Here is a 56,958-nt window from a genome sequence, read left to right on the forward strand (position 1 = left end):
CGATGCAGCGTGCGCTCGAACGCGTGAGGTACCCGATGCCCGACCGCTCGCGCGAGGAGAAGGCCGCGATGGAAGCGCGCGCGGCCAGCGCGGCGCAGAGCGGTCATCCGGTGAAGGCGTTCTTCGTGAAGACCGCGTACTACCTGAAGGGCGAGAACACGTTCTGATGCGGGAGCAGAGCATGGCATGCCTTGACCGACTCCCCGATGTGTTGCGTGCATCCGCGATCCGCCGGCTGCCCCAGGCGTGTGCGACGCGGCGACGGGACGACGTGTACGGCGGCGCGCGGCGCCGCGCGAACGGCGGTCGCGATGCACGGCGAGGCGCCTGCGCGTGCCGCACCGCGTGGCCGGCATTCGACGTGGACGACGTCGCGGCAGGCGAGGGCGGATCATGAAGGCCGCCCGAAAAGGCCGTCGCCACCCGCCGTTGACGCGCGAGTGGCTGCTGCCGCTGCCACCGGCGCATGTGCGCGACATCTCGCTGAAATGCCACATGGCGCTCGTCGCGCTGCGCGGCGAGCACGGCAACGAAACGTTGCTGATGCGGCTGCGCACGAGCGTCTATCTGGTGTTCCTCGCGCTCGACGACGCAGTATCCCCGGATGCGAGCATCGACCTGTGCGTCGACGCGGAGCGCGTACTCGACGCGAGCATGGCGCGCGCCGCGCAAAGCGGCGCATGGACGCTGCACGACGACGAGTGCGCGGCGCTCGAACGTGTGCTCGCGGCGAACGACGCGTGCGTCGCGACGCTCACGCGGCACCGGCTCGCCGAGCTGTGGCGCCACGTGTGCGCGTTCGCATCGAGCGAGCAGCCGGGGCTGGTCGCGCAGGCGGCGGCCCGGATGCGGGAAGCGGGCGTTCTGCATTGAGCGGTGGCAACGCGACCGAGCCCTCGCTGCGTTTCATGCGCGTTCCGTTCCCCGGGGCTGACGCTCGCCGCCAACGGGTTCGGTCGATGACCATCCATCCTCGCGTTCGCGGCGATCGTGCGTGTCGCCGCGAATGCATTCGTTTCAGTCAGGAGGCGCGATGGCGCTGTACAGGATCGGTGGCTACTTCACGTGCGGAAGCGGCCGCGCATTCAACGAGAACCTGCCGCCGGGCAGCGAGACGCCGGTTGCGGGCATCTATCGATGCACCGTATGCGGCGACGAGATCGGCATCGCGAAGTCGCAGGCGCTGCCGTCCGACGACGCGCATCGTCACGATTTCGATCCGCCGTCCGACCCGCTGCTCGATCGCGGGCCGACCGCATGGCAGCTGATCGCGGCGGCCGAGTCGAGACACTAGCGTGCGGGCATTCGCATGCTCACGCGTGCGCGACTGCACGCGGCGTTATTACGACGACGCCCATCAAAACAAAAGCGCCACGGAGCGAACTCCGTGGCGCTTCTTCGATGCGGGCCGACGCGGAGGCGCGAACCTCCGCGTGGCGATACGCGCTTAAGCCGCCGTTGCCGGCTTCGCCGGCTTCTGCAGCTTGCCCTTGCCGGCGCGCTGGATTTCCTCGAGCTTGATCTCGACGTGGCGCGAGAACACATACTCGGCCGGGCGCTGCTTCGCGATCGAGATGTCCGGCGCGAATGCGCCTTCCGTCTTGATACCCTTGCGGCTCACGGCAAACGCCTTCAGCGGATGCGCGATCGTGTCCATCACGGCGGTGGCTTCGAAGCCGCAGTGGACCATGCAGTCCGCGCACTTCTCGTAGTTGCCGACGCCGTAGTTGTCCCAGTTCGTGTCTTCCATCAGTTCCTTGAAGGTCTTCACGTAACCTTCGCCGACCAGATAGCACGGCTTCTGCCAGCCGAACACGGTACGCGCCGGGTTGCCCCACGGCGTGCACTTGTACGTCTGGTTGCCGGCCAGGAAGTCGAGGAACAGCGACGACTGGCTGAACGACCAGCGCTTGCCGCCTTCGCCGCGCTTCAGGATCTCGCGGAACAGGTTCTTCGTTTTGTCGCGGTTCAGGAAGTGCTGCTGATCCGGCGCGCGCTCGTACGCATAGCCCGGCGACACGGTGATGCCGTCGACGCCGATCGGCCCCAGCGTGTCGAAGAACTTCGCGACGCGCTCGGGGATCGCATCGTTGAACAGCGTGCAGTTGATGTTCACGCGGAAGCCGCGGCGCTTCGCTTCCTTGATGGCCGCGACCGCCTTGTCGTACACGCCTTCCTGCGACACGGAATGGTCGTGCATGTCCTTGTCGCCGTCGAGGTGGACCGACCAGACGAAGTACGGATTCGGCTGGTAGTCGTCCATCTTCTTTTCCATCAGGAGCGCGTTCGTGCACAGGTACACGAATTTCTTGCGCTTCATGATGCCCTTGACGATCTCCGGCATCTCCTTGTGGAGCAGCGGCTCGCCACCGGCGATCGACACGATGGGCGCGCCGCACTCGTCGACGGCTTCCAGGCATTCCTCGACGGACAGGCGCTGGTTCAGGATCGGGTCCGGATAGTCGATCTTGCCGCAGCCGTTACAGGCGAGGTTGCAGCGGAACAGCGGCTCGAGCATCAGCGCGAGCGGATAGCGTTTGTTGCCGGACAGGTGTTGGCGCATGATGTATGCGCCGACGCGGACTTGCTGGAGCAGCGGAATAGACAAGAGTTGTCCTCCTTAAACTTCGCGGGCGACAGCTTGCGTAAGCTTCGCCGGCAACTTGAATTCGACTTTTTCCTCACGGCCCGCCATCGTCGTGACATCGACGGGCCCCAGCGCGCGCAGCGCGCCGATTACATCCTCAACCATTTCCTCGGGTGCCGACGCGCCGGCGGTCAGGCCGACCGTCTGCACGCCCGCGAACCATTCGGGCTTCACTTCCGAGCCGTCGGCGACGAGATAGCTCGGCACGCCGCTTTCGGTGCCGATCTCGCGCAGGCGGTTCGAGTTCGAGCTGTTCGTCGCACCGACGACCAGCAGCACGTCGACCTGGCCGCTCAGCTCGCGCACGGCGGCCTGGCGGTTCTGCGTCGCGTAGCAGATGTCGCGCGTGTCCGGGCCGACGATGTCGGTGAACCGGCGCTGCAGCGCTTCGATGATGCCGCGCGTGTCGTCGACCGACAGCGTCGTCTGCGTGACGTACGCGACCGGCGTGTCGACCGGCAGCGTCAGCGTATCGACTTCTGCCTCGCTCTGCACGAGGATCACCTCGGCCGGAATCTGGCCGATCGTGCCCTCGACTTCCGGATGGCCCGCATGGCCGATCAGGATCAGCCGGCGGCCCGCCGCGACGTACTGGCGGCCCTGCACGTGCACTTTCGTGACGAGCGGGCAGGTTGCGTCCAGCACGTCGAGCCCGCGCGTTTCGGCGTCGCGTTCGACCGTCTGGGCGACACCGTGCGCGCTGAAGATCGCCACGGCGCCATGCGGCACCTCGTCGAGCTCCTCAACGAATCGTGCCCCTTTATTACGCAGATTTTCGACGACATGCCGGTTATGCACGATCTCATGACGCACATAGACCGGCGCGCCGTGCTGTTGCAGCGCGCGATCGACGATCTCGATCGCACGGACAACCCCCGCACAAAAGCCGCGGGGCTGGGCAAGGATGACTCGCATAAGTGAGCGAACTCCGACGACAGACGCCGGGGTTCGAGGAGCTGGCACTGCTCGCTCGCCCCGGCTTGATGTTATGAAGGCAGGAAACGAACCGGCCAGGCCAGGCCCCGGAACCCCGAATTAATCGCGCATTTTAACCCTATCGCGCCGTCCTTGCTCTGGTGCCGTATCGGCCGTGTTGCATCCGCCGCAGAGCCGCGTCGGCGCTCGCGCGCGCGGAACCCGGTAAACTGCGCGGTTTCGCGGGCAACCTGTCCGGCTGCCCGGCGTCGCGCTCATTTCAAGGCCATTCGATGACCGTCGATTCTTACGCGTATTGCCCTGCCGCCGATGCGGTCATGGGCGTTTTCACTCCGACCCCGATTATGACCGGACGATCCGGCGCCGCTCACGCCGGTATCCGGCAGGAGGCGTGCCGATGATGCTGGCGATTACCTTCCTGGTATCCGGCCTGTCGCTGCTGATCTGGATCGTGCTGCTCGTCGCGCGTGGCGGCTTCTGGCGCGCGCGCCCCGCGCGGGCGCTGCCGCCCGAGGCACGCGGCGCCGCGGCCGAGGCCGGCTGGCCGGCCGTGGTCGCGGTGGTGCCGGCCCGCAACGAGGTCGACGTGATCGCCCGGGCGGCGACGTCGCTGCTCGAGCAGGATTATCCGGGCGACTTTCATCTGATCATCGTCGACGACCACAGCGACGACGGCACCGCCGATGTGGCCCGCGCCGCCGCGCTCGCGATCAACCGCGCCGACCGCCTGACGGTGCTGGCCGCGAAGCCGCTGCCGGCGGGGTGGTCGGGCAAGGTGTGGGCGCAGTCGCAGGGCATCGCCGCGGTGCGCACGCTCGGGCTGCCGGCCGACTATCTGCTGCTGACCGATGCCGACATCGGCCATCCGCCGGACGCCGTCGCCCAGCTCGTCACGCGCGCGCAGGCCGAACAACGCGATCTGGTGTCGCTGATGGTGCGGCTGCGTTGCGATTCGTTCTGGGAAAAGGCGCTGATCCCGGCGTTCGTGTTCTTCTTCGCGAAGCTCTATCCGTTCTCGTGGATCAACGATCCGCGCAACCGGACGGCCGGCGCCGCGGGCGGCTGCATGCTGGTCAAGCGCAGCGCGCTCGAGGAGGCGGGCGGCATCGAATCGATCCGCGGCGCGCTGATCGACGACTGCAGTCTTGCCGCGCAGATCAAGCATCGCGGCAGCGGCCGGCATTCGATCCGGCTCGATCTGGCCGACCGCAGCGTGTCGCTGCGTCCGTACGACAGCTGGCGCGACATCTGGAACATGATCGCGCGCACCGCATTCACGCAGCTCCACTATTCGCCGCTGCTGCTCGCCGGCACGCTGCTCGGAATGACGATCATCTACCTCGTGCCGCCCGTGGCCGCGCTCGCGTACGGCGCGCGCGCCTGGCCGGCGTGGCTCGCATGGGCGTCGATGTGCACCGCATATGCGCCGATGCTGCGCTACTACCGCCGCTCGCCGCTGTGGGCGCCGGCGCTGCCGCTCGTCGCGCTGTTCTACGTCGGCGCGACGTTCGCGTCCGCGTGGCGCTACTGGCGCGGCAAGGGCGGCCAGTGGAAGGCGCGCGTGCAGGCACCGGTGGAGCGCTGACGGACGCCGGCGGATGCCGGTCGTTCCTCCGGATTTCGGAAAGCAAAAAGCCCGATCGATTGTGAATCGATCGGGCTTTGTCATATGCGGCGGCGCCGCCGCACGTGCTTACCGCTGCGTCAGCATCATGTACATCTGGATCACGACGTCCGGCGAGAACGTGAACGGCACCCAGCCGTAGCCGGTGTGGCGCGCGACCAGCAGACGGTCGCCGTTGGACTGCTTCTGCACGGCCATCATCGGGTTCTTCGTCGTCACGAAGCGCCAGCCCGCCGGGATGCCCGGCGGCGGTTCCGGCTGCATCGACGCGCGCGCATGCGCGAGTTCCTCGATCAGCTGGCCGAGCTGCTCCGGGTGCAGCGTGATCGACTGGCCGTTGACGGTCAGCGTCAGTTCGTTCTGCGACGGGCGGGCGACGTGCAGCGTCGGCTTGTCCGCGACGGCGTCCGCTGTTTCGGCTGCGGGGGCGACTTCGATTGCGGTGTCGGCGGCCGGCGCGACGACGGCGGTGCCGGCATCGGCGGGCGCTGCCGCGGCTTCGTCGGCGGTCACCGCCACGGCTGCGTGCGCTACCGGCTCGACCGCGGACTCGACAACCGGTTCGACGACTTCGGCCGCGACGGCCGGCGCGGCTGCGATAGCCGCCGCGTTCGTCGCGGCGTCCGTCACGACGGCTTCGACCAGCGCTTCCGCGTCGGCGATCGCCTTCGCGTGACGCTCGGCGGCCGCTTCGGCCTGCGCGATCGCTTCGGTGTGGCGCTGCGCGACGGCCTCGGCCTCGGCAGTCGCCGCCGCGTGGCGTTGCGCGGCTGCGTCGGCTTGCGCGATCGCTTCGGTGTGGCGCTGCGTGACGGCTTGGGCTTCGGCGGTTGCCTCGACATGGCGCTGCGCGGCGGCTTCCGCTTCGGCGATCGCCTGCGTGTGACGCTGCGCGAGTGCCTCCGCCTCGGCGATCGCGGCGGCGTGACGCTGCGTCGCGGCCTCGGCCTCGGCGGTTGCTTCGGCATGGCGCTTCGCGGCGGCTTCGGCTTCCGTGGCGGCCGCCGCATGACGCTGCGCGGCTGCATCCGCTTCGGTCGCGGCGGCGTGATGACGCTGCGCGGCGGCCTCGGCTTCGGCGATCGCGGCCGCATGACGCTGCGACGCGGCTTCGGCATCCGCGTGACGCTGGGCGAGCGCTTCGGTCAGCGCGGTCGCCTCGGCGTGCCGCTGGACGGCGGCCTCGGCCTGTGCGGTGGCTTCGATGTGGCGTTGGGCGGCGGCTTCGGCCGCGGCGGTGGCGTCCGCGTGGCGCTGCTGCGCGGCTTCGGCGTCGGCGGCTGCGGCCGTGTGGCGCTGCGCGGCGGCCTGGGCTTCGGTCTCGGCGGCGGCGTGACGGGCGGCGGCGGCCTGGGCTTCAGCCGCGGCGGCGCGCGCGAACGCTTCCGCGCTGCGTGCCGCCTGCTGCGCGGCGTGGTGATCGTGGAGGAGCCGATCGACGCCCGCGTTGAGCGAATCGATCTGTTCGTTCAGGTTCATGCGTGTCTTCTCTGCGTAAGACCCGCGATTTTAACCGCTGCGCCGGTGCCGGTCCGTCAGCGACGTGTAACAAAGTGCGCAAAGCGGCGTGACGCACGCCGCTTTGTGTTACTTCAGATAGCCCGCCGAGCCGAACCAGTCCAGCGCGTCGCGCAGTCCTTCCCGGTACGGACGCGCGCGGTAGCCGAGCTCGCGCTCGGCCTTCGCGGACGTGAAATACATCTTGTTCTTCGACATCCGCAAGCCGTCGACGGTCACGAACGGCTCCTTCTTCGTGAACTTCGCGACGGCCTCCGCACCGACCGCGAGCGGGTAGAGCGGCCAGCGCGGCAGCGCGATCGTCGGCGCCTTGCGGTTCGTCATCTGCGCGATGTCGGCCAGCATCTGCTGCAGCGGCAGGTTCTCGCCGCCGAGGATGTAGCGCTCGCCGATGCGGCCGCGCTCGAGCGCGAGGAAGTGGCCGTGCGCGACGTCGTCGACGTGCACGAGGTTCAGGCCGGTATCGACGAACGCGGGAATCTTGCCGAGCGCGGCCTCGACGATGATGCGGCCGGTCGGCGTCGGCTTCACGTCGCGCGGGCCGATCGGCGTCGACGGGTTGACGATCACGGCCGGCAGCCCTTCGTCGGCGATCATCCGCTCGACCGCGCGCTCGGCCAGCACCTTGCTGCGCTTGTATACGCCGATCGCCTGCTCGGCGGTCAGCGGCCGGTTCTCGTCGGACGGATCGCCGGCGCTCGTGACCTTCAGCGTCGCGACGCTGCTCGTGTAGACGATCCGCTCGACGCCCTCGGCACGCGCGGCGCGCATCGTCGCGACCGCGCCTTCGAGGTTCGCGCGCTCGATCTCGTCCGGATCCGGCGCCCACAGCCGGTAGTCGGCCGCCACGTGCAGCAGATAGCGCACGCCGCGCAGCGCGGCGCGCATCGACGTCTCGTCGCGCATGTCGCCGGTGACGATTTCGGCGTCGAGATCCGCGACGTTCGTGCGCGGGCTGGTCGGGCGCACCAGCACGCGCACCGCATAGCCTTTCTGCTGCGCGATGCGTGCGACGGCCGAGCCGACGAAACCGGACGCGCCGGTGACGAGAACGAGATCGCGGGAGGTATCAGTCATGCGTTTCCTTCGGGGCCGCGCGCGGGCGGCGCGGCGGTTGTGCGTCGGCGAGATTGTACGTGGTCGGCGCGCCCGGCGACGCGAGCGCCGCGCGGCGGCCGCAGCGGGCGTCGGCGGCCGCGTGCGGCCCGCTTGCCGGGCGCGTGTGCGAAGCCGCCGACGCGACTACAATGCCGGGCTTGAATGCTACGGGAGAGCGACGCGATGAGCCGCAATGAACTGGACGAACGGATCGAGACCTACTACGTGCGGGTGCGCGGCGTCGTGCAGGGCGTCGGCTTCCGTCACGCGACGGTGCGCGAGGCGCACGCGCTGAAGCTGCGCGGCTGGGTCGCGAATCTCGAGGACGGCAGTGTCGAGGCGATGATCCAGGGCCCCGGCGCGCAGATCGACCGGATGCTCGCCTGGCTGCGGCACGGGCCGCCGTCCGCGCACGTGACCGAGGTGACGTTCGAGGAGCGTCAGGTCGAAAAGCGCTTCGAGCGCTTCCAGCAGCAGTAAGGCGAAAACAACATGACGGGGTATCCGGAGGCCGGTCGCGGCATCGCGCTGTCGGTGATGGCGTCGACGCTGTTCGCGCTGATGTCCGCCTACGCGAAACTGCTCGCGCCGCTCACCGGGCTCGACATCTTCGCGTGGCGCATCCTGTGGACCGCGCCGGGCGCGCTCGCGCTGATCGCGCTGCGCGGCCGCTGGCCGGCGCTCGTCGACCTCGTGCGGCGCGGCGTGCGCGACTGGCGCCTGCTGATCGCGCTGCCGGCGAGCGCGGCGCTGCTCGGCCTGCAACTGTGGCTGTTCCTGTGGGCGCCGCTGCACGGGCGCATGCTCGAAGTGTCGCTCGGCTATTTCCTGCTGCCGCTGACGATGGTGCTCGTCGGCCGCTTCTACTATCACGAACGCCTCGATCCGCTGCAGTGGGCGGCGGTCGCGTGCGCGGCGCTCGGCGTCGCGCACGAGGTGTGGGCGACGCGCGCGTTCGCGTGGCCGACACTCGTCGTCGCGCTCGGCTATCCGCCGTATTTCGTGCTGCGTCGCCGGATCAACGCCGATTCGCTCGCCGCGTTCGCGCTCGAGATCGCGCTGCTGTGTCCGGTCGCGCTCGCGATGGTGTCGGCAAGCGCGACGCCGGTCGCCAGCCATCCGCTGCTGTGGGCCGTGCTGCTGCCGGGGCTCGGCGTGCTCAGCACGCTCGCGCTCGCGAGCTACCTGAAGGCGAGCCGGATGCTGCCGATGGCGCTGTTCGGGATCCTCGGCTACGTCGAGCCGGTGCTGCTCGTCGCGGTGTCGCTGCTGTTGCTCGGCGAGACGCTGAGCGTCGCGCAGCTCGCGACGTACGGGCCGATCTGGGCCGCCGTCGCGCTGACCGCGTGGCACAGCGCGATGCTGATGCGGCGCTTGCCGATGCGCGGCTGAGCGTCTTCGCGCGGCGGCGCGACGGCGGCTGCGAACGTGCCGCGCATCGCGCGTGCGTTGCGTCGAATCTCGCGATGCCGGCGTCGAACTGGCATCGTGCTGACGCCCGGCTGGCGGCCTTGCCAGCTTCGTATCGTCGACGTCACGCCTGTAATCGAATAGAAGATTCCGTTGCACTTTGTTACTTAGGGTATCCCCCGACCGGCCGCTAGACTGACCTGACCGTCTTTTCTTCGTATGCGGCATTTCCATGAACGGTCATTTCCGTGCCGGGCCGGCCGGATTGGCGCGATGCGAGCATACGCGCATCGCCGCCGATCGCGTTCGCCTTCTCTCTTCCGAATCTTCCACCGGTGCGTGCCGCGCCGTCGTCGCGCAGGTGCGGCCATGTCGTTGAGCATGCCGCCCGCCGTCTCGATGCCGCCGGCGCGCGGCGGCCGCCTGATCGAAGTCGACTTCTTCCGCGGCATCGTGCTGCTGATGATCGTCGTCGATCACATCGGCGCGAGCATGCTGTCGCGCGTGACGCTCCACGCATTCGCGCTGTGCGACGCGGCCGAGGTGTTCGTGTTCCTCGGCGGCTTCGCGACCGCGAGCGCGTACGGCGCGATCGCCGACCGGCACGGCGCGCGCGCCGCGCAGCGGCGGTTCGTGCACCGCGCGATGCAGATCTATCGCGCGTTTCTCGCGACGTCGACGCTGATGCTCGTCGTGTCCGCCGTGCTCGACCATTACGGGATCGACGCGCCGAACCTCGCGCTCGACGACGTCAGCGTGATGCTCGCGTCGCCGCTCACGGGCGCGGCCGAGCTGCTCACGTTCCAGCGCCAGCCGTATCTCGCGTCGGTGCTGCCGATGTACGTGCTGTTCGCGCTCGCGTCGCCGGTGATCGTGCCGTTCGCGCGCCGCCATCCGTGGCTGCTCGTCGCGTCGAGCGCGGCGTCGTGGCTCGCGGCCGGCTGGCTCGGCCCCGAACTGCTGGACACCGACGGGTTTCGCTGGAGCTTCAACCCGTTTGCATGGCAACTGATGTTCGTCGCCGGCGTGCTCGCGCGCTGCCAGCCGTTCTACCGGCACGTCGCGCTCGGGCGCTGGAGCGCCGCGGCGACCGGTGTCGCGTGCGCGATCGTGCTCGGTTGCGCGAGCTACAAGCTGTTCTCGGGGCTGCCGGTGCCGGAAGGCGTGCTCAAGCGCGATCTCGCGCTGCCGCGCATCGTGAGCTTCGCGGCGATCGCGTGGCTGATGGCCGATTGCGTGCGCCGCGGCTGGATCGCGCGCATCGCGCAGGCCGTTCAGCCCGTCGTCGCGGTCGGCCGGCGCGGCCTGATCTGCTTCGTCGCGGGCGCGGCGATCTCGCTCGTCATCGATTCGCTGCTGCATCCGGTCGCGAACGGCGCCGAGCTGCGGCACATCGGCGTGGGCTTCGCGGCCGACGCATGCGCGGTCGGGCTGATGATGGCCGTGGCGGGTTCGGGAACGTGGTTCGCGCGCTGGCGCGGCGCGACCGCATGAGCGGCACGGAAGCATCGGCAACGCGGAAGCACGGAGGCGGCACGCAGGGTGCCGCGCGGCGCAGGTGCGCTCAGTGAGGTGAGCCGATGCGGGAGCGGGGGACGGCGGTCGCGTCGTCGGATTCGGCGTCGTCGCGTTCGTCGGACTTCGGATCGTCCTGCTCCGCGAGCACCGCGTCGGCTTCGGCCGCGGCCCGGGCGGCGCGCAACGCGGTGCAGCGCTGCGCGTGCCGGATATCCGACAGTATTCTCAAGAGCCGAGTCGTTTTGCTTTTCATGATCTTCTCCCGCCAGTGCGCATCGCGACGGAGCGGATGCGCCGTTGCAACCAGTGTAGGACGTGCTGGCCGCGCTGGCGGGAGAATGTGGCGTGCAGGCCGCACGCCGAGGGATAGTACTTACTGCGCCGAGGCCATCGCCTGCGCCTGAACGGCTTCTTCTTCGCGGCGCTCTTCCGCGCAGCGCTGATGCTGACGCGACAGGCGGTTCATCATCGGCAGCAGCAGCAGTGCGAGCAGCATGCCGATCGCGGCGAGCCAGCCGAGCTTCTCGAACAGCGACAGGTAGAGCGGCAGCGATTCGGTGGCCGGCAGGTCGTGCGACGGCATCTGCGCAAAGTTCGCGACGACGCTGCCCAAATACTGCGACACACCCGTCGCGACGAAATACGCGCCCATCATGAAGCCGCTCATGCGCGCCGGCACGTAGCGGGCGATCATCGCGAGGCCGAGGCCGCTCACCAGCAGTTCGCCGAGCGAGTAGAGACCGTAGCCCCACACCATGAACCACGACGACACGCGACCGTCCACCGCGTAGCGGCCGCTGATCGTGAACACCAGGTAGCCGGCCGCCACCGCGCCGAAGCCGAGTGCATACTTCGCCGCGACCGGCAGGTCACGGCCGCTCTTCGCGACCGCGTTGTAGACCCACACGAGCACCGGGCTCAGCATCATGATCCAGATCGGGTTCAGCGCCTGGAACTGCGCGGCGCTCCACGTGAACAGCGTCGTGCCGAACAGCATGAAGCGCGGATCGACGTTGCGCAGCGCGAACAGCGTCAGCGACGTCGACATCTGCACGTAGAAGATGAAGAACAGGATCACCTGGCCGATCAGCACGAGCGCCGCGATCAGGCCCGCGCGCTCCGAGCGCTCCGACTTCGCGATCATGTAAGCGAAGATCGCGAGGATCGCGAATGCGGCCGTCCACACGCTCGCGACCGCGAGCTGCTTGTGCTGCAGCACGTAGAGCGTGATCAGCGCGAGCGCGACGCCGCCTGCCGCCACGCCGCCGAGGCGCTTCCAGCGGATCGGTTCGTCGTCGGGCTGCGAGCCGATGTGCGCGAGCGTGCGGTGCATCAGCATGAAGTTCAGGATCGCGAGCAGCATGCCGGCGCAGCAGACCGCGAACGCGGTGTGCCAGCCCCAGTGATCCTTGATCCACGGCGTCGCGAGCATCGACACGGTCGAGCCGATGTTGACCGCCATGTAGTAGATCGTGAACGCGCTGTCGATGCGCGCATCGTCGCCTTCGTAGATACGGCGCACGAGGTTCGCCGCGTTGGCCTTGAACAGGCCGTTGCCGACGACGATCACGCCGAGCGACGCATACATGTATGCCAGGGCGTCGTTCGGCACCGCCAGCATCAGGTAGCCGGCGCACAGCACGGCCGCGCCGATGATCATCGTGCGACGGGCGCCGAGCACCTTGTCGCCGATCCAGCCGCCGATCGACGGCGACGCGTAGACGAGCGCGGTGAACGCGCCCCAGGTCAGGTTCGCATGGCTGTCGGTGAAACCGAGCCGGTCGACCATGAAGAGGACCAGGAGCGCGGCCATGCCGTAATAGCCGAAGCGCTCCCACATTTCGATAAGGAAGACCGTCGTAAACGATCGGGTCTGTGAAACAGGTGCGTGCATCATCAATCTCGTTTGAAACGGACGGCGCGGATCGCGCGTCGCCTTGGGGGTCGAACTGGCGCCGGAGCACTGTGGCCGGGTAGGCTTTGCGTCGGCGATGGAGCAGTCGGGCGGTTAGCCCGGGCCGGGGTCGAACGCCGCCAGGCAAGGCGGTGCAAGGCCCCGACCGGCGCGCGAATGGTAACGTTTGCCGGTCCGGTGCGTCAGGTCCGCGCCACTCAGGGAAACTCCCGATATGGCAGCAGCTTTCAGGAACATTTGTCTCATCATCTATTTGTAAGCTTCGCGCCCGTTCTCCGCAAATTCCCGGAGAGCCGCTTGCAGCTTGCCTGTGAAGCGGGCGAGTCTGGCAAGATAGCGCGTCGTTTCGCTCGCTTCGTGCCCTGTTTAGTGCACCGGGCTCAACACCGAAGACGTGTGCGAAACCGAAGACTAAGCCAAATCGATCTAACTTAGTTACTTTCCATCAAACATTTTTTGACGACCACTTTTCGGCCTGCTATGGTTCCCCCCACTGAAAACTCGCAGTCGGCAGACGCTGCCGCAGCACTGGGCAGCAAGATCCGCGCGTTGCGCCAACGACTCAAGCGCACGCTCGACGACACCGCTACCGCCGCGGGGATTTCGAAGCCGTTTCTGTCTCAAGTCGAACGCGGGCTCGCGTCGCCGTCGCTGACGTCGCTGGCCGGTATCGCACAGGCGCTCGGCGTGACGGTGCAGTACTTCGTGGATACGCCGAGCGAGGAACGCTCGGTCTGCAGAGGCGATCAGTTGCGCTTCTTCGGATTCGCCGATTCGGCGAACCTGTTCGCGAGGCTGACCAACGTGACCGAAGGGCGTCAGCTCGAGGCGATCCTCGTGCGGATGCCGCCGGGACAGAAGCGGTCTGAAGTGACGACACATGCAGGAGAGGAGTTCCTGTATGTGATTGAAGGGGAAGTGTCGCTGACGCTGGAAGGCAAGACGTTCGTCCTGCAGGCCGGCGACAGTTCGCACTATCAGTCGACGGTCCCGCACAGCTGGGTCAACACCGCGAAGATCGAGTCGGTGGTGGTCTGGGTCGGTACACCGCGGCTGTTCTAACGCACAGGTATTCCTTCGTTTCCGAGACGGAATGCCTGTCGAAAGAAACGTAAGGAATACTAAGATGCAATACGAGAATCACGGGCCTCCTCAATCGCTGAACCCGTCAGCGTCTCACGCGTAACCGCGGCATTCGCCGCGCATCGCTCACCGAACAACCTTCTCAAGACCGCCACGATGAAATCCTTGCATGCCATGTCGGCCGTGCTGGCCGCGCTCGCCCTGACGACGCCCACCGCTCACGCCGTGACCGTTCCGTCGAACGTCGCGCTCGCTCCTCAACAGGACCTGACGCGCCAGGTGCCCGCCGAAGTCGAGTCGCTCGACCCGGCGCACATCGAGTCGTGGACCGGCAACACGATCGGCCTCGATCTGTTCGAAGGGCTCGCCCGCATCGATGCAGCCGGCCAGGTCGTGCCGGGCGTCGCGCAGTCGTGGGAGCGCAAGTCGCCGCAGACGTGGATCTTCAAGCTGCGCCACGATGCGAAGTGGAGCAACGGCCAGCCGGTGACGGCCGCCGATTTCGTCTATGCGTGGCAGCGCCTCGTCGATCCGAAGACGGGCTCGAAATACACGATCCTCGTCGAGTTCGTGAAGAACTCGAAGGACATCATCGCCGGCAAGGCCGCGCCGACGACGCTCGGCGTGCGCGCGGTCGACCCGTACACGCTGGAAGTGACGACCGACGTGCCCGTCGCGTTCTTCCCCGAACTGACCGCGATGGTGCCGCTCGCGCCGGTGAACAAGGACACCGTCGCGAAGTTCGGCGACGCATGGACGCGACCGGGCAACATCGTCAGCAACGGTGCGTACCAGCTCGTCGACTGGCAGCCGAACAACCGCATCGTGATCTCGAAGGACGCGAAGTACTGGAACGCGCCGAAGGTCGTGATCAACAAGGTCACGTACCTGCCGATCGAAAGCGACGAAATGGCGATGCGCATGTACCAGGCCGGCCAGATCGACTACAGCTACTCGATCCCGTCGGGCATCTTCCAGCAGGTCAGCAAGCAGTTCGGCGGCGAACTGCGTCCGGGCCTGCAGCTCGCGACCTATTACTACTACCTGAACAACAGCGACGCGGCGCTCAAGGACAAGCGCGTGCGCCAGGCGCTGTCGATGGTGATCGATCGCGACGTGCTGACGTCGAAGCTCACGCAGGCCGGCGAGAAGCCGATGTACGGCCTGATGCCGAACGGCACGAAGGGCGTGCAGCCGTTCACGCCGGAATGGGCGTCGTGGCCGATGGCCAAGCGTATCTCGACCGCGAAGGACCTGCTGAAGCAGGCTGGTTACTCCGACGCGAAGCCGCTGTCGTTCACGCTCACGTACAACACCAACGACCTGCACAAGAAGGTCGCGCTGTTCACCGCATCGGAATGGCGCACGAAGCTCGGCATCAACACGAAGCTCGAGAACGTCGAGTTCAAGGTGCTGATGAAGGAACGGCATGACGGCAAGGTGCAGATCGCGCGCGACGGCTGGTTCGCCGACTACAACGACGCGATGACCTTCTTCGACCTGATCCGCTGCGGCAGCTCGCAGAACACCGTCGGCTACTGCAACAAGCAGGTCGACACGTTCGTCGACGACGGCAACCAGAAGCTCGACGACAAGGCGCGCGCCGCGCTGCTCACGCAGGCGCACGACACGGCGATGAACGACACGCCGATGGTGCCGCTGTTCCAGTACTCGGCGGACCGTCTCGTGAAGCCCTACGTGGGCGGCTACTCGCTGAAGAACGTGATCGACATGCGTGCTTCGCAGGACATGTACCTGATCAAGCACTGAGCGGAGCGATCATGCTGGCCTACGCATTGAGACGCACGTTGTGGGCGGTGCCGACGATTCTCGCCGTCATCACCGTCTGCTACCTGCTGCTGCACTTCACGCCCGGCGGTCCGTTCGATACGGAGAAGCAGCTGTCCGCGGCGACGCTCGCGAACCTGAACGCGAAGTACCACCTCGACGAGCCGCTGTGGAAGCAGTACCTGCTGTATCTCGGTTCGCTGCTGCAAGGCGATCTCGGCCCGTCGTTCCGTTACGTCGACTGGTCGGTGAACGATCTCGTGAAGAAGGCGCTGCCCGTGAGTCTCGGCGTGGGCGGTGTGTCGATCCCGATCTCGATCGTGTTCGGCGTGCTGCTGGGTACCGTCGCGGCCGTGCGCCGCGACAGCCTGATCGATCGCTTCGTGATGCTGATCGGCAACTTCGGCAACGTCGTGCCGCCGTTCGTGCTCGGCCCGGTGCTGGTGTGGATCTTCGCGATCCTGCTCAAGACGTCGGCCGGCAACGGCTGGCTGCCGGCCGGCGGCTGGGGCGACGGCGGCTGGCAGTACCGGCTGCTGCCGATCGTGCTGCTGACCTTCATCAACGTGTCGCTCCTCGCACGCGTGATGCGCGGCTCGATGATCGAGACGCTGTCGAGCAACTACATCCGCACCGCGCGCGCGAAGGGCCTGCCGGGCTCGACGATCGTGCTGCGCCACGCGCTCAAGCCCGCGCTGATGCCGGTCGTGTCGCTGTTCGGCACGGTCTGCATCACGTCGATCACGGCGGCCGTCGTCACCGAATCGGTGTTCGCGCTGCCGGGGCTCGGGCAGCTCGTCGTGAACGGCGCGATCAACCGCGACTACACGCTGGTGCTCGGCCTCGTCGTGCTGACGACCGTCTGTGCGGTGCTGTTCAACCTGCTGGTCGACCTCGCGTACGCGTGGCTCGATCCGCGCATCCGTTATTGAGCGAGGCACTGCGATGACTCCGACCACTCCCGTCGTCAGTCTGCCCGTGCAGACCGACTCGCCGCCGCGTTCACGCTCGCCGCTCGCGCTCGCGTTCGCGCGCTTTCTTCACAACCGCGCGGCCGTGTTCAGCCTCGTGCTGCTCGCGCTCATCACGCTCGCGTGTTTCGTCGGCCCGTGGCTGCTCGCGGCCGATCCCGCCGCGAGCGACTGGGGCGCGATCAGCCTGCCGCCGACGCTCGCGAACCAGCACTGGTTCGGCACCGACGAACTCGGCCGCGACCTGCTCGTGCGCACGCTGATCGGCGGCCGCGTGTCGATCGAGGTCGGCCTGCTCGGCACGCTGGTGTCCGGCCTGTTCGGCGTCGCGTGGGGCGCGACCGCCGGCTTCGCGGGCGGCCGTGTCGACTCCGCGATGATGCGCGTCGTCGACATGATGTACGCGATCCCGTATCTGTTGATCGCAATCCTGATGATGACCCTGTTCGGCCGCTCGTTCATGCTGGTCGTGCTGACCATCAGCGCGTTCTCGTGGATCGACATGGCGCGCGTCGTGCGCGGCCAGACGCTGTCGCTGCGCAATCGCGAGTTCGTCGACGCGGCGCGCGCGATCGGCGTGTCGCCGGCGTCGATCGTGGTGCGCCACGTCGTGCCGAACCTGCTCGGCGTGGTCGTCGTGTACGCGACGGTGTCGGTGCCGAACATCGTGCTGACCGAATCGGTGCTGTCGTTCCTCGGCCTCGGCGTGCAGGAGCCGATGACGAGCTGGGGCGTGCTGATCCAGGACGGCGCGCAGAAACTGGAATCGATGCCGTGGCTGCTGCTGGCGCCGGCCGTCATGCTGTGCGTGACGCTCTATTGCGTGAACTTCGTTGGCGACGGCCTGCGTGACGCGCTCGACCCGAAGGATCGCTGAAATGGCTGCACTGCTGGAAGTTGAAAACCTCGGCGTGCGCTTCTCGCGCAAGGACGCGCCGCCGATCGACGCCGTGAGCGGCGTGTCGTTCTCGCTCGAAGCCGGCAAGACGCTCGGCATCGTCGGCGAGTCGGGCTCGGGCAAGAGTCAGACCGTGATGGCGCTGCTCGGCCTGCTGGCCGGCAACGGCACGACGACGGGCACCGCGCGCTATCGCGGCGACAACCTGCTCGAGATGGATACGCGCGCGCTGAACGCGGTGCGCGGCGACCGGATCGCGATGATCTTCCAGGATCCGATGACGTCGCTCAATCCGTTCCTGACGATCGAGCGGCAGATGACCGAGACGCTGCAACTGCATCGCAAGCTGTCGCGCAAGGAAGCGACCAGGCGCGCGATCGAGGCGCTCGAGTCGGTGCGCATTCCCGACGCGGCGCGCCGCATCCGCATGTATCCGCACGAATTTTCCGGCGGCATGCGCCAGCGCGTGATGATCGCGATGGCGCTTCTGTCCGAGCCGGAAATCCTGATCGCCGACGAGCCGACCACCGCGCTCGACGTGACCGTGCAGGCGCAGATCATCGATCTGCTGCGCGAGCTGAACCGCGAGCGCGGCACCGCGATCGTGCTGATCACGCACGACATGGGCGTGGTGGCAGGCCTCGCGGACGACGTGATGGTCATGTATGCGGGCCGCACCGTCGAATACGCGCCGGCCGAATCGATTTTCGCGGCGCCGTCGCATCCGTACACGATCGGTCTGCTCAACGCGCTGCCGCGCCTGACCGACGCCGACGATGCGCCGCTCGTCGCGATTCCCGGCAATCCGCCGATGCCCGGCACCGCGCCGGCCGGCTGCGCGTTCGCGAAACGCTGCACGTATGCGCAGGAGCGCTGCGGCGCCGCGCGCCCCGCGCTCGAAACCTATGGCGCCACCGGCGCGGTGCGCGCGTGCCACCGGCCGCTGGCCGAACTGACGGGAGGTCTGCGATGAGCGTCGATGAACGCCGCAATGCCGGCGCGACGGGCGACACGCTGCTGTCCGTCGAGGATCTGAAGGTGCATTTCCGCGTGCCGCTCGGCGGCTATCCGTGGTCGCCGAAGGGCACGCTGCGCGCGGTCGACGGCGTGTCGTTCGACGTGAAGCGCGGCGAGACGGTCGGGCTCGTCGGCGAGTCGGGCTGCGGGAAGTCGACGCTCGCGCGTGCGCTGATCGGCCTCGTGCCGATGACGGCAGGCACGGTGCGCTGGCGCGGCGAAGCCGTCGCGCCCGACCATCTGCGCGGCACCGCGATGCGCCGCGAAGTGCAGATGATCTTCCAGGATCCGCTCGCGTCGCTCGATCCGCGCATGACGATCGAACAGATCGTCGCGGAGCCGCTCGTCACGCACCACGCCGGCCTCGGCCGCGCCGAAGTGCGGCGCCGCGTGGTCACGATGCTCGAGCGGGTCGGCCTGAACGCGCATCACCTGCTGCGCTACCCGCACGAATTTTCGGGCGGACAGTGTCAGCGTGTCGGCATCGCGCGTGCGCTGATCGGCGAGCCGAAGCTCGTGATCTGCGATGAGCCCGTCTCGGCACTCGACGTGTCGATCCAGGCGCAGATCGTGAACCTGCTGCGCGATCTGCAACGCGAACTGTCGTTGTCCTATCTGTTCGTCGCGCACGACCTAGCGGTGGTGAAGGCCATCAGCCAGCGCGTGCTCGTGATGTATCTCGGCCGCGTGATGGAGTTCGGCACGCGGCATGACGTGTACGGCGTGCCGCAGCACCCGTACACGAAGGCGCTGCTCGATGCGGCGCCGACGCCGGAGCCGGCGCGCGAGCGTGCTCGCCGTCCGATGCTGCTGGCGGGCGAGATGCCGTCGCCGCTCAACCCGCCGTCCGGCTGCGCGTTTCGCACGCGCTGCCCGGTCGCGATCGACGCGTGCGCGCAGGACGTGCCGCTGCCGGAAGTGCGGCACGGCTCGGCGGCGCGTGTCGCGTGCATCCGGGCGGGCGTGGCGGCATGAAGTGACGCAGCAAACATAACCAGGCAGGTCAACAGGGGTAGGTGCGGCGCGAACGATCTTCGCGCCGCGGGTAAAGGCGCGTCCTTAACCGGGCTCGCCGGGGGGCTGGAAGCGGATCGCAACCGGCGTGGACGACATCAACACAAGACGAGAATGACGATGAAAAAGCAAAAGACGATCGGGACGGCATCGAAGATGCTGCTTGCATGGGGCTTGCCTGCGCTTGCCGGCGTATCGCTGAGCGGCGTCGCGCACGCCGACGACGCGGCCCCCGCACCGCTGACGGTCGCGCAGGCCGCGCCGTCCGCCGGCGCGACGGTTGCGCAGGCAACGACCCCGAACGCCATTATCAACGCCGAGGCGAACCAGGCCGTCACGCCGCCCGATGAACCTTCGGCGCAGTCGAAGTCGAACGGCTTCATCGCCGACAGCCACCTGAACTTCCTGTTCCGCAACTATGCGGACACGCTCGACAACAAGGGCGGACCGCATCGTCACGCGTGGGTCCAGGGTGCGATGGCGAACTTCGAATCCGGCTACACGACCGGCCTGATCGGCATCGGCTTCGACGCGTCGCTGTATGCGGCGTTGAAGCTCGACGGCGGCGCCGGCGCCGGCAGCATGGTGCACATCGCGAAGGGCGGCGGCGGTTCGAACCAGCTTGCGTGGGCCTATCCGGGCATCTACGACGTGAAGGCGCGCATCTCGAACACGGTGGTCAAGTACGGTCTGCAGGCCGTCGACAACCCGTTCATGGAGCAGCACGACAACCGCGCGCTGCCGCCGACGTTCCTCGGCGCGACGATCGTCAGCAACGAGTTCAAGAACGTGATGCTCGAGGCCGGCAGCTTCACGAAGACCGACGCGCGCGGCCACACGACGCTCACCAACCTCACGACCCAGTACGGCGGCACGCGCATCAATCGCCTGACCTACGTCGGCGGCACGTGGGACTACTCGCCGGACGGCGAAGTCGCGCTGTACGCAAACCAGGCCGATGACGTGTGGCACCAGTACTACGCGTCGGTGAAGCACAGCATCGGCGATACGAAGTCGATCAAGTGGACCGGCTTCGGTAACGTTTACTCGACGCACGACACGGGCGACGCGCTGCAGGGCAAGATCAACAACAACGCGTACAGCCTGTCGCTGGCCGCGCAACATGGCCCGCACGAACTGCTGCTCGGTTATCAGCAGGTGCTCGGCGACCAGTTCTTCGACTACCTGAACGAAACCAACGGCATCTTCCTGACCAACTCGATGGACGTCGACTACAACGCGCCGCACGAAAAGTCGCTGCAGCTGCGTTACACGTTCTACGGCAAGGAAGCGGGCCTGCCGGGCTTCAAGGCGATGGTGTGGGGCGTGACGGGCTGGGGCGCGGATGCGAGCGCGGGCGCGGCGGCGGATCCGAGCAAGTCGAGCATCTACTGGAGCAACGGTGCACCGGTGCAGGGCCGTCACCACGAGTTCGGCTTCATCCCGTCGTACACGTTCCAGAGCGGCAAGCTGAAGGACACGAAGGTCACGTTCATCGCGATGTGGCACAACGGTTCCGCGCACTACTCGGACGCGACCAACAAGGAATACCGCCTGGTCGTGAACGTGCCGCTGCACGCGTTCTGATCGAAGGGGGGCGCAACGCCCCCTTCCGCATTTCTCGTCTCGCGCGGCCGGCCTGCGGTCAGTTCGATCAGGCCGGCTTGTGCAACCCCGCCACCGGATCGTTCGCGGCGGGGATGTCTTCCACCAGCGACGTGAGCTGGCGGCCCGTGTCGCGCCAGGCGTCGAGGCCGCCGCGCAGCGGCAGCGCATCGGTGAAGCCAGCGTCGAGCAGGCGCTTGGCCATCAGCGCGGCCGTCACTTCGTTCGGGCACGAGCAATACACGACGAACTTCTGCGAGAACGGGTAGCGCGCGACGATGTCCTCGATGTGCCGCTCGTCCGCGAACTGCGCGCCCGGAATCGTGAACGGGTCGAGCTTGCGGTGCTCGGGCGAACGTACGTCGAGCACCACCGGCGCGGCCGCGTCGCGCAGCAGCAGATCGAGTTCGTCGACGCCGATCCGCGCGCTCGCGAGCTGGCGGATCAGCGCACGGCGGCGCATCCAGCGCACGGCCGCATAGACGGCCAGCAGCGCGACGATCACCAGCAGCACCGCGCGGCCGAGCCGGCTCGCGCCGGCGAACAGCCAGTCGATCTGTCGATAGAACACGAGCCCCGCGACGAGCCCGACGGTCGTCCACAGCGCGGCGCCGAGCGCATCGTAGCCGGCGAACGTGCGATAGCGCGTGCCGAGCGCGCCGGCCATCGGCACCGACACGAGCGACAGCCCCGGAATGAAGCGGGCGACCGCGAGCACGCGCACGCCGTAGCGGCCGAAGAAGCGTTCGGTTTTCCTCACGCAGGTATCGCGCGACAGCGACAGCCGGCAGATCGTCTTCAGCGTCGTGCCGCCGTAGCGCCGCCCGGCGACGTACCACACGGTGTCGCCGATCAGCGCGCCGAGGACCGACAGCGCCAGCACCGTCAGGAGCTGCGAGCCGATCATCGCCGGATGCATCGCGGCCATCGCGCCGAACAGCACGAGCGTCGGCATCGCCGGCACGGGCAGGCCGATGGCCGCCGCCAGGACGTTGGCGAAGACGAGAAGCGGCCCGTATTGGGCGACGAGGTCACGGAGCATGACGGCTGGCCGAAAAGGGAGCGCGTGAGGACGGTACGCGAATGGGCCGATTATCGGCCATTTTCAAGCGGGCGGAGGGGAATGACGGAAAGCGCCTGACGGCGGCAGGGAAATGCGGACAGAACGGTGAGCCAGTGCATTGCACGCGGCTCACCGTTCGACATCAGGAAGGGGTGCGGGCGAGCGAGGCGGCGCCGTGGTTTTCGCCGGGCAGCTCGGCGCCGTGCGAGCGGATCGCCGCGATCAGTTCGGCCGGCGTGATCTCGTAGCGGACCTCGCGGTGAATGCCGGGCTTGCGTTCGTCGATCTCGATCAGCAGCACGCTCTTGCCGTCGCCGGTCGATTCGAGCCTGAGCGAGCGCAGTTCGCGGCCGTCGGCCGGGTCGTGTTCGGTGAGCAGGGTCATTGCCCCGGATGAGCCGGTTGTGCGCATCGAACCTATCCTCGTGTCGTGTGTGCCAGATTGGCGAAGATGTCGTTGTTGAATGCAGCTTGACGAAGTTTAACGCGAACGGGCGGCAATACGGAGCATTTTCGTGGACCCGAAATGAGGGCTGCACCACCGATCCCTCTGATGTATGAGCCGCGCCGGGCGGGCGTTTCAGCCGGATCGGACCGCGCCGCGCCCGGCGCTCGGCCGGTGCTCGGGTCGGGCGGGCGCAGTGCCGTCGGAAGCGGCCGGTGAGCCCCATCGCCGGGGCGCTGACCGAGTGGCGACCCGTTTCGACGCGGCCGGTCACGCGGGGCGAGAAGATGGCGTCGCTGTCGGCGGTGACGACGAAGTCGTACCAGTGGGCGAGGTCGCCGGTGAAGCGGCGGCGATAGCCGTGCGGGCCAAGCACCCACAGGTCATATTTGCCGCCGTCGTCGGCCAGCGCCGCCCAGTCGCCGCGCAGCACCTTGCCCGGTTCGACGACGTAGCGGCGTGGCGCGCGGTCGAGGTGCGGCTCGTCGTGATGTCGAACACCGCTGCCGCGCGGCCCGTGTTCGCGAACGTCAGCTTGACGCGCCCTTGCGGGCGTCGATCTGCACGCTCGCATGCAGCTCGTATGGCAACGCGCGCGACAGCCGTTGCCGGGATTCGGCACGCTGTGCGGTCGTGACGTTGCGTGCGCAACGAACAAGCGACGCGCGGTGCGGATGTTGGAATGGTCGGAAATTACCGATTTGTGCGAGTGATGGCGGTAGGAAATTGCCGATTTCCTGAAGGCGACGTGAGGCCATGTCGTTGCGCGTGCAACTTCATAGACTTGTGCGTCGACCATGTTTCATTCGCATGAAATCGGATAAGCTCGATGTGTTGTTGCGCTCGCGCGGCGACATGCCCCGGCCCGATACATTCGACTCCACCCAGTCATGACCGATATCACGATCCGGCACGGCGAGACCCACGACGTCGACGCGATCCGGCAGATCATCGTCGCACCCCGCGGTGTACATGAACACGCTCCAGCATCCGTTTACGTCGCGCGAGAAATGACGGCAGCGGCTCGAACGCCTGCGCGAACAGGGCATTCGTGCATGGGATCGGGCGGCATGACGGGAGGCTGTCGACGAAGCGCACGTCATATCCATTCGAGAATTCGTTCGTTTTCAACCGGCCGCGCGAATCGTATCGTCGAGCGATTTGCCGGTCGTCGCGGTCGGCACGGCTGCGCGATGTGACCATGCAGCGGCCGGTCGTGGCTTTACTTGTGGATGCCTGCGTGACGCGCTCGGTCGATTCCGGCATGCGTGGCGCCATCCGTCGATGCCCTTCGTCGTTTCGTCGCTTCATCGTGTTTTCGTTTCGCCGCTTCCCGTAACCGTCTCTTTCAACGGAACCCGTCTCGATGAAAACCGTTCTCCGTAACGTGACTGCAGCCTGCCTGTTCGCCGCCGCGGGTGCGGCGTTCGCCACCACCGCGCCGCAGGGCGCCGCCGTATCGAGCCCGTCGGGCGACGGCGCGCATCTGCCGCCCGGCATCGCGTGGCAACAGGGCGACGTCGATGCCGCGTTCGCGCTCGCGAAGCGCACCGGCAAGCCGCTGCTGCTGTACTGGGGCGCCGTGTGGTGCCCGTCGTGCAACCAGGTGAAGTCGACGATCTTCAGCCAGCAGGCATTCAAGACCCGCTCGTCGTTCTTCGTGCCCGTGTATCTCGACGGCGATACCGAAAGCGCGCAGAAACTCGGCGAGCGCTTCAAGGTGCACGGCTATCCGACGATGATCCTGTTCCGCCCGGACGGCACCGAGGTGACGCGGCTGCCGGGCGAGGCCGATCTCGACCGCTACATGCAGGCGCTGTCGCTCGGGATGACGGCCGCGCATCCGGTGCGGCAGACGCTCGCGACCGCGCTGAACGACGGCGCGGCACTGACGCCGGCCGAATGGCATCTGCTGGCCGACTATTCCTGGGACACCGACGGCGCGTTGCCGGTGCCGGCCGACCGTGTCGCGGTGACGCTGCAGACGCTGTCGCAACGTGCGCGTGCGGCCGGCGCGAAGGCGGACGCCGCGCGGTTCGCGCTGAAGTCGGCGGTGGTGGCGGCGTCGGACGATCCCGCACAGGCCGGCGCGCTCGACAAGGCGGCGCTCGCCGACGCGCTGCGCGCGGTGCTGCGCGAGCCGGCGCTGGCGCGTGCCGATTCGGACGTGCTCGTCGCGGCGCCCGCGCGCGTGGTCGCATACCTCGGCGGCGACGCCGCCCAGCGCACGAAGTTGCGCGGCGCGTACGACACGGCACTCGCGCGCCTGTCGACCGATACGACGCTGTCGTCCATCGACCGTCTGATGGCGCTGCACGGCCGTGTGCTGCTCGCGCGCGACGATGCGCACGCCGGCGCGCCGCTCGCCGCGCCGGCGCTGGTCGATACCGCACGCAAGCAGATCGCGGCTTCGGTGCAGGGCGCCGCGAACGCGTACGAGCGGCAGGCGCTCGTCAGCGAAGCGGCGGACACGCTGACCGACGCCGGGCTGTACGACGAATCCGACGTCTTGCTGAAGGCCGAATTGCCGCGTTCGTCGACGCCGTACTACTTCATGTCGGGACTGGCCGCGAATGCGAAGGCGCGCGGCGACAAGGCCGCGGCGCTCGACTGGTACCGGAAGGCGTACGACTCGGCGAGCGGCCCGGCGACGAAACTGCGCTGGGGCGCGACCTATTTCGCGAACGCGGTCGCGCTGGCGCCGGACGATTCGGCGCGGATCGAGGCGATCGCCGCGAGCGTGCTCGCGCAGGCCGGCAAGACCAAGGATGCGTTTTATGGGGCGAATCTGCGCGCGTTGACCAAGGTCGTCACGCAACTGAATCGCTGGCGCGGCGGCGGCGCGCACGACGCGTCGGTCAGGTCGGTCGTGAAGCAGTTCGACGGGGTGTGCGCGAAGTTGCCTGCGGGCGATCCGCAGGCGGCGGCATGCGCGAAACTGATCGAACCGGTGAAGGCGTGAATGCCTGCGAGAAAGCGGCCGGATGGAACGGCCGCGTCGTGACGTCGATTAGTGGCTCGACTCCGACGATGCACCTTGATCGCTGCCATACCCGGCACTCTGCTGACGGGCGATCTTCGCTTCGGCGGAAACGATGCTGGCCGGGTAGAACCAGTCGCTCGGCTGGAAGCCGGCCTGCTTGAGCGCCTTCACTTCGGCATGAACCTGCGCGCGCGTGAGCGGCGGGTTCGACTGCGCTTGCGCGGCGAGCGGCGCGGATACGGCCAGGGCAACGGCAACTGCGTGAATCAGGCGCTTCATGATCGTGACCTCCATGTTTCCAACTGGGCGTCCGGCCTTCGTTCGACGAAGCGGCGGCGGTTGAAAGCAGTGTAGGCCCGGCCGCGCGCGCGAAAAATGCGATCGCGCCCAACGCAGTGTTCTGCTGCCGGTAACAATGGATGGCGGGAACGGACCGTGCCGGATGGCGGTGCGTGACGGGCGTCGGGCCGCGCGGCGGTGTGGCACCGTGCGGCTCCGATCGGGCGGGGGACGAACCGGCGGATGAGAACCCCGGGCGATCCGCCCCGGCTTGCATACGGAGGTATCGGGAAGATGCGTCGCGTCGCGACCGGCGTTGCGCCGCCTGCTTCGACGATGCTGGGCCGGTTGCACAGCTTTGGCGTGCAGAGGAGGGAAGGTGCACCGGCCGCGGCGATGCGGCCGGACGCGGCGCGGCGGCGTTCGGAACGCCGCCGCATGCGCAGACTTACACGAGACCCGTCGTGTAGTACACGGCGATCACGAAGAACACCGCGAGCGTCTTGATCACGGTCACCGCGAAGATGTCGCGATACGACTCGCGGTGCGTGAGGCCCGTGACCGCGAGCAGCGTGATGACTGCGCCGTTGTGCGGCAGCGTGTCCATGCCGCCGCTGGCCATCGCGACGACCCGGTGCAGCACGTCCATCGGGATGTTGGCCGCCTGCGCGCCCTTGATGAACAGGTCCGACATCGCGGCGAGCGCGATGCTCATGCCGCCCGACGCCGAACCGGTGATGCCGGCGAGCGAGCTGACCGACACGGCCGCGTTCACGAGCGGGTTCGGAATGCTCTTCAGTGCGTCGCTGACGACGAGGAAGCCCGGCAGCGCGGCGATCACGCCGCCGAAACCGTATTCCGACGCCGTGTTCATCGCGGCGAGCAGCGCGCCGCCGACGGCGGCCTTCGAACCGGCCGCGAAGCGGTCGCTGACGCGCTTGAACGCGGTCAGGACGACCAGCACGATGCCGAGCAGCAGCGCGGCCTCGACCGACCAGATCGCGACGACGGTCTTGATCGACGTCGTGACCGGCGTATGCACGCCCGGCAGCACGTCCGGCGCGACCGTGTACGACGCGGCGCCGTACCACTGCGGGATCAGTTTCGTGAACGTGAAGTTCGATGCGCCGACGAGGATCAGCGGCAGGATCGCCAGCGCCGGATTCGGCAATGCCGTCGCTTCGACGCGTTCCGGCTCGTTGACGAGCGACGTGCCGTAGCCTTCGCCCTTTGCCATCGCCGAACGGCGGCGCCATTCCAGATACGAGAGGCCGACGACGATGATGAACAGTGAGCCGATCGTGCCGAGCACGGGTGCGGCCCAGGCGGTCGTCTTGAAGAACGTGGTCGGGATGATGTTCTGGATCTGCGGCGTGCCGGGCAGCGAATCCATCGTGAACGAGAACGCGCCGAGCGCGATCGCGCCGGGCATCAGCCGCTTCGGAATATTGCTCTGGCGATAGAGTTCGGCCGCGAACGGATACACGGCGAACACCACGACGAACAGCGACACGCCGCCATAGGTGAGCAGCGCGCACACCGCGACGATCACCGCATTCGCACGCGAGCGGCCGATGTAGCGGATCGCGGCATGGACGATCGACTCGGAGAACCCGGACAGCTCGATCACCTTGCCGAACACGGCACCGAGCATGAAGACCGGGAAATACAGTTTGACGAAGCCGACCATTTTCTCCATGAAGATGCCGGAGAAGACCGGTGCGACGGCGGCGGGTTCGATCAGCAGGACCGCGCCGAGCGCGGCGATCGGCGCGAACAGGATCACGCTGTAGCCGCGATACGCGGCGAACATCAGGAACGCCAGCGCGGCGAGGACGATCACGAAAGACAAGGGGAGTCTCCTAATAGCTTGGAATGGCTTTGGTTGTTGTTCGATCGCGGGACGCGCCGCGAACCGGCTCAGGTTCGTGCAGGTTTCGTGCCATCGGCCGGATTGCGCCGCCGGACGTGGATCCGGCGCAGGCCGGCGGGCCCGCGCCGGCCAATGTCTGAAGATTCTACATAAATCGTCTCCATCGGGAGACGATTCGGTCGTCAGGACCGCCCGCTGAATCGGGCAGGGCTTTCCCGGACAAGGCATTCCGGGGCGTCTCCAAAATGAGATACTGCGTCTCGTTCCGGAGACGTCCGGCCAAGCATACGCGGAGACAACGACACGATGATGAACGACTGGGCCCGCCTGCCCGTCAATTACGGCGACGTGCTGCGGCGCGCCGCCGAGTCGCTGTTTCAGACTTTCGAGGATTCGAGCGCGGGCACGGTGGTCGTCGATCGCGACGCGCGCGTCGTGTGGATGAACGAGCGTTATGCGGCGCGCTTCGGGTTCGCCGATCCGCAGCAGGCGGTCGGCCTCGACTGCGAGGCGGTGATTCCGAACAGCCTGATGCGCGAGGTCGTGTCGACCGGACAGCCGATCCTGCTCGACATCATGGAGACGGGCCGCGAGCCGCTCGTCGTCACGCGCCTGCCGTTGAAGAACGAGACGGGCGAGACGGTCGGCGCGATCGGCTTCGCACTGTTCGACCAGTTGAAGACGCTCACGCCGATCTTTTCCCGTTACGTGCAGCTTCAGCAGCAGTTGATCGCCACGCAGCGTTCGCTCGCGCAGGCACGCCGTGCCAAATACACGTTCGCGAGTTTCGTCGGCACGAGCGCCGCAAGCCTCGAAACCAAGCGGCAGGCGCGGCGCGCCGCACAGGTCGATTCGCCGGTGCTGCTGCTCGGCGAGACGGGCACCGGCAAGGAACTGCTCGCGCATGCGATTCACGCGGCGTCGGCGCGCGCGCTTCAGCCGCTCGTGACCGTCAACGTGGCCGCGATTCCCGACACGCTGCTCGAAACCGAATTCTTCGGCGCGGCGCCGGGCGCATATACCGGCGCCGATCGCAAGGGACGCGTCGGCAAGTTCGAGCTGGCCGATCGCGGCACGCTGTTTCTCGACGAAATAGGCGACATGCCGCTGCCGCTGCAGGGCAAGCTGCTGCGCGTATTGCAGGACAAGGAGTTCGAACCGGTTGGCTCGAACCGGATCGTGCGCGCCGACGTGCGGATCATCGCCGCGACGTCGGCCGACCTGCCCGCGCTGGTCGAGGCCGGCCGCTTTCGCGCGGATCTCTATTACCGGCTCAATGTGCTGACGATCCACGCGCCGCCGTTGCGCGAGCGGGCGTCCGACATCGCGGCGCTCGTCTACGCGACGCTCGAGGAGCTGGCCGCGCAGCACGGTCGCGCTGCGCACTGCGAACTGACCGACGATGCGCTGCGGATGCTGTGCGCGTACCCGTGGCCGGGCAACGTACGCGAACTGCGCAACACGCTCGAGCGTGCGCTGATGCTGTCGGACCGCTCGGTGATCGATGCGGGTGCGCTCGCGCCGTTCCTCGGGCCGGTGCGCGTGGTGACGGATGCCGTGCCGGCAGGCATGCGGGCTGCTCCGTCGCCGGTCGGCCGGGATGCGGGCGATGTAGCGCGGGCGCCTGATGCGCCGGTCGTTTCGTATACCGATGCATTGGCCGCGTGGGAGCGCCAGTTCCTGATCGACGCGCTTGCGGCCTGCGACGGGAAGGTGGTCGAAGCGGCCGCGCGCATCGGCATCGGCCGGGCGACGCTGTACAAGAAACTGACGGCGCTCGGGATCGACCGGTAGCAAGCAGCGGTGGATGCGCTGGGACATGACGAACGGCACCGGTGAAGTGCCCGACAGGAGACGACGATGAAGCGAATCGCAATTGCCGGATGGCTGGCCGCACTGGTGGCGACGTCCTCGCTCGCGCAGGCGGGTGACGCGGACGCGCCCGTGGTACGTCGCAACTGGTACAACGATCCCTTCGTCACGCTGTCGCGAGGCTTCGCCGAATGCCCGTTGCCGCTCGGGCCGTGGATGACGCGCGCCGAGATGGAAGACGACGCGCATTACCGCGTCGAGCGCGGGACCACCTGCTGGCTCGCCCACCGCTGCACGAAACCGAATTCGTATATGTATGACGCGCCGATCGCCGAGGCGGCGAAAGCGCATTTCGCGGGCACCGATCGTCTGCAGGGCACGAGCCTGTGGATCACCGTGCAGCGGCGCTTCATTTATGTCGAAGGGTGTGCCGATCCGGCATTCGATCGGCAGGCGCTGGAGCGCGAACTCGGCACGCTTCCCGACGTCGAGCGGGTATTCGTTCGCATCACCGACGATCCGCACAGGGCCGTGCCGTACAAGACGCGTGGACGGCCGGACCGGACGCCCGATTGAACGCCTGACGGTGGTGCATGGCATACTCGCGGCATTAAAAAATCGGTTGACGGAAAGAACAATGAAACACATGCTTGCGTCGGTCTGTCGGTGGCCTCGAACGCATTGGCGTCGGGCCGGATTGTTGGCCCTGGTTGCGGGGCTCGGCGGGTGCGGCGGCGGGGCGCCTCTGTTCACTTCTGACGGGCGCCCGACTTCGCAGGTGCAGTGCACCGGCAGCGACTGGAGCAATTGCACGGACAATGCCCGAGCCATCTGCAATGGTGAATTCGACGTCCTCCAGCAATCAACCGATGACGCAACGCGAAATCTTCTCTTCGCATGCAAGAAGAAAAGCGGTTATTGATCCCGACATGGCCGGATAAGGAGACCGTAATCGGGAGAAGCGCTTTTCTATTCGCTTGGAGTTGGCTATTTTTCATGAATAACACTCACGGAGTCCCATCCATATGGCGACCTACAGGCAACTGACAGCGCAGCTCGAAAGACTTCAGCAAAAGATCGACAAGGAACGCGAAAAGGCAATTGCCGATGCGATTGCCGCCATTCGGGCGAAAATCGAGGAATTCGACATTACTGCGGAAGAGCTCGGTTTTCGACCGATCGGCGCCGCTGCTGCCGCGAAACCGAAGCGTCCGTTGCCGCCGAAGTACCTGAACCCGAAGACGGGTGAAACGTGGAGTGGCCGCGGGCGGGCGCCGGCATGGCTCGGCAAGAACCGCGCGCGTTTCCTGATCAAGGACTGACTCCCGAATATCCTCACCTTTCGTGCGCTGACTGACGGTGCGAACGGCCATGCGGCCGTCGCACCGTTTTGTTTTCGGGCAGCCGCGGCACGACGCGAAACCGCGAATTGAACACCGATGCCGTGTGATTAACGGATATCGTTTTGCGAAATCGCCGCGATTCGACCGGATATCGCCGCGAATTCCCGTAAACAACGCTGCAATGACGCGGCATGCGCGCATTGGCATTGCCGATCTGCGCGGTGCAGATGTACCGCCGATTGCGATCACCTCTCGCGCATTTGCGCTGCGCGCCCTGCAATTCCCGAACTTGCTCACCATGCCTCCTGTAAGTCCTCACCTTTGAAGCGGCGACCGGAAGACCGCATCGTGTCGCCCTCGCCCGTTGCGTGTGCGAAGACGTCGGTGACCTGCCCATGTTGCGGGCATTGATGCGCGTCGCACAGTCGGCCGTTCGGCATATAGGCAGCCGCATCGGGTTCGCCTATGCTTGGAGTTCGCGTCGACCTGCGCACGGCCATCCGGCTCGTGCGCCGGTCGGGTCGTCTTTCGTTACCGTATGGAGCCGATGTGACCGTCCGTCATCTCGATGCGTTGTTCCAGCCCAGGTCCGTTGCGATCGTCGGTGCATCGTCGCGCGCGGGCAGTATTGGAGCGATGGTGTGGGCGCGCGTGCTCGATGGCGCGTTCGAGGGGCCCGTGTGGCCCGTCAATCCGAAGTACCGCGAGCTGAACGGATACGCGGTCGTGGCCGATGTCGACCGGCTGCCCGCGCCGCCATCGGTCGCCGTGATCTGCACGCCGCCCGCCACATGGGCCGGCATCGTGCGCAAGCTCGGCGAGATCGGCACGCGTGTCGCGGTGATCGTCGGCGAGGCGCGCACCGACGCCGACCGTGCCGCGCTCGATCGCACGCTCAAGGCCGCGAAGCCGTTCGTGCTCCGTATCGTCGGGCCCGGCAGCCTCGGCGTGCTGTCGCCCGCGCGGCATGCGCATTTCGGCGCACCGGCCTATACGGCGCGATCGGGCGGCGTCGCCTGGGTGTCGCAATCCAACGCGCTGACGAATGCGGTGCTCGGCTGGGCCGATGCACGAGGCCTCGGCTTTTCACACGTCGTCGCGCTGGGCAGCGAGGCCGACGTCGATGCGGGCGACGTGCTCGACTACCTCGCGAGCGACCCCGGCACGCGCGCGATCCTGCTCGAGCTCGACACGGTGTGTGCCGCGCGCAAGTTCATGTCGGCAGCGCGTGCGGCGGCGCGCAACAAGCCGGTGCTCGCGTTGCGCACCGGGCGCGCCGATCCCGGTGATGCGCTTTACACCGCGGCGTTCCAGCGTGCGGGGATGGTGCGTGTCGATGCGCTCGACGATCTGCTCGACGAGATCGAGACGCTCGGCGTCGGGCGCGTCACCGCGCGCGGCGCGGCGACACTCGTGACGAGCGACGCAGGCGTCGCGAAACTCGCGGTCGATGCGGTCGCGGAGGTGCGCGATGTGCTGGTCGACTGGCCGGCCGAGGCAGCGTCGGCGGTCGCGGCCGCGCTGCCGCATCTCGCCGGGCCCGGCAATCCGCTGACGCTCGGCGACGATGCGCGCCCCGAGCATTTCGGCGCCGCCATCAAGGCGCTCGCGCCGTTCCCGCAAACGGGCACGCTGTTCGTCGTGCATTCGACGTCCCACAGCGCGCCGGCCGATGCGGTCGCGCGCACGCTGATCGAATCGCGGCAGTACGCGTACCGCGGCATCCTCGCGTGTTTCTTCGGTGCGGTCGATGCGGCGACGCGCGACGCATTGCACGCGAACGGCATTCCGGTGCACACCACACCGCAGCGGCTTGCGCGCGCATACGCACGGCTCGTCGACTACAACCTCGGGCGGCAGTTGCTGATGCAGACGCCCGAGGGCACGCCGCTGCAGCCGGCCGAGTGCGTTGCGTCCGCGCAGGCCGAGGCCCGGCGGATGGTCGAGGCCGGCGAGCATGAACTCGCCGGCGAAGCGGCGTTGCGCTGGCTGTCCCACTTCGGCGTGCACGGCGAGCCGGCCGATGCGTCGGCGGGCGCCAGAGTCGTCGACGTCACGGTCGAGATGTACGACGATTCGAACTTCGGCCCGGTGTTTCGTTATGCCGTGCCATCGGCCGACGGCGTATCGGCGCCGTTCGTCGTGTACGGGCTGCCGCCGCTGAATACGGTGCTCGCCCGCGTGGTGATGGAGCGTTCGCCATATGCACGCCGCACGCCCGTCGAACCCACGCTCGACGCGCTGACGGCGCTGTCGCAGGTCGTTTGCGACGTGCGCGAGGTCGTCGCGATGTCGGTCACGCTGCGCGTGCTCTCCGACCGGGCATACGTGGTCGCGCCGCGCGTCACGCTGGCGGCCGGGCGCAGCCGGCTCGCGATCATGCCGTATCCGCGCCATCTCGAGCAGACGCTCGAATGGCGCGGCGAGACCGTGACGATCCGGCCGATCCGTCCGGAAGACGAGGAAGCGCACAACGAGCTGCTTGGCGCAATGACGCCGGACGATCTGCGGATGCGTTTCTTCGGTGCGGTGCGCAGCTTCGATCATTCGCAAGTCGCGCGCATGACGCAGATCGACTACGACCGCGAGATGGCCTTCATCGTGTCGTTCACCGACGTGTCGGGCCGGTCGCACACACTCGCGGTGGCGCGCGCGGTTACCGATCCCGACAACGAGACGGCCGAGTTCGCGATCGCTGTCCGGCCCGATCAGAAGGGCAAGGGGCTGGGGCGGCTGATGATGGCCCGCATCATCGACTACGCGCGATCGCGCGGAACCACGTGGATGGTGGGCGAGGCGCTGCGCGAGAACACCGCGATGATCTCGCTGGCGAAATCCTGCGGTTTCGAGGTGTCGACGACGGAGGAACCGGGCGTGGTGGGGTTCAGGATGAAGCTGCAATCGTAATCGCGTCGGCGAGCGTGTCCGAAGGTCCGGCGGTATCGTGTGCAGCCGCTGCGGAACGCGCGACGCCGGGATTCACAGTTGCGACGGAGCGAATTGGTTGTAGTTCGGAATGCAAATCGCTTAACTCTTTCGCTCCAATACGCGGATCGGCAAAGCGCTGGCTTCGCGACCGGCGGGGAAGGGCGAGTGCATCGGGTCATGGCGTCCGCGGCGGTCGGTTGCGTGCGCCAATGACCTGCGGGTGCCACCGGTCCCGGTGCCATATTTGAGCGCACTGACGCGCGCATTGCGCACCGGCAGCATCGGAAACGGAACAAAGGTGAGAATTTTCAGGAGTCGACGGTGAGTCTTTCCGGGAGCAATTGGGTGAGTCGATACGGGGGCGTCCGGTGAGCCTTCGCGGGAGCTGCCGGTGAGCCCTTGCGGGAAGCCCCGGTGAGCCTTTCCGGGAAAGGGTGGTGAGCGTTTGCGGGATGCGTTGGTGAGGACGTTCGGGAGGGGCCGGTGAGCGTCTCCGGGAACCTCAGGTGAGCTTTTACGGGATGCTCTGGTGAGCGCTTACGGGACGCTTCGGTGAGATTTTTCGGGAGCCTGCGGACGCAGTGCTCCGGCTGGTGTGGCGCGGGCTTCTGCCGGCGTCCACGCCGGTGCGGGCACGCATGAACCGTGCCCGCGATGGCATTTACGCAGCGAGTTTCGACGCTGCGTCGTTCACCTGGTCGCGCGAAATCGCAAGTTCTTCGAGGTGCGCGTCGGCATAGACGCCGCCGGTTTCGCGCTCGAGGCGGGCGATCGTCAGGGCGCAACGCGCGGTGTCCTTCGGCATCGCGATGAAGCGCTTGACCGATTCGCCGGACGTAAATGCATCGAACAGCGCGCCGCGCACGTCGTCCGGAAGCGTCTTGGTCCATTGGTACGGCTTGCCGTTGAACGTGATCGACGGCGGCAGCGTGCGCTCCTTCTTGGTGGCCGTGATGAGGCCGTAGGTGCGCGCGGCCTCGCCGATCTGCTCGGGCGAGAAGAGTTCGTCGGGCGTGATGTCGAACTGCTCGATGTAGTTCTCGATCGCGCGCATCGCTTCGGCACGGTCGTCGCGCTTCTTCTGCGCGCGCGCGACGATGTCGCGCAGCTCGTCCGCTTCCTCGGGCGTGATCGTGAAGCTCGCCTGCTTCTGCTGAAGTTCGGAGAAACGCTGGAATTCTTGATCGTTCAGAAGTTTGGCCATGACATCCATCGGATACGACGGCCGCGACAGCCGGCCGTCGTAGTTTTTGAGAGGGCCGCTATTCTAGCGTAGCGCGGCGTCCGCGCATCCGGAAACGGTCTGCGGAATGCCGGGACGAGAGCCCGCGCGGCCGGCACGCGTCGCACACCGCGTGCGCGATGTAGAGCCCGCCCGCTTGCCCGATCCGCTGGCCGTGTGACCGAACAACTGCCGTGCCCGAACGGTCGACCGCCATCAGCGCGGTCGACCGTTCTGCAACGTTCAGCAAGTCTCCGCGCGGCACATCGACAACTGGCCTGCCGTATCGCGCAGTCCTGCGACGACCACCTCGACCGACGGCGCCATATGCGCGTCGATCCGGCGCATGTACGGGCAGGTCAGCACCGCGATCGCATGGCCGGCCGGGCCGAGAATCGGCGCGCTCAAGTCGGTCACGCCGTATGCCTGGCGGCTGTCCTGGCGCACGTAGCCGGATTGGCGAATGGACTGGCACGCGTGCGCGAGTTCCTGCTCGTTCATCGCGGCTTCGCCTTTGACCTTGCGATGCTCGGCCAGCATGTGCGCACGCTGCTCGGCACCCTGGAACGACAGCATCACGCGCCCCGACGCCGTATCGGCGAGCCCGACGCGCGAGCCGAGCCGCACCGACACGCCCCACGGGCCGGGGCCGTCCACCTGCGCGATCACGAGCAGGTTGCCGCGATCGTAGACGGTCAAGTGGCACGACTGTTCGGCCGCGTCGGCAAAGCGCTGCATCAGCGGCAACGCCTCGGCGATCAGCCGGTTCATCGGCGGATGCCGATGCGCGAGCGCGAACAGTTTCAGGCTGAGCGTGTAACGGTCGCCGCCGCTCGAGCGCATCACGTAGCGGCGTGCGACGAGACGCTCGAGCATCCGGTAGATCTCGCTCGCGTTGCGGCCGAGCTCCTTCGTGATTTCGGTGCGGGTGAGTCCTTCCTTCTGTTCCGACAGGAGTTCGAGAATGTCGAGACCCTTGTCGAGCGCGGGCGCGCGATAGCGGTCGGCTGCGCCCATCGACTCCCGTACGTCGCTGCCGGGGAGCGGATTATTGGTCGTTTGCATCATGGGGTAGGAAGTCCGGGGATTGCCAATCGGTGGGCGACGCACGCTGGCCGGTTTGCACGCGGATTCGCGAAGACGCATGCGGATGTGACTGCCATCCGCGCGCTCAACAACAAACGTCCAGTGTGCAATGCAGCGTCCTTTCACCGATCGTTACCCAGCAAGAACGGATTACATATCGTTCCCGATGACAGGGTCATAAGAAATATTCGCAATTCATCTTTCGGAGTCGACGGACGGCGGTTTTTGGCGTAAAGCCGAATGGTTCGGCGGGCCCGATGCTGCGGTGCAACCGCCGCGGGCGCACCAATAGTCGTTATCCGTCGCGGGCCATTTCACGGCGGGCCGCCGATGGTACAAAGAGCGGCGGGCCAGCGACGGCGCGGCCGCGCGTGAAGCCGGCCGGCACAGCATAGGCCGGCACGTGTCGCGGATGCCGGGCCGTCGTCGCCGATGCGCAGACCGGCGGCCGCCCGTTCGATGCGCGTCGCACTCCGGTGCGGCGCCGCGATCGCTGCGCCAGCGCGAGCCTCGCGTGTCGATTGGCCTGCCGGATGCGGCGCCGACGCGCGTCATCGACGATCGGCATTCAGTCCGGCGCGTGGCCACAGGCGGCTGCGTCGGCCGGTATCCTGTCACATTCGACAATAGAGGTTGAGCACGATGAAACTGCTTCGCTATGGCCCGTCCGGCCAGGAAAAGCCCGGTATTCTCGACGCGGACGGCCGGATTCGCGACCTGTCCGCGCACGTGCCGGATCTTGCCGGCGACGCGCTGTCCGACGCCGCTCTCGCGCGCCTGCGCGCGATCGACCCGGCCACGCTGCCGCTGGTCCCGGGCGAGCCGCGCATTGGCGCGTGCGTCGGGCGCGTCGGCAAGTTCATCGGCATTGGTCTGAACTATGCCGATCACGCGGCCGAAGCCGGCATGCCGGTACCGAAGGAGCCGGTGGTATTCGGCAAATGGACGAGTTCGATCTGCGGTCCGAACGACGGCATCGACATCCCGAAGGGCTCGGTGAAGACGGACTGGGAAGTCGAGCTGGGCGTCGTGATCGGCGCGACGTGCAAGGACGTCGACGAGGCGCGCGCGCTGGATTACGTCGCCGGCTATTGCGTCGTCAACGACGTCTCCGAGCGCGAGTGGCAGATCGAACGCGGCGGCCAGTGGGACAAGGGCAAGGGCTTCGACACGTTCGGCCCGATCGGCCCGTGGCTCGTGACGCGCGACGAGGTGCCCGATCCGCAGCGCCTCGACCTGTGGCTCGAAATCGACGGCCACCGCTACCAGAACGGCAACACGCGCACGATGGTGTTCACCGTCGCGCAACTGATCGCCTACCTGTCGACCTGCATGACGCTGCAACCGGGCGACGTGATCACAACCGGTACGCCGCCGGGCGTCGGGATGGGCATCAAGCCGTCGCCTGTGTTCCTGAAAGCCGGCCAGACCGTGCGCCTCGGCGTCGAGGGGCTGGGCGAGCAACTGCAGCGCACGCGCGACGCGCAGTAGACCGGGTCGCGCCGTCCGACCGTCCGCTCGGCCACTGGCGCGATTGTTCGCGGTGGCCGCCGCGAACCGGACATCGATGCAGCAAAGACGAGGGCCCGATTCCGCGCGATGCGGAATCGGGCCCTTGTCATTCACCCGTGTCGGTGCGAACCGGATCAGACGACGTTGTCCAGCTCGCAATGGGCTTCGAGCCGATATCCGTCGGGATCGACGACGAACGCCGCGTAGTAGCCGGGACCGTAGTGCTCGCGTTTGCCTGGCCCGCCGTTGTCCTGTCCGCCGTGCTGCAGCGCGGCGCGATAAAACGCGTCGACTTCCACGGGCGACGATGCGCGAAACGACAAGTGCAACCCGGAATCGGGATCGGCGACGACCGGACGCGCCGCGTGCTGCAACCACAGCACCGGTTCGCTGGTGCCGTAGCCGAGTGACCCGTCGTCGCTGTACAGCCGCTTGTAGCCGAGCGCGCCGAGCGTGCTGTCGTAGAAAGCGCGGCTGCGGTCGATGTGGGCAACGCCGAACGAAAGGTGATCGATCATCTGTGGCTCCTTGGACTGAAGGGGGACGTCAGTGCGGCAAACCCGTTTACAGCCACCAGGCCAGCCGCTTGTAGCGAAGCGCGCCGAGCGTGCTGTCGTGAAAGGCACGGCTGCGGCCGGTGTGGACAACGTCGCAGGAAAAACGATCCATCATCTGTGGCTCCTTGAACTGAAGAGGGGACGTCAGTGCAGCAAACCTTGTTTAACCACCTTGCTGGTTATGTTAGAAAGCGTCCAGATGCTTGTCAACCGGCATGGTGGTTAGATACGATCGCGTCATGAGCAAAACGCAACCTTCCGTCATGACGGACTGCCTGGTTCCGGCACCGTCCGAAACGCTGAGCATCGATTTCGCGAACACGCTGTACTGGCGCGGTGCCGACGCGCCGACCGAAACCTTCGGCACGCTGGACGACCTGTTCACATGGTGTCGCGAGCAGGCGGGCGTGCCGGCCGGCCTGGCCGACGTGTGTCGTGCACAGGTGACGGAGAAAGGAGGCGAGCCGGCGATGCTGGCGCGCGCGCTCGCGTTGCGCGAGGCGCTGTATCGGCTCTTTCACGCGCAAGCCGAGCGGCGCGAGCCGCAAGCCGACGATCTCGCGCTGCTGGGCGCTTTTCTGGCGGAAGCGGCGCCGCGCGTCGCGCTCGCGCGGATCGACGGCGGCTACGCGTGGCGGCTCGGGGCAGCGGACGCGACGCTCGCGGGGCTGCTGAGCCCGGTGCTGTGGTCGGCGACGGACCTGCTGGGCGGCACGCGGCTCGCGAAGGTCAAGCGCTGCGCGAACGATGCATGCCAGTGGCTGTTCATCGACGACAGCAAGAACGGCAGCCGCCGCTGGTGCTCGATGTCGTCGTGCGGCAATCGCGCGAAGGCTTACCGCCACTATCACAAGGCCGATTGACGGCAGCGCGCGAGCAGCGTGTCATGCCTGCCGCGCCCATTCCGCCCGAACCTATTTCGCCGACAGCTTCCGCCACAGCGTCGTCTTGCTGATGCCGAGCATCGCGCATGCGCGATCGCGGTCGCCGCCGCACGCATCGAGCACCGCGCGGATCTCGTCGGCTTCGGCGCGACGGCGACGCGCGTGGAGCGTCTGTGCGTCGTTGGTGTCGGTCGCGTCGGGCGGCGCCGCGAACAACTCGGGCGCGATCGCCTGCAGCGCATCGGGCGTGAGCGCCGCGCACGCGGCGCCCGGATCGTGTTCGTCGACTTCCTCGGCCAGTTCCACCGCGATCCGCTCGACCACGTTCTGCAGTTCCCGCACGTTGCCGGGCCATCGGTAGCGCGCGAGCGTCGCCTGGGTCGCGTCGAGCACGCGCATCGCATCGCCGACTTCGCGTACGCGTTCGGCCAGCCGCGGTTCGCGCCGCGCGGCCTGCACGAGCAGCGTGGCCGCGAGCGCCGGAATGTCGGCGGCGCGCTCGCGCAGCGGCGGCAGGCCAATGTTCAGGATGTTGAGCCGGTAATACAGGTCCGCGCGGAATGTGCCGTCCTCGACGGCCGCGAGCAGCGGGCGGTGCGTCGCGGCGATCACGCGCACGTCGATGCGGATCGGCTCGGTCGAGCCGAGGCGGATCACCTCGCGCTCCTGCAGCACGCGCAGCAGCCGGCTTTGCAGCGATGGCGGCATCTCGCCGATTTCGTCGAGAAACAGCGTGCCGCGGTGCGCGGCCTCGAACAGCCCGGTCTTGCCGCCGCGCCGCGCGCCGGTGAACGCGCCTTCCTCGTAACCGAACAGCTCGCTCTCGAGCAGCGCCTCCGGAAACGCGCCGCAGTTGATCGCGACGAACGGATAGTTGCGCCGCACGGACAGCGCGTGCAGGCTCTGCGCGATCATTTCCTTGCCGGTGCCGCTTTCGCCGAGCACGAGGACGGTTGCGTCGGATTTCGCGTAGCGGCGCACGAGGTCGCGCACGCGCGCCATCGGTGCGGACGCGCCGACCACGTCGTCGAGCGTAAAGCGCGCCGCGAACTGCTGCGTGTTCGGTTGCGAGCGCAGCGCACGGTCGAGCCGTTCGACCGCGCGCGATTCCTGGAACGTCAGCACGCTGCCCGACGTGACGCCGCGATCGACCAGCGGCCCGCGATGCACGACGTAGCGCACGCCGCGCACGGTCGCGAGCGCGTCGCCGTCCTCGCCGCGCAGCGTGCGCAGCTCCGGACGCAGATCGACGAGCGCGCGGCCGACGGCCGCCGCGGGTTCGACCCCGAGCGCCGACGCGAGCCGCTCGTTGATGGCTTCGACGCGACCGCGCGCATCGAGCGCGACCACGCCGTCGCGCAGGTGCTGCAACAGGTTGTCGAGCCGCTGGCGGCGAAACGCCTCGGCGTGCGTGGCGTACGCGACTTCGAGCGCCGTCTCGACCGCCTTGCGCACCGACGCGTGCGAATACAGAAACACCGCGCCCATGCCGGCGCTCGCTGCGAGATCGGTGACGAGGCCGGGGCCCACGATCGTCTCGATGCCGCGGTCGTGCAGGTCGTGCACGCAGGCTTCCGCTTCCTGCGCGGACTGATATGACGCAAACTGCACGTCGAGGCCGTAGGCTGCGACGAAGCGGCGCACTTCGGGCGGCGTCTCGCCGGCGCTGACGAGCGCGATCCGCGATGCGTCCCGCCGGGCGCGCGCGAGCGCCTGCATCACGTCGAAGCCGGTCGGCGACACCACCACGACCGGCACCTGCGCACGCGTTTTCAGGAAGCCGCCGTTCGAGCCGGCCGCGACGATCACGTCGGGCCGCGCGGTGCCGGCCTCCGCGATCGCGCTCAGCGCATCTTCGTACGCGCGCGTGACGATGCGCACGTCGGCACGTTCGTCGAATTCGCCGGCGATCTCGCGAAACAGGTCGCGCAGGCGGCTGATGCCCATCGCCCAGATGCGCGGGCGAACGGTGTGGTCGGCCGGGCCGACGGGCTTGGTCGAGGTGAGGTCCATGGCGATCGATTATGCGCGCGCGATTTCATTTTTGAAACATTGAATTGCCGAATTGAAATCACCGGACGATTCAATGCACCTGCCGGTTGCTTAAGAATCAGTGGGTTAGCGGTGTTTCGCGAGCTGGCCCGGTCCTTGCTGTTGATGGGCATTCCTTCAGGAGGCCGTTCATGAGCAACACGCATCTTCAGAGCGCCGGCGCGAAATTCCGCGCGGCAGTCGCGGCCGAGCAGCCGCTGCAGGTGGTCGGCGCGATCACCGCGTACGCAGCCAAGATGGCGCAGGCCGTCGGCTTCAAGGCCGTCTACCTGTCGGGCGGCGGCGTCGCCGCGAATTCGCTCGGGATCCCCGATCTCGGCATCAGCACGATGGAAGACGTGCTGATCGACGCGAACCGGATCACCAACGCGACCGACCTGCCGCTGCTGGTCGACATCGACACGGGCTGGGGCGGCGCGTTCAACATCGCGCGCACGGTGCGCTCGTTCATCAAGGCCGGCGTCGCGGCCGTCCACCTCGAGGACCAGGTCGGCCAGAAGCGTTGCGGCCACCGTCCGGGCAAGGAAGTCGTGCCGACCGACGAAATGGTCGATCGCGTGAAGGCCGCGGTCGATGCGCGCACCGACGACCAGTTCGTGATCATGGCCCGCACCGACGCGGCCGCCGCCGAAGGGATCGACGCCGCGATCGAGCGCGCGATCGCATACGTGGAAGCCGGCGCCGACATGATCTTCCCGGAAGCGATGAAGACGCTCGACGACTACCGCCGCTTCAAGGCCGCCGTGAAGGTGCCGATCCTCGCGAACCTGACCGAGTTCGGCTCGACGCCGCTGTTTACGCTCGACGAACTGCGCGAGGCGAACGTCGACATCGCGCTGTACTGCTGCGGCGCGTATCGCGCGATGAACAAGGCCGCGCTGAATTTCTACGAGACGCTGCGCCGCGACGGCACGCAGAAGGCTGCCGTGCCGACCATGCAGACCCGCGCCGAGCTGTACGACTTCCTCGGCTATCACGCCTACGAGCAGAAGCTCGACGAACTGTTCGCGCAGGGCAAGAAGTAACGCGGCCCGCGCGCCGGGACACGGTTCCCGGAATGCTTTGCATGAAGCCGGAGCGCGCGCACCCGCGCCGCGCCCGGCCGACATGACACCCCGATACCCATTGGAGAACGGAAACATGAGCGAGACGAAAGACGCAGCAGCACCGGCCGCCGCAGGCGCATTCAAGCCGAAGAAGTCGGTGGCGCTGTCGGGCGTGACGGCCGGCAACACGGCGCTGTGCACGGTCGGCAAGACCGGCAACGACCTGCACTACCGCGGCTACGACATTCTCGACGTCGCCGAATCGTGCGAATTCGAGGAAATCGCGCACCTGCTCGTGCACGGCACGCTGCCGAACCTGACCGAACTGGCCGCGTACAAGACCAAGCTGCGCGCGCTGCGCGGTCTGCCGAACGCGCTGAAGGCCGCGCTCGAGCAGATCCCGGCCTCCGCCCATCCGATGGACGTGATGCGCACCGGCGTGTCGGTGCTCGGCACCGTGCTGCCGGAGAAGGACGATCACAACCTGCCGGGCGCGCGCGACATCGCCGACCGCCTGATGGCGTCGCTCGGCTCGATGCTGCTGTACTGGTATCACTTCTCGCACAACGGCAAGCGCATCGAGACGGAAACCGACGACGACTCGATCGGCGGCCACTTCCTGCACCTGCTGCACGGCAAGACGCCGTCGAAGTCGTGGGTCGACGCGATGCACACGTCGCTGATCCTGTACGCGGAGCACGAGTTCAACGCATCGACGTTCACCGGCCGCGTGATCGCGGGCACGGGCTCGGACATCTACTCGGCGATCACCGGCGCGATCGGCGCGCTGCGCGGGCCGAAGCACGGCGGCGCGAACGAAGTCGCGTATGAAATCCAGAGCCGCTACAGCTCGCCGGACGACGCCGAAGCCGATATCCGCCGCCGCGTCGAGAACAAGGAAGTCGTGATCGGCTTCGGCCATCCGGTCTACACGATCTCCGATCCGCGCAACAAGGTGATCAAGGGCGTCGCGCACAAGCTGTCGAAGGAAGCGGGCGACCTGAAGCTGTACAGCATCGCCGAGCGCCTCGAATCGGTGATGTGGGACGCGAAGAAGATGTTCCCGAACCTCGACTGGTTCAGCGCCGTGTCGTATCACATGATGGGCGTGCCGACCGCGATGTTCACGCCGCTGTTCGTGATCTCGCGCACGTCCGGCTGGAGCGCGCACATCATCGAGCAGCGCGTCGACAACAAGATCATCCGCCCGAGCGCGAACTACACCGGTCCGGAAGACCTGCAGTTCGTGCCGATCGAGAAGCGCTGACACGCCCGCCGCGCGCACCGGCGCCCATGATGCGGGCTGCCGGCGCGCGCGGAACGTCTTACCCCGATTTCCGCCCCACATCATGAATACCGCCTACCGCAAACCCCTGCCCGGCACGTCGCTGGACTTCTTCGACGCGCGTGCCGCGGTCGAAGCGATCGCCCCCGGCGCGTACGACACGCTGCCGTACACGTCGCGCGTGCTCGCCGAAAACCTCGTGCGCCGCTGCGATCCGGCGATCCTCGCCGATTCGCTGAAGCAGATCGTCGAGCGCAAGCGCGAACGCGACTTCCCGTGGTTCCCGGCGCGCGTGGTGTGCCACGACATCCTCGGCCAGACGGCGCTCGTCGACCTCGCGGGCCTGCGCGACGCGATCGCCGAGCGCGGCGGCGACCCGGCGAAGGTGAACCCGGTCGTGCCCGTGCAGCTGATCGTCGACCACTCGCTCGCCGTCGAGTGCGGCGGCTTCGATCCGGACGCGTTCGCGAAGAACCGCGCGATCGAGGATCGCCGCAACGAGGATCGCTTCCACTTCATCGAATGGACCAAGCAGTCGTTCGAGAACGTCGACGTGATCCCGCCGGGCAACGGCATCATGCACCAGATCAACCTGGAGAAGATGTCGCCGGTGATCCAGGTGCAGGACGGCGTCGCGTATCCGGACACCTGCGTCGGCACCGACAGTCACACGCCGCACGTCGACGCGCTCGGCGTGATCGCGATCGGCGTGGGCGGGCTTGAGGCGGAGAACGTGATGCTCGGCCGCGCATCGTGGATGCGCCTGCCCGACATCGTCGGCGTCGAACTGACCGGCAAGCGCCAGCCCGGCATCACCGCGACCGACATCGTGCTCGCGCTGACCGAATTCCTGCGCAAGGAAAAGGTGGTCGGCGCGTACCTGGAATTCCGCGGTGCGGGCGCGGCGAGCCTCACGCTCGGCGACCGCGCGACGATCTCGAACATGGCGCCCGAATATGGCGCGACGGCCGCGATGTTCTTCATCGACGGCCAGACGACCGACTACCTGCGCCTCACCGGCCGCAGCGACGAGCAGGTGAAGCTCGTCGAGACCTACGCGAAGGCGGCGGGCCTGTGGGCCGACACGCTGAACGGCGCGCAGTACGAGCGCACGCTGACGTTCGACCTGTCGAGCGTGGTGCGCAACATGGCCGGCCCGTCGAACCCGCACAAGCGGCTGCCGACGTCCGACCTCGCCGCGCGCGGCATCGCCGGCCAGTGGGAAGAGAAGGCGGGCGAGATGCCCGACGGCGCGGTGATCATCGCCGCGATCACGAGCTGCACGAACACCAGCAACCCGCGCAACGTGATCGCCGCGGCCTTGCTCGCGCGCAACGCGAACGCGAAGGGCCTCACGCGCAAGCCGTGGGTGAAGAGCTCGCTCGCGCCGGGCTCGAAGGCGGTCGAGCTGTATCTGGAAGAAGCGAACCTGCTGCCGGAGCTCGAGAAGCTCGGCTTCGGCATCGTCGCGTTCGCGTGCACGACCTGCAACGGGATGTCGGGCGCGCTCGATCCGAAGATCCAGCAGGAGATCGTCGATCGCGACCTGTACGCGACCGCCGTGCTGTCCGGCAACCGAAACTTCGACGGCCGCATTCACCCGTATGCGAAGCAGGCGTTTCTCGCGTCGCCGCCGCTCGTCGTCGCGTATGCGATCGCCGGCACGATCCGCTTCGACATCGAGAAGGACGCGCTCGGCCACGACCAGGACGGCAAGCCCGTCACGCTGAAGGACATCTGGCCGACCGACGAGGAGATCGACGCGATCGTCGCATCGAGCGTGAAGCCCGAGCAGTTCCGCAAGGTCTACGAACCGATGTTCGCGCGCACCGCCGATGCGGGCGAGCGCGCGGCGCCGCTGTACGACTGGCGTCCGCAAAGCACGTACATTCGCCGTCCGCCGTACTGGGAAGGCGCGCTGGCCGGCGAGCGCACGCTCAAGGGCATGCGCCCGCTCGCGGTGCTCGGCGACAACATCACGACCGATCACCTGTCGCCGTCGAACGCGATCCTCGCGAACAGCGCGGCCGGCGAGTACCTCACGAAGATGGGCCTGCCGGAAGAGGACTTCAATTCGTACGCGACGCACCGGGGAGACCACCTGACCGCGCAGCGCGCGACCTTCGCGAACCCGACGCTGATCAACGAGATGGCGGTCGTCGACGGGGCGGTGAAGAAGGGCTCGCTCGCGCGCGTCGAGCCCGAAGGCAAGGTCATGCGGATGTGGGAAGCGATCGAGACGTACATGAATCGCAAGCAGCCGCTGATCGTCGTCGCCGGCGCCGACTACGGCCAGGGCTCGTCGCGCGACTGGGCCGCGAAGGGCGTGCGGCTCGCGGGCGTCGAGGCGATCGTCGCCGAAGGGTTCGAGCGGATCCACCGCACGAACCTGATCGGGATGGGCGTGCTGCCGCTCGAGTTCAAGCCGGGCACGAACCGCGCGACGCTCGGCATCGACGGCACCGAGACCTTCGACGTGATCGGCGAGCGTACGCCGCGTGCCGATCTCACGCTCGTGATTCACCGCAAGAACGGCGAGCGCGTCGCGACGCCCGTGACGTGCCGGCTCGATACGGCCGAGGAAGTGTCGATCTACGAGGCGGGCGGCGTGCTGCAGCGTTTCGCGCAGGACTTCCTCGAATCGTCGCAGGCCGCCTGACCGGGCCACACAGGGACAACGCAAACATGGCTCACATTCCTCAAATCAGGATTCCGGCGACGTATATCCGCGGCGGCACCAGCAAGGGCGTGTTCTTCCGGCTGCAGGATCTGCCGGACGCTGCGCAGGCGCCGGGCGCCGCACGCGACGCGCTGCTGCTGCGCGTGATCGGCAGCCCCGATCCGTACGGCAAGCAGATCGACGGGATGGGCGGCGCGACGTCGTCGACCAGCAAGACGGTGATCGTGTCGAAGAGTACGCGCCCCGGCCACGACGTCGACTACCTGTTCGGGCAGGTCGCGATCGACAAGGCATTCGTCGACTGGACCGGCAACTGCGGCAACCTGTCGGCGGCGGTCGGCCCGTTCGCGATCAGCGGCGGGCTCGTCGATGCGTCGCGCGTGCCGCGCGACGGCATCGCGACCGTGCGGATCTGGCAGGCGAACATCGGCAAGACGATCGTCGCGCACGTGCCGGTCACGAACGGCGCGGTGCAGGAGACGGGCGATTTCGAGCTGGACGGCGTCACGTTTCCGGCCGCCGAAGTGCAGCTCGAGTTCATGGATCCGGCCGCGGAGGAAGAAGGCTCGGGCGGCTCGATGTTCCCGACCGGCAACCTCGTCGACGACCTCGCCGTGCCGGGCATCTGCACGCTGAAGGCGACGATGATCAACGCGGGGATTCCGACCATCTTCGTCGAGGCCGAGGCGATCGGCTATACGGGCACCGAGCTGCAGGACGCGATCAACGGCGACCCGAAGGCGCTCGAGAAGTTCGAGACGATCCGCGCGCACGGCGCGCTGCGCATGGGCCTGATCGACACGCTCGACGAGATCGCGACGCGGCAGCACACGCCGAAGGTCGCGTTCGTCGCGAAGCCGGCCGACTATGTCGCGTCGAGCGGCAAGCGTGTGAGCGCAGGCGACATCGACCTGCTGGTGCGGGCGATGTCGATGGGCAAGCTGCATCACGCGATGATGGGCACGGCGGCGGTCGCGATCGGCACGGCCGCGGCGATTCCCGGCACGCTCGTCAACCTGGCGGCGGGCGGCGGCGAACGCAACGCGGTGCGCTTCGGCCATCCGTCGGGGACGCTGCGCGTCGGCGCGGAAGCCCGGCTCGAAAATGGCGAATGGACGGTCACGAAGGCGATCATGAGCCGCAGCGCGCGCGTGCTGATGGAAGGCTGGGTGCGGGTGCCGGGGGATGCGTTCTGAGCGTGCCGCGGTTCGCGCGTGCAACCCGGCAGTGCTGAACCGGATCGATCCCTGCGAAGCGGACCCGCTGCGCAGGGATTTTTCGTTTGGCGCACGTGTGACGAAGGCTATTCGCTACGCAATGTGTCGCATCGGTGGCCGTATCGGTGCGACGAAGCGCTAACGCTGGTCGACAGGAGAACTGTATGTCGCTTGGTGCCCCGCTTGCCGGCGTCCACATCGTCGAATTCGAAGGCCTCGGCCCCGGCCCGCTCGCGGGCTGGATGCTCGCTGGGATGGGCGCGCGCATCACGTTGATCGCGCGTCCCGCAGGCCGCACCAGCGCGCCGGACGCGCTGCAGGGCCGCGACGGCGACCTGCTGCGCGAAGGCAAGACGATCGTCGAACTCGATCTGAAGACGCCGGCCGGCCGCGACGCGGCGCTCGCGCTGATCGCGCAGGCCGACGCGCTGATCGAGGGGTTGCGGCCCGGCGTGATGGAGCGCCTCGGTCTCGGCCCGGACGATTGCGCACGCGGCAATCCGAAGCTCGTGTACGGACGGATGACGGGCTGGGGCCAGGACGGACCGCTCGCGGCGGCCGCCGGGCACGACCTGAACTACGTCGCGCTGACGGGGCTGCTGTCGCTGTCCGCGCCGCGCGACGGCCGGCCCGGCGTGCCGCCGACCGTCGTCGGCGATGCCGGCGGCGCGCTCGGGCTCGCATTCGGGATCGTCTGCGCGCTGTTCGACGTGCGCGGCGGCGGGCCGGGGCGCGTGGTCGACGGCGCGATCGTCGACATCGTGTCGATGCTCGGCTCGCTTGCGTTGTGGGCACGCGCGAACGAGCAACTCGATGGCGCGCACCCGAGCCTCTTCCACGATGCGCCGTTTTACGACGTATATCGCTGCGCGGACGGCGAATGCGTGACGATCGGCGCGCTCGAGCCGCCGTTCTACGCGTTGCTGGTCGAGCGGCTCGGGTTGAGCGATGTCGATCCGGCGTCGCAGTACGACCGCGCGCGCTGGCCGGCGCTGAAGGCGCGTTTTGTCGAGGTGTTCGCGCAGCAGCCGTCCGCGCACTGGCGCGCGCTGCTCGAAGGCACCGACGCGTGCTTCGCCCCGGTGCTGAGCGTGGCCGCTGCGGTCGAGCATCCGCACATTGCGGCGCGCGGGATCTATCGAACTGACGAGAACGGGAACGTGCGGGCGCGCGTGGCGCCGCGGTTTCTATCGTTGCAGGAGGATGACGCGGGTTGACGGAGCCGGGTGCGCGGGGCTTGCCGCCGCGTGTGCTCCGCCGTGTCGAGCGATATCGGCCGCTTACGCCGTTTCCTCCGGCGCATCCGGCATCTTGCCGTCGCCGACGCGATTGATCGTGCCTTGCGCGATCGCGACGAGCCGCTCGTGATCGCCGTCGATGACGAACACATGACACTGGCAGGTCGCCTGATGCCGGCCCGCGTAGACGACCTTCGCGCGCGCGACGAGCGTGCCGTTCACGGCCGGCCGCAGGTAGTTGATCTTGTATTCGGCGGTGATGACGCGCGGGCCGAGCACGAGCGCGCCGGCGAAGGTCAGCGCGTTGTCGGCGAGGTAGCCGATCACGCCGCCGTGCACGAAGCCGTGCTGCTGCCGCAACTCTTCCCGCACGGGCAGGCACAGCGACACTTCGTTGTCGCCGATATGCATCAGCTCCGTGCCCAGCAGCATGCTGAACGGTTGCGCGCGCAATGCGCCGCGCGCGTGGTCCGTGATGTCCGTCATCGACTGCCCTCGCAATGCGTGTCCGCTTGCGCTGAACTCTAGGAAGGGGGCTGCGGATAAGCAAGGAAATTCGTCCGCATTTCGCGCAACGGCCGGCGCGATGCGACGCGATTACTGCGCCGAACGCGCGCGTTGTCCTCGTTTGCCGGCGATTCGACGGGGATGGCGGGGACTGGCCGGGCGCCGCTCGCCGGATGTTCCTAAAGTCCGACGAAGAAATGCCGCTAATGCCGGGGCATTGCTCCATCGTCGCCTCTCCAGGAATCTCCCCCATGTTCGGAAAAATCAAGCTCGCGTCGGGTCTGCTCGGCGTGTTGACCGTGTTTTGCCTCTTTCTGTTCGCGATCGAGGCGCTCGGCTTCTGGGCGCTCGCATCGACGCGCAGCGGCGTCGACGACCTGTCGAACGTCGCGATCGCGCAGGTCGACGCGGCCAGCCAGGCGACCGAGCGCCTGCTCGACGCCCGCGTGAACCTGTCGCGCGCGGGCACGCGGATGGTGCGCGGCGGCCCGAAGCCCGACGAGATCATCCGCCATGCCAGCGCTTCGCTCGCCGAAGCGGACAAGGCGTTCGCCGCGCTGACGGCCGCGCAGGCCGTCGACGCGACGAACCGCGCGCGCGTGGCGGCGCTCGTCGAGCGCTATCGCGCGCTGCGCGGCGCGCTGGGCGAACTCGTGCAGTTCCTCGACGCCGACAACATCCAGGCGTTCCTCGACCAGCCGACGCAGGGCTTCCAGGACGCATACCTCGCCGAACTGCATCGCTTCGCCGACTACGGCGCCGCGTCGAGCCGCGACGCGCTCGCCACGATCGATAGCGGGATTCAGTGGTTCAAGTGGGTCGGCATCGTGCTGCTGGTGGCGATGCTCGCCGCGAGCGCGGCGATTTACGCCGCCGCGCGGCGCGCGGTGGTCGCGCCGCTGGACGAGGCCGGCCGCCATTTCGAGCGCATCGCGCAGGGCCGGCTCGACGAAGCCGTGCGGGCAGGCGGCGTGTTCGAGATCGACCGCATGTTGCGCGGCCTTGCCACGATGCAGGCGAGCATCGCGGACACCGTGCGCACCGTGCGTCACGCGTCCGATGCGATCCACCTCGGCGCGGGCGAGATCGCCGGCGGCAACGCGGACCTGTCCGCGCGAACGGGCACGCAGGCCGCGTCGCTCGAGGAAACCGCCGCGAGCATGGAGGAACTGACCGCGACCGTCCGCCAGAACACCGACAGCGCGCGTGCGGCCAGCGCGCTGGCCGACGCGGCGCTCGACGCGACGCGCCACGGCGGCGGCGTGGTCGACAGCGTGATCGACCGGATGCGCGGCATCGCCCAAAGCTCCGGGCGCATCGCGGAGATCATCTCGGTGATCGACGGCATCGCCTTCCAGACCAACATCCTCGCGCTGAACGCGGCGGTCGAGGCCGCGCGGGCCGGCGAGCAGGGCCGCGGCTTCGCGGTGGTCGCGGGCGAAGTGCGCTCGCTCGCGCAGCGCAGCGCGCAATCGGCGAAGGAGATCAAGGCGCTGATCGAGGAGTCGGTCACGCAGATCGACGGCGGCTCGGAACTCGTCGAACGGGCCGGCGACGCGATGCGGACGGTTTCGGCGTCGATCACGCGGGTCGTGCAGACGATGTCGGAGATCACCGCCGCGTCGGTCGAGCAGAGCGTCGGCATCGAGCAGGTCAATCAGGCGGTCACGCAGATGGACCAGTTGACGCAGCAGAACGCGGCGCTGGTGGAGGAAGTCGCGGCGGCGGCCGCGTCGCTGAACGACCAGACCGCGCACCTGATGCAGGCGGTGTCGGTGTTCGAACTGGGCGACGCGCGCGCGGCTCGCGGTGTTCGCGACGCGCGCGCGTCGTCGTCGTTTGCCGGCGCCGGTTACGAAGCAACGGGCAGCGCCGCGTAAGCGGTCGCGAGGTGGTAGGGCGTCGTCGACGGCATGTCGGCGCGCGACACCTGCCCGTCGGCCGTCTTGCACTCGAACCAGCCGCGCGGATGCAGGAAGCGCGCGGCGAAGCGCTCGATCTGCTGCGCGAGCGGTGCGGAGGCCGGCGTGCCGCCGTGCGTGGCGAGCGCGCGCAGGTATTCGGTTTGCGCCCAGATCCGCTGCGTGCCGTCGATGCATGCGCCTTGCGCGTCGACCGCCGCGCACACGGCGCCCGTTTGCGGATCGATCCCGTGCTGCTCGGCGAACGCGAACGCGCGCGCGAGCGCGTCGGGGAGCCCGGTTTGCGCGAGGCGCGCGCCGGCCGCATCGACCAGATAGAACCATTCGAACTGATGGCCGGGCTCGAAGCGGTTGTCGGCCGCCCCGAGCGGCAGTTCGGCGACGCAGCCGGTCGCCGTATCGACGAACGTGCGCTCGACGGCCTGTGCGGTGCGCACGAGCGCATCGTCGAACGCCGCGTCGCCGAACGCATCCGCGGCCGCGAGCCATGCTTCGGTCAGGTGCATCAGCGGGTTCTGCAGCGCGCCGCTGCCCGACGACGAGAAGTCGGCGTGACGCGCGGCGTCGAGCAGCGCGTCGCCCGGCTGCGGCGCGAAGCGGTCCTGGATCAGCGCGGCGGTGTCCTCGGCGACCGTGCGCGCCGTGGCGTCGCCCGACGCCGCATGCCATGCGGCACACGCGAACACGACGAACGCGTGCGTATAAAGGTCCTTGGTCGTGTCGAGCGGCGCGCCTTGCGCATCGACGCTGTAGAACCAGCCGCCGTGGCGCGGGTCGCGGAAGCGGCGGCACAGCGAGTCGAACAGCGTGGCCGCGTGCGCGGTGTGGCCGGCCTGCGCGAACACGAACAGTTGTCGCGCGCATGCCATTGCGCGATAACGGGTGACGGGCAGCGGTGCATGGGTGGCCGGATCGACGGCCTCGAACGGCAGCCGCAGCGTCTGGTCGAACCCTGAACCCTGCCAGATCGGCAGGATGACGTGCGCAAAATGGTCGCGCAATCGGGCGGCCTGGGCGGAAGCGGAATCGGAATCGGGAACGGACATGGCGGGGTTGAGCGCTTGGATCGAATTGAGTCGGCGCGGAGCGGCGCGGCCGGGGCCAAGGATAAACCATTCCGCGCGGCAGTCTTCAAAACGGGAGAGAAATCGGATGCTCGGCAACCTGGAACTCGTGATGCGCCTGGTCCTCGCGGCGGCGCTCGGCAGTGTCATCGGCTTCGAGCGGGAGCGCCTGTCGTGGGCGGCCGGCCTGCGCACGCACATGCTGGTCTGTGTCGGCTCGACGCTCATCATGATCGTGTCGGCGTTCGGTTTCGCCGATGTGCTGGGCAGCAGCGACCACATCGTGCTCGATCCGTCGCGGATCGCCGCGCAGGTGGTCTCGGGCATCGGTTTCCTCGGCGCGGGCTCGATCCTGCTGCGTGGCGAGATCGTGCGCGGGCTGACGACGGCCGCGAGCCTCTGGTCGGTCGCCGCGATCGGCCTCGCGGTGGGCGGCGGACTGTACGTCGCGTCGATTTCCGCGACGATCATCATCCTGATCATCCTGGCCGGCATCAAGCCGCTCGAGCGCCGCTACTTCACGGTGCGGCAGCGGCGTCAGCTCGCGCTGACGGTGGTGGGCGGCGCGTTGACGTTCGATTCGCTGCACGCGGCCCTCGGCCCCGACAGCGCGCGCGTGAAGCAATTCATCGTGCAGCGCGCCGACGACACGGGCGAGCACGACGAGGTGCGCATCGCGCTCGGGCGCGTGTCGGATCTCGAATACCGCGCGATCTGCGACAAGCTGCGCGGGCTGTCGTGCGTGACGCGATTCGAGGAAGGCGGCGGGCTGTCGGGCGACGAATAGACGGCATCCGATCGGCCGGATCGGCGATCGGTCATGCGACAATGGCCGGTCACTGATTCCGTTCGACATCCGGTTCCGCGTTCGCGGACCTGTAATCCGACTCCATGACCGAATCCGTTTCCCTGCCTCGCTCCCGTTCCCGCTCCGACCGCTCGTCGGCCCGTTCGCGTCCGCGTTCCGTCGCGGCCGCGGCAGACACCGCCGCGAGGGCAACCGCGCGGTCCGGCAACGCGACGGGCGGCGATGCGCCGCGGGACGAACGCACGCTCGACCTGTTCGGCGATCCGGTGCTCGAGCCGGCTGCGCGTGGGCCGGTGGTGTCGCGCGATGACGGGGCGGTGGATGCCGACACGGCGGCCGCCGTCGCGGACAGCGATGACGGCGGTCGGCAGGCGACGCTGGATGGGTTCGGCACGCCGGGCGCCGACGGCGGGGCCGTCGCGAAAACGACGGCGCCTGCGTCGACGCGTGAAAGCGGCGACGTGGCCGATGCCGATGCAACGAAGCCCGGCGAGGCGCGGCTGCCCGATGGTGTCGCCGCGACTGCAGCGGGCGAGCCGGCAACCGACGGCAGCCAGGTGAAGACCGACGGCGTGGCGGAAGCAGACGACGCGGCCGGGACGCACACCGATCGTTCGACGGCGAATGTCGGAGCGGCGGAAGGTGCGGTCGACGCAGTCGTCGGCGACGGACCCGTGAAAGCGAGCGGTGAGCCCGAAGACGCCGCCGTGCCAGCCACACGCGACGAAGCAGTGCGAACACCCGGCGAGACCGCGAAGGGGCGTCGCGCAGCCGCCGGCGGCAAGCGCCGCGCGGCCGCTGGCGCGCGCGAGGCGGCAACGGCGCGTGGCGCGCCGGAAGTGGCTGCGGTCGATGCGGCGTCGGAAGCGACCCCGGCGCAGCACCTGGCGCCATCCACTGAACGGTCGGCGACCGCCGAACCGGCCGAGCCCGCGGTTGCCGCGCGTGCCCATGACGCCGCGCAAGCAGCCGCGGCGCCGGCCGCGCTGTTCGCGCAGCCTGTTGCGTCCGCGGCGTCGTTCGTGACGAAGCCGTCGGCGGAACGTGCGCAACCGGCCACGTCGAGCGCGTCGGCCTTCGATCCCGACACGCAACTGCGCCCGCTGTCGGACCGGCTCGCCGCGCTGCAGGCCGAGACGGCCGGCATGAAGCAGGCGGCCGATCGCGAGATGCGTCGCGTCAACCGGCTGCTGCTGGCGCTGGCGATCGTCGTGTTCGCGGGGCTCGTCGCGCTGGTGCTGCAAACGCGGCAAATCGCGCACCTGAAGCAGGAAGTCGACGCCCGGCAGCAGCGGATCGACCGGCTGGCTGCCGATCTGTCGACGCAGCAGGCAACGCTGATGACGCTCGCGGAACACCACGAAGCGATGCTGTCGCAGGTCGACCGGCTGCAGCGCAATGCGAACCGCGAGGCGGCGGCCGCGAAGCGCGTGCGTCGAACGCGCTAAATCGTCCGACCCTACCTGCAAACCCTGGCGTGACAAGGCGCGTCGGGGCGTGCCGTCGATCGGCGGTGGCGCGGGTGCGGCAAACTGATGCGGTGAGCTGGCAGAGTTCAGGGAAAACCCTTAGAATGGCATCCATCTAAGGGAAAACCCTAGAATCATCTGTCAGGAGTCTCACATGAGCTTCATTCTTGCCCTGCTGCAAAAGATCGACGACCTGTTCGTCTCCCCGCACCTGCCGCTCGACGCGGAATATTCGTACGCTGCACGTCACGCCGAAGCCGAGCGCGTGCGTCGTGCGAACCGCGTTCCGACCGTCCTGTACCGTCGCTGATTCGCTGATTCGCTGATTCGCTGATTCGCTGATTCGCTGATTCGCTGATTCGCTGATTCGGCGCTCGCCGCCTCTGCCTGCCCGTTTTCCACCGCCGCATCGCGCGCCGGTGCGACCGTCCCGCTACACTGGAAGTCCGACTTCCCTCGCGACACCCGGGCCATGCTGCAGATGCGGCCGATGACGGCCGGTGAATTCCACGCATACCGCACGCGCGCCATCGACGGCTACGCGCGCGATCTCGTGTCATCCGGGCAGAACGCCACCGACGACGCGCAGACCCGCGCCCGCGCCTGCTTCGATACGCTGCTTCCCGATGGCCTGCTCACTTCCGGCCAGACGCTCGTCCAACTGATCGACACCGCCAGCGGCGACACGGTCGGCGACCTCTGGTACGCGATCGTGCCCGAAGGGCCGAACCGTACGCTGTTCATCTACGATCTCGACATCGTCCCGACCCGGCGCCGCCAGGGCTGGGCCACGCGCGCGCTCGACGCACTCGAGGCCGAGGCGCGCCGTCATGGCGTCACCGAAATCGGGCTGTCGGTGTTCAATCACAACACGGCGGCCCGTGCGCTGTATCGGGCGTGCGGCTTCGTGCCGATCACGACGACGCTGATCAAGCCGGTCGTCCAGGGCTGAGGCCCGCACGCGCGCGTCGGTGACGCGCGTTGTCGTTTTTTCCGGCCGCCTTCCAATGATCTGTCCCGACACAGCGCATGCAATTTGCGCCCCGCCGGACGGCAAGCGATTCCCGATACGACAAGCGCCGGGCCGTCCATCGAACGGCCCGGCGCTTGTCGCGGCCCGCATCAGCGTGCGCGGCCTTTCCATCTCCTCAGCAGCAGCGCGTTCGTCACGACGCTGACGCTGGAGAACGCCATCGCCGCGCCCGCGATCACCGGATTCAGCCAGCCGAGCGCCGCGAGCGGCACGCCGATCAGGTTGTAGACGAACGCCCAGAACAGGTTCTGCTGGATCTTCCGATACGTCCGCTTTGAGATGTCGATCGCATCGGCGACGAGCGCCGGGTCGCCGCGCATCAGCGTGATGCCGGCCGTATGCATCGCGACGTCGGTGCCGGTCGCCATCGCGATGCCGACGTCGGCCGCGGCGAGCGCGGGCGCGTCGTTGATCCCGTCGCCGACCATCGCGACGATTCCGCCGTGCGTGCGTTTCAGTTCGGCCACCACGCGTGCCTTGTCGTCGGGCAGCACCTGCGCATGCACTTCGCCGATCCCGAGCGTCGCCGCGACGGCCGCTGCGCTGCCGCGGTTGTCGCCCGTGACGAGCACGCTCGCGACGCCACGCGCCGACAGTGCCGCGATCGCGTCGCGCGCGCCCGGCTTCACGGTGTCGCCGAACGCGATCAGCGCGAGCAGCGCGCGCGGCGCGTCGGCACGCATCAGCCACGAGATCGTGTTGCCCGCGCGCTCGAATTCCGCGGCACGCGCGTCGAGTTCCGGCGGCACGACGATGCCGAGTTCGTCGCGCCAGCGGGTGCTGCCGAGTGCGAGACGCTCCCCGCCGACGCGCGCCTCGACGCCGCGTCCGGCCACCGCGCGCGCGTCGGCCGCGACGATCTCGGCCGAACCCGCGCCGCCGCGGGCCACGACGTCCGCATCGTGCGCGGCGACCACGGCGCGCGCGAGCGGGTGGTCGCTTTGCCGCTGGACCGCGGCCGCGAGAGCGAGCGCTCGCTCACGTGGGACGCCGACGGCGTCGAATGCCGTCACGGACGGTTTGCCTTCGGTCAGCGTGCCGGTCTTGTCGAACGCGATCACCGTGGTGCGCTGCGCGAGTTCGAGCGCCAGGGCATCCTTGATCAGCACGCCATGGCGGGCCGCGACGCCGGTGCCCGCCATGATCGCGGCGGGCGTCGCGAGGCCGAGCGCGCACGGGCACGCGATGACGAGCACCGCGACCGCGTTGAGGATCGCCGTTTCGATGCCGGCGCCGGCGATCAGCCAGCCGGCCAGCGTCAGCACGGCGATGCCGAGGATCGCCGGCACGAACACTTCGCTGACGCGATCGACGAGCCGCTGGATCGGCGCCTTTTCCGCCTGCGCGGATTCGACGAGGCGGATGATGCGCGCGAGCGTCGTCTCCGCGCCGATCGCGGTGGTTTCGACGACGAGCGCGCCTTCGCCATTGATCGAGCCGGCCGTGACCGGATCGCCGTCTTCCTTCGGCACCGGCAGGCTTTCGCCGGTGATCAGCGATTCGTCGACGTGCGAGCGGCCCGACGCGATCCGGCCGTCGACGGGCACACGCTCGCCGGGACGGATGCTGACGGTCGTGCCGACCCGCACCTGCGCCAGCGGCACGTCG

At 67.9% G+C, this 56,958-nt stretch carries 49 protein-coding genes and 2 pseudogenes (2 of these 51 running past the window's edge); 33 read left to right on the plus strand and 18 right to left on the minus strand.

What is annotated here, in order from left to right; translation table 11 throughout:
• The 3 genes from ACV22V_RS19725 to ACV22V_RS19735 all read left to right on the plus strand — a co-directional run.
• Nucleotides 1-167: the end of a hypothetical protein gene (locus ACV22V_RS19725; RefSeq protein WP_448015320.1), read on the plus strand. 211 nt of this gene lie to the left of the window's left edge; 167 of the gene's 378 nt are visible here — the last part of the coding sequence; its start codon lies beyond the left edge, outside the window; it ends in the stop codon at nt 165-167.
• A gap of 226 nt (nt 168-393) precedes the next feature.
• Nucleotides 394-873, plus strand: coding sequence for a hypothetical protein (locus tag ACV22V_RS19730; protein WP_448015209.1), 480 nt, complete (start codon nt 394-396; stop codon nt 871-873).
• 160 nt (nt 874-1,033) lie between these two features.
• Nucleotides 1,034-1,294 (plus strand): hypothetical protein, encoded by a 261-nt coding sequence (locus ACV22V_RS19735; protein ID WP_059815212.1) that lies wholly within the window; start codon nt 1,034-1,036, stop codon nt 1,292-1,294.
• A gap of 153 nt (nt 1,295-1,447) precedes the next feature.
• On the opposite strand, the gene hpnH is transcribed toward ACV22V_RS19735, so the two are convergent.
• Entirely contained in the window at nt 1,448-2,608 is a 1,161-nt protein-coding gene (hpnH, locus tag ACV22V_RS19740) for an adenosyl-hopene transferase HpnH (RefSeq protein ID WP_059528840.1), read from the minus strand.
• A 12-nt stretch (nt 2,609-2,620) separates the two neighbouring features.
• On the minus strand, nt 2,621-3,562 hold the full coding sequence (gene ispH, locus ACV22V_RS19745; protein WP_011659818.1) for a 4-hydroxy-3-methylbut-2-enyl diphosphate reductase: 942 nt from the start codon (nt 3,560-3,562) through the stop codon (nt 2,621-2,623).
• 418 nt (nt 3,563-3,980) lie between these two features.
• On the opposite strand from ispH, the gene ACV22V_RS19750 reads away from it, so the two are divergent.
• Complete coding sequence (locus ACV22V_RS19750; protein WP_448015212.1) at nt 3,981-5,168, plus strand: glycosyltransferase; 1,188 nt, start codon at nt 3,981-3,983, stop codon at nt 5,166-5,168.
• 108 nt (nt 5,169-5,276) lie between these two features.
• Here ACV22V_RS19750 and ACV22V_RS19755 read toward each other — a convergent pair whose 3' ends face one another.
• Both ACV22V_RS19755 and hpnA read right to left on the minus strand, forming a co-directional pair.
• Entirely contained in the window at nt 5,277-6,686 is a 1,410-nt protein-coding gene (locus ACV22V_RS19755) for a phage tail protein (protein ID WP_448015214.1), read from the minus strand.
• Between the two features lie 108 nt (nt 6,687-6,794).
• Nucleotides 6,795-7,802, minus strand: coding sequence for a hopanoid-associated sugar epimerase (hpnA, locus tag ACV22V_RS19760; protein ID WP_059528829.1), 1,008 nt, complete (start codon nt 7,800-7,802; stop codon nt 6,795-6,797).
• 204 nt (nt 7,803-8,006) lie between these two features.
• On the opposite strand from hpnA, the gene ACV22V_RS19765 reads away from it, so the two are divergent.
• The 3 genes from ACV22V_RS19765 (at nt 8,007) to ACV22V_RS19775 (ending at nt 10,727) form a co-directional block, all read left to right on the plus strand.
• Complete coding sequence (locus tag ACV22V_RS19765) at nt 8,007-8,303, plus strand: acylphosphatase (RefSeq protein WP_059528826.1); 297 nt, start codon at nt 8,007-8,009, stop codon at nt 8,301-8,303.
• A 12-nt stretch (nt 8,304-8,315) separates the two neighbouring features.
• Nucleotides 8,316-9,215 carry an EamA family transporter RarD gene (rarD, locus tag ACV22V_RS19770; protein ID WP_059528823.1) on the plus strand — a complete coding sequence of 300 codons (900 nt, stop codon included), beginning with the start codon at nt 8,316-8,318 and terminating at the stop codon, nt 9,213-9,215.
• A 387-nt stretch (nt 9,216-9,602) separates the two neighbouring features.
• On the plus strand, nt 9,603-10,727 hold the full coding sequence (locus ACV22V_RS19775; protein ID WP_448015216.1) for an OpgC domain-containing protein: 1,125 nt from the start codon (nt 9,603-9,605) through the stop codon (nt 10,725-10,727).
• 70 nt (nt 10,728-10,797) lie between these two features.
• On the opposite strand, the gene ACV22V_RS19780 is transcribed toward ACV22V_RS19775, so the two are convergent.
• Entirely contained in the window at nt 10,798-11,004 is a 207-nt protein-coding gene (locus tag ACV22V_RS19780) for a hypothetical protein (protein ID WP_059528816.1), read from the minus strand.
• 120 nt (nt 11,005-11,124) lie between these two features.
• Nucleotides 11,125-12,648 (minus strand): peptide MFS transporter, encoded by a 1,524-nt coding sequence (locus ACV22V_RS19785; protein ID WP_059528813.1) that lies wholly within the window; start codon nt 12,646-12,648, stop codon nt 11,125-11,127.
• A 498-nt stretch (nt 12,649-13,146) separates the two neighbouring features.
• Here ACV22V_RS19785 and ACV22V_RS19790 point away from each other — a divergent pair, with 498 nt between their 5' ends.
• From ACV22V_RS19790 to ACV22V_RS19820, 7 genes are all read left to right on the plus strand, one after another.
• Nucleotides 13,147-13,728, plus strand: coding sequence for a cupin domain-containing protein (locus tag ACV22V_RS19790; RefSeq protein ID WP_059448921.1), 582 nt, complete (start codon nt 13,147-13,149; stop codon nt 13,726-13,728).
• A gap of 177 nt (nt 13,729-13,905) precedes the next feature.
• Nucleotides 13,906-15,519 (plus strand): peptide ABC transporter substrate-binding protein, encoded by a 1,614-nt coding sequence (locus tag ACV22V_RS19795; RefSeq protein ID WP_448015219.1) that lies wholly within the window; start codon nt 13,906-13,908, stop codon nt 15,517-15,519.
• 11 nt (nt 15,520-15,530) lie between these two features.
• The gene (locus tag ACV22V_RS19800; RefSeq protein WP_059528807.1) at nt 15,531-16,469 is read left to right on the plus strand and encodes an ABC transporter permease subunit; all 939 of its coding nucleotides are present in this window, start codon (nt 15,531-15,533) and stop codon (nt 16,467-16,469) included.
• Nucleotides 16,470-16,482: 13 nt separating this feature from the next.
• Entirely contained in the window at nt 16,483-17,385 is a 903-nt protein-coding gene (locus ACV22V_RS19805) for an ABC transporter permease (RefSeq protein WP_059528804.1), read from the plus strand.
• 1 nt (nt 17,386) lies between these two features.
• Complete coding sequence (locus ACV22V_RS19810) at nt 17,387-18,379, plus strand: ABC transporter ATP-binding protein (protein ID WP_059528801.1); 993 nt, start codon at nt 17,387-17,389, stop codon at nt 18,377-18,379.
• Nucleotides 18,376-19,398, plus strand: a complete 1,023-nt coding sequence (locus tag ACV22V_RS19815; RefSeq protein WP_059528798.1) for an ABC transporter ATP-binding protein — start codon at nt 18,376-18,378, stop codon at nt 19,396-19,398. Before ACV22V_RS19810 ends, ACV22V_RS19815 begins: the two co-directional genes overlap by 4 nt.
• 159 nt (nt 19,399-19,557) lie before the next feature.
• The gene (locus tag ACV22V_RS19820; protein ID WP_059529116.1) at nt 19,558-21,024 is read left to right on the plus strand and encodes an OprD family porin; all 1,467 of its coding nucleotides are present in this window, start codon (nt 19,558-19,560) and stop codon (nt 21,022-21,024) included.
• A gap of 67 nt (nt 21,025-21,091) precedes the next feature.
• Here the strand turns inward: ACV22V_RS19820 and ACV22V_RS19825 are convergent, their stop codons facing one another.
• From ACV22V_RS19825 to ACV22V_RS19835, 3 genes and pseudogenes are all read right to left on the minus strand, one after another.
• Entirely contained in the window at nt 21,092-22,084 is a 993-nt protein-coding gene (locus ACV22V_RS19825) for a DedA family protein/thiosulfate sulfurtransferase GlpE (RefSeq protein ID WP_059528794.1), read from the minus strand.
• Nucleotides 22,085-22,247: 163 nt separating this feature from the next.
• Complete coding sequence (locus tag ACV22V_RS19830) at nt 22,248-22,517, minus strand: hypothetical protein (protein WP_040138862.1); 270 nt, start codon at nt 22,515-22,517, stop codon at nt 22,248-22,250.
• Between the two features lie 238 nt (nt 22,518-22,755).
• Nucleotides 22,756-23,155: pseudogene (locus tag ACV22V_RS19835) on the minus strand (phospholipase domain-containing protein); the annotation flags it as partial.
• A gap of 285 nt (nt 23,156-23,440) precedes the next feature.
• On the opposite strand from ACV22V_RS19835, the pseudogene ACV22V_RS19840 reads away from it, so the two are divergent.
• Nucleotides 23,441-23,561 (plus strand): annotated as a pseudogene (locus tag ACV22V_RS19840) (GNAT family N-acetyltransferase); the annotation flags it as partial.
• Between the two features lie 355 nt (nt 23,562-23,916).
• Nucleotides 23,917-25,512: a thioredoxin family protein gene (locus ACV22V_RS19845; protein ID WP_448015221.1), complete on the plus strand. Its 1,596-nt coding sequence runs from the start codon at nt 23,917-23,919 to the stop codon at nt 25,510-25,512.
• Between the two features lie 48 nt (nt 25,513-25,560).
• On the opposite strand, the gene ACV22V_RS19850 is transcribed toward ACV22V_RS19845, so the two are convergent.
• Both ACV22V_RS19850 and ACV22V_RS19855 read right to left on the minus strand, forming a co-directional pair.
• Entirely contained in the window at nt 25,561-25,812 is a 252-nt protein-coding gene (locus ACV22V_RS19850) for a DUF4148 domain-containing protein (RefSeq protein ID WP_059529113.1), read from the minus strand.
• Nucleotides 25,813-26,260: 448 nt separating this feature from the next.
• On the minus strand, nt 26,261-27,664 hold the full coding sequence (locus ACV22V_RS19855) for a GntP family permease (protein WP_059528789.1): 1,404 nt from the start codon (nt 27,662-27,664) through the stop codon (nt 26,261-26,263).
• Between the two features lie 327 nt (nt 27,665-27,991).
• Here ACV22V_RS19855 and ACV22V_RS19860 point away from each other — a divergent pair, with 327 nt between their 5' ends.
• From ACV22V_RS19860 to ACV22V_RS19880, 5 genes are all read left to right on the plus strand, one after another.
• On the plus strand, nt 27,992-29,479 hold the full coding sequence (locus tag ACV22V_RS19860; protein WP_448015222.1) for a sigma-54 interaction domain-containing protein: 1,488 nt from the start codon (nt 27,992-27,994) through the stop codon (nt 29,477-29,479).
• Nucleotides 29,480-29,545: 66 nt separating this feature from the next.
• The gene (locus ACV22V_RS19865) at nt 29,546-30,073 is read left to right on the plus strand and encodes a BON domain-containing protein (protein WP_448015223.1); all 528 of its coding nucleotides are present in this window, start codon (nt 29,546-29,548) and stop codon (nt 30,071-30,073) included.
• A gap of 61 nt (nt 30,074-30,134) precedes the next feature.
• Entirely contained in the window at nt 30,135-30,419 is a 285-nt protein-coding gene (locus ACV22V_RS19870) for a hypothetical protein (RefSeq protein ID WP_257127682.1), read from the plus strand.
• Between the two features lie 103 nt (nt 30,420-30,522).
• Nucleotides 30,523-30,819, plus strand: a complete 297-nt coding sequence (locus ACV22V_RS19875; RefSeq protein WP_059467298.1) for an H-NS histone family protein — start codon at nt 30,523-30,525, stop codon at nt 30,817-30,819.
• Nucleotides 30,820-31,389: 570 nt separating this feature from the next.
• Nucleotides 31,390-33,747 (plus strand): GNAT family N-acetyltransferase, encoded by a 2,358-nt coding sequence (locus tag ACV22V_RS19880; RefSeq protein WP_448015225.1) that lies wholly within the window; start codon nt 31,390-31,392, stop codon nt 33,745-33,747.
• Nucleotides 33,748-34,429: 682 nt separating this feature from the next.
• Here the strand turns inward: ACV22V_RS19880 and ACV22V_RS19885 are convergent.
• Both ACV22V_RS19885 and ACV22V_RS19890 read right to left on the minus strand, forming a co-directional pair.
• The gene (locus ACV22V_RS19885; protein ID WP_059528779.1) at nt 34,430-34,981 is read right to left on the minus strand and encodes a hypothetical protein; all 552 of its coding nucleotides are present in this window, start codon (nt 34,979-34,981) and stop codon (nt 34,430-34,432) included.
• A 252-nt stretch (nt 34,982-35,233) separates the two neighbouring features.
• A complete protein-coding gene (locus ACV22V_RS19890; RefSeq protein WP_448015227.1) occupies nt 35,234-36,058 on the minus strand; it encodes an IclR family transcriptional regulator in 825 nt (274 codons plus the stop codon).
• A gap of 660 nt (nt 36,059-36,718) precedes the next feature.
• Between ACV22V_RS19890 and ACV22V_RS19895 the strand changes: the two genes are divergently transcribed.
• A complete protein-coding gene (locus ACV22V_RS19895) occupies nt 36,719-37,567 on the plus strand; it encodes an ureidoglycolate lyase (protein ID WP_448015228.1) in 849 nt (282 codons plus the stop codon).
• A 155-nt stretch (nt 37,568-37,722) separates the two neighbouring features.
• Here the strand turns inward: ACV22V_RS19895 and ACV22V_RS19900 are convergent, their stop codons facing one another.
• Complete coding sequence (locus ACV22V_RS19900; RefSeq protein WP_059689285.1) at nt 37,723-38,106, minus strand: VOC family protein; 384 nt, start codon at nt 38,104-38,106, stop codon at nt 37,723-37,725.
• A 254-nt stretch (nt 38,107-38,360) separates the two neighbouring features.
• On the opposite strand from ACV22V_RS19900, the gene ACV22V_RS19905 reads away from it, so the two are divergent.
• Nucleotides 38,361-39,008, plus strand: a complete 648-nt coding sequence (locus ACV22V_RS19905) for a CGNR zinc finger domain-containing protein (RefSeq protein WP_448015229.1) — start codon at nt 38,361-38,363, stop codon at nt 39,006-39,008.
• Nucleotides 39,009-39,059: 51 nt separating this feature from the next.
• On the opposite strand, the gene prpR is transcribed toward ACV22V_RS19905, so the two are convergent.
• Nucleotides 39,060-41,042, minus strand: coding sequence for a propionate catabolism operon regulatory protein PrpR (gene prpR, locus ACV22V_RS19910; protein ID WP_448015230.1), 1,983 nt, complete (start codon nt 41,040-41,042; stop codon nt 39,060-39,062).
• A gap of 170 nt (nt 41,043-41,212) precedes the next feature.
• Between prpR and prpB the strand changes: the two genes are divergently transcribed.
• The 5 genes from prpB (at nt 41,213) to ACV22V_RS19935 (ending at nt 48,526) form a co-directional block, all read left to right on the plus strand.
• Nucleotides 41,213-42,106 carry a methylisocitrate lyase gene (gene prpB, locus ACV22V_RS19915; RefSeq protein WP_044845010.1) on the plus strand — a complete coding sequence of 298 codons (894 nt, stop codon included), beginning with the start codon at nt 41,213-41,215 and terminating at the stop codon, nt 42,104-42,106.
• 115 nt (nt 42,107-42,221) lie between these two features.
• Nucleotides 42,222-43,394, plus strand: coding sequence for a bifunctional 2-methylcitrate synthase/citrate synthase (gene prpC / locus ACV22V_RS19920; protein WP_059448941.1), 1,173 nt, complete (start codon nt 42,222-42,224; stop codon nt 43,392-43,394).
• 82 nt (nt 43,395-43,476) lie between these two features.
• On the plus strand, nt 43,477-46,071 hold the full coding sequence (gene acnD, locus ACV22V_RS19925) for a Fe/S-dependent 2-methylisocitrate dehydratase AcnD (protein WP_448015233.1): 2,595 nt from the start codon (nt 43,477-43,479) through the stop codon (nt 46,069-46,071).
• Nucleotides 46,072-46,097: 26 nt separating this feature from the next.
• Nucleotides 46,098-47,288 (plus strand): 2-methylaconitate cis-trans isomerase PrpF, encoded by a 1,191-nt coding sequence (gene prpF / locus ACV22V_RS19930; RefSeq protein WP_448015234.1) that lies wholly within the window; start codon nt 46,098-46,100, stop codon nt 47,286-47,288.
• Nucleotides 47,289-47,473: 185 nt separating this feature from the next.
• Nucleotides 47,474-48,526, plus strand: a complete 1,053-nt coding sequence (locus tag ACV22V_RS19935) for a CaiB/BaiF CoA transferase family protein (RefSeq protein ID WP_448015236.1) — start codon at nt 47,474-47,476, stop codon at nt 48,524-48,526.
• A 63-nt stretch (nt 48,527-48,589) separates the two neighbouring features.
• Here ACV22V_RS19935 and ACV22V_RS19940 read toward each other — a convergent pair whose 3' ends face one another.
• Nucleotides 48,590-49,033 carry a PaaI family thioesterase gene (locus ACV22V_RS19940; protein WP_059467287.1) on the minus strand — a complete coding sequence of 148 codons (444 nt, stop codon included), beginning with the start codon at nt 49,031-49,033 and terminating at the stop codon, nt 48,590-48,592.
• Between the two features lie 272 nt (nt 49,034-49,305).
• Between ACV22V_RS19940 and ACV22V_RS19945 the strand changes: the two genes are divergently transcribed.
• Entirely contained in the window at nt 49,306-50,934 is a 1,629-nt protein-coding gene (locus tag ACV22V_RS19945; RefSeq protein ID WP_448015237.1) for a methyl-accepting chemotaxis protein, read from the plus strand.
• Here ACV22V_RS19945 and ACV22V_RS19950 read toward each other — a convergent pair.
• Nucleotides 50,907-52,022, minus strand: coding sequence for an AGE family epimerase/isomerase (locus ACV22V_RS19950; RefSeq protein ID WP_448015238.1), 1,116 nt, complete (start codon nt 52,020-52,022; stop codon nt 50,907-50,909). The genes ACV22V_RS19945 and ACV22V_RS19950 overlap by 28 nt on opposite strands.
• Nucleotides 52,023-52,128: 106 nt before the next feature.
• Here ACV22V_RS19950 and ACV22V_RS19955 point away from each other — a divergent pair, with 106 nt between their 5' ends.
• The 4 genes from ACV22V_RS19955 (at nt 52,129) to ACV22V_RS19970 (ending at nt 55,269) form a co-directional block, all read left to right on the plus strand.
• Nucleotides 52,129-52,827 (plus strand): MgtC/SapB family protein, encoded by a 699-nt coding sequence (locus tag ACV22V_RS19955; RefSeq protein WP_059528748.1) that lies wholly within the window; start codon nt 52,129-52,131, stop codon nt 52,825-52,827.
• Between the two features lie 104 nt (nt 52,828-52,931).
• Nucleotides 52,932-54,296 (plus strand): flagellar hook-length control protein FliK, encoded by a 1,365-nt coding sequence (locus ACV22V_RS19960; RefSeq protein WP_448015239.1) that lies wholly within the window; start codon nt 52,932-52,934, stop codon nt 54,294-54,296.
• Between the two features lie 175 nt (nt 54,297-54,471).
• A complete protein-coding gene (locus ACV22V_RS19965) occupies nt 54,472-54,627 on the plus strand; it encodes a hypothetical protein (RefSeq protein ID WP_175908567.1) in 156 nt (51 codons plus the stop codon).
• A 162-nt stretch (nt 54,628-54,789) separates the two neighbouring features.
• Entirely contained in the window at nt 54,790-55,269 is a 480-nt protein-coding gene (locus tag ACV22V_RS19970; RefSeq protein WP_059698078.1) for a GNAT family N-acetyltransferase, read from the plus strand.
• 170 nt (nt 55,270-55,439) lie between these two features.
• Here the strand turns inward: ACV22V_RS19970 and ACV22V_RS19975 are convergent, their stop codons facing one another.
• A protein-coding gene (locus tag ACV22V_RS19975; protein WP_448015241.1) for a heavy metal translocating P-type ATPase crosses the window boundary here: on the minus strand, nt 55,440-56,958 show its 3' portion. It continues 1,295 nt past the right edge of the window; 1,519 of the gene's 2,814 nt are visible here — the last part of the coding sequence; the start codon falls outside the window, past its right edge; the stop codon is at nt 55,440-55,442.

Source organism: Burkholderia sp. AW33-5 (assembly GCF_053427615.1).

What these genes read in the sequence shown, in the direction of transcription:
- ACV22V_RS19945 (WP_448015237.1), top strand. Translation starts at nt 49,306, where the DNA reads ATGTTCGGAAAAATCAAGCTCGCGTCGGGTCTGCTCGGCGTGTTGACC.
- ACV22V_RS19730 (WP_448015209.1), top strand. Translation starts at nt 394, where the DNA reads ATGAAGGCCGCCCGAAAAGGCCGTCGCCACCCGCCGTTGACGCGCGAG.
- rarD (WP_059528823.1), top strand. Translation starts at nt 8,316, where the DNA reads ATGACGGGGTATCCGGAGGCCGGTCGCGGCATCGCGCTGTCGGTGATG.
- ACV22V_RS19895 (WP_448015228.1), top strand. Translation starts at nt 36,719, where the DNA reads ATGAAACTGCTTCGCTATGGCCCGTCCGGCCAGGAAAAGCCCGGTATT.
- prpB (WP_044845010.1), top strand. Translation starts at nt 41,213, where the DNA reads ATGAGCAACACGCATCTTCAGAGCGCCGGCGCGAAATTCCGCGCGGCA.
- ACV22V_RS19775 (WP_448015216.1), top strand. Translation starts at nt 9,603, where the DNA reads ATGTCGTTGAGCATGCCGCCCGCCGTCTCGATGCCGCCGGCGCGCGGC.
- ACV22V_RS19790 (WP_059448921.1), top strand. Translation starts at nt 13,147, where the DNA reads ATGGTTCCCCCCACTGAAAACTCGCAGTCGGCAGACGCTGCCGCAGCA.
- ACV22V_RS19780 (WP_059528816.1), bottom strand. Translation starts at nt 11,004, where the DNA reads ATGAAAAGCAAAACGACTCGGCTCTTGAGAATACTGTCGGATATCCGG.
- ACV22V_RS19755 (WP_448015214.1), bottom strand. Translation starts at nt 6,686, where the DNA reads ATGAACCTGAACGAACAGATCGATTCGCTCAACGCGGGCGTCGATCGG.
- ACV22V_RS19785 (WP_059528813.1), bottom strand. Translation starts at nt 12,648, where the DNA reads ATGATGCACGCACCTGTTTCACAGACCCGATCGTTTACGACGGTCTTC.
- ACV22V_RS19960 (WP_448015239.1), top strand. Translation starts at nt 52,932, where the DNA reads ATGACCGAATCCGTTTCCCTGCCTCGCTCCCGTTCCCGCTCCGACCGC.
- ACV22V_RS19825 (WP_059528794.1), bottom strand. Translation starts at nt 22,084, where the DNA reads ATGCTCCGTGACCTCGTCGCCCAATACGGGCCGCTTCTCGTCTTCGCC.
- ACV22V_RS19815 (WP_059528798.1), top strand. Translation starts at nt 18,376, where the DNA reads ATGAGCGTCGATGAACGCCGCAATGCCGGCGCGACGGGCGACACGCTG.
- ACV22V_RS19845 (WP_448015221.1), top strand. Translation starts at nt 23,917, where the DNA reads ATGAAAACCGTTCTCCGTAACGTGACTGCAGCCTGCCTGTTCGCCGCC.
- ACV22V_RS19800 (WP_059528807.1), top strand. Translation starts at nt 15,531, where the DNA reads ATGCTGGCCTACGCATTGAGACGCACGTTGTGGGCGGTGCCGACGATT.
- prpC (WP_059448941.1), top strand. Translation starts at nt 42,222, where the DNA reads ATGAGCGAGACGAAAGACGCAGCAGCACCGGCCGCCGCAGGCGCATTC.
- ACV22V_RS19950 (WP_448015238.1), bottom strand. Translation starts at nt 52,022, where the DNA reads ATGTCCGTTCCCGATTCCGATTCCGCTTCCGCCCAGGCCGCCCGATTG.
- ACV22V_RS19810 (WP_059528801.1), top strand. Translation starts at nt 17,387, where the DNA reads ATGGCTGCACTGCTGGAAGTTGAAAACCTCGGCGTGCGCTTCTCGCGC.
- ACV22V_RS19850 (WP_059529113.1), bottom strand. Translation starts at nt 25,812, where the DNA reads ATGAAGCGCCTGATTCACGCAGTTGCCGTTGCCCTGGCCGTATCCGCG.
- ACV22V_RS19965 (WP_175908567.1), top strand. Translation starts at nt 54,472, where the DNA reads ATGAGCTTCATTCTTGCCCTGCTGCAAAAGATCGACGACCTGTTCGTC.
- hpnA (WP_059528829.1), bottom strand. Translation starts at nt 7,802, where the DNA reads ATGACTGATACCTCCCGCGATCTCGTTCTCGTCACCGGCGCGTCCGGT.
- ACV22V_RS19940 (WP_059467287.1), bottom strand. Translation starts at nt 49,033, where the DNA reads ATGACGGACATCACGGACCACGCGCGCGGCGCATTGCGCGCGCAACCG.
- ACV22V_RS19935 (WP_448015236.1), top strand. Translation starts at nt 47,474, where the DNA reads ATGTCGCTTGGTGCCCCGCTTGCCGGCGTCCACATCGTCGAATTCGAA.
- ACV22V_RS19750 (WP_448015212.1), top strand. Translation starts at nt 3,981, where the DNA reads ATGATGCTGGCGATTACCTTCCTGGTATCCGGCCTGTCGCTGCTGATC.
- ACV22V_RS19885 (WP_059528779.1), bottom strand. Translation starts at nt 34,981, where the DNA reads ATGGATGTCATGGCCAAACTTCTGAACGATCAAGAATTCCAGCGTTTC.
- ACV22V_RS19865 (WP_448015223.1), top strand. Translation starts at nt 29,546, where the DNA reads ATGAAGCGAATCGCAATTGCCGGATGGCTGGCCGCACTGGTGGCGACG.
- ACV22V_RS19830 (WP_040138862.1), bottom strand. Translation starts at nt 22,517, where the DNA reads ATGCGCACAACCGGCTCATCCGGGGCAATGACCCTGCTCACCGAACAC.
- prpR (WP_448015230.1), bottom strand. Translation starts at nt 41,042, where the DNA reads ATGGACCTCACCTCGACCAAGCCCGTCGGCCCGGCCGACCACACCGTT.
- ACV22V_RS19900 (WP_059689285.1), bottom strand. Translation starts at nt 38,106, where the DNA reads ATGATCGATCACCTTTCGTTCGGCGTTGCCCACATCGACCGCAGCCGC.
- prpF (WP_448015234.1), top strand. Translation starts at nt 46,098, where the DNA reads ATGGCTCACATTCCTCAAATCAGGATTCCGGCGACGTATATCCGCGGC.
- ACV22V_RS19805 (WP_059528804.1), top strand. Translation starts at nt 16,483, where the DNA reads ATGACTCCGACCACTCCCGTCGTCAGTCTGCCCGTGCAGACCGACTCG.
- ispH (WP_011659818.1), bottom strand. Translation starts at nt 3,562, where the DNA reads ATGCGAGTCATCCTTGCCCAGCCCCGCGGCTTTTGTGCGGGGGTTGTC.
- ACV22V_RS19820 (WP_059529116.1), top strand. Translation starts at nt 19,558, where the DNA reads ATGAAAAAGCAAAAGACGATCGGGACGGCATCGAAGATGCTGCTTGCA.
- ACV22V_RS19970 (WP_059698078.1), top strand. Translation starts at nt 54,790, where the DNA reads ATGCTGCAGATGCGGCCGATGACGGCCGGTGAATTCCACGCATACCGC.
- ACV22V_RS19905 (WP_448015229.1), top strand. Translation starts at nt 38,361, where the DNA reads ATGGTGGTTAGATACGATCGCGTCATGAGCAAAACGCAACCTTCCGTC.
- ACV22V_RS19875 (WP_059467298.1), top strand. Translation starts at nt 30,523, where the DNA reads ATGGCGACCTACAGGCAACTGACAGCGCAGCTCGAAAGACTTCAGCAA.
- acnD (WP_448015233.1), top strand. Translation starts at nt 43,477, where the DNA reads ATGAATACCGCCTACCGCAAACCCCTGCCCGGCACGTCGCTGGACTTC.
- ACV22V_RS19795 (WP_448015219.1), top strand. Translation starts at nt 13,906, where the DNA reads ATGAAATCCTTGCATGCCATGTCGGCCGTGCTGGCCGCGCTCGCCCTG.
- ACV22V_RS19860 (WP_448015222.1), top strand. Translation starts at nt 27,992, where the DNA reads ATGATGAACGACTGGGCCCGCCTGCCCGTCAATTACGGCGACGTGCTG.
- ACV22V_RS19735 (WP_059815212.1), top strand. Translation starts at nt 1,034, where the DNA reads ATGGCGCTGTACAGGATCGGTGGCTACTTCACGTGCGGAAGCGGCCGC.
- ACV22V_RS19765 (WP_059528826.1), top strand. Translation starts at nt 8,007, where the DNA reads ATGAGCCGCAATGAACTGGACGAACGGATCGAGACCTACTACGTGCGG.
- ACV22V_RS19890 (WP_448015227.1), bottom strand. Translation starts at nt 36,058, where the DNA reads ATGATGCAAACGACCAATAATCCGCTCCCCGGCAGCGACGTACGGGAG.
- ACV22V_RS19955 (WP_059528748.1), top strand. Translation starts at nt 52,129, where the DNA reads ATGCTCGGCAACCTGGAACTCGTGATGCGCCTGGTCCTCGCGGCGGCG.
- ACV22V_RS19870 (WP_257127682.1), top strand. Translation starts at nt 30,135, where the DNA reads ATGAAACACATGCTTGCGTCGGTCTGTCGGTGGCCTCGAACGCATTGG.